The 57,671-nt window shown below is 68.3% G+C and carries 50 protein-coding genes (2 of these 50 running past the window's edge); 4 read left to right on the top strand and 46 right to left on the bottom strand.

Annotation, left to right across the window (positions count from 1 at the left end; genetic code table 11):
• The 27 genes from rplF to R4I43_RS15030 all read right to left on the bottom strand — a co-directional run.
• Positions 1–355, bottom strand: partial view of a 50S ribosomal protein L6 gene (gene rplF / locus R4I43_RS15160; protein ID WP_324266255.1) — the 5' portion only. The gene continues 185 nt to the left of window position 1, outside the view; only the first 355 of its 540 coding nucleotides appear in the window; its start codon is at positions 353–355; its stop codon lies off the left edge, out of view.
• Positions 356–371: 16 nt separating this feature from the next.
• A complete protein-coding gene (gene rpsH / locus R4I43_RS15155) occupies positions 372–770 on the bottom strand; it encodes a 30S ribosomal protein S8 (RefSeq protein ID WP_132624380.1) in 399 nt (132 codons plus the stop codon).
• Between the two features lie 242 nt (positions 771–1,012).
• Entirely contained in the window at positions 1,013–1,198 is a 186-nt protein-coding gene (locus tag R4I43_RS15150) for a type Z 30S ribosomal protein S14 (protein WP_132624378.1), read from the bottom strand.
• 3 nt (positions 1,199–1,201) lie between these two features.
• Entirely contained in the window at positions 1,202–1,765 is a 564-nt protein-coding gene (gene rplE, locus R4I43_RS15145; protein ID WP_324266254.1) for a 50S ribosomal protein L5, read from the bottom strand.
• 2 nt (positions 1,766–1,767) lie between these two features.
• The gene (rplX, locus tag R4I43_RS15140) at positions 1,768–2,082 is read right to left on the bottom strand and encodes a 50S ribosomal protein L24 (protein WP_132673941.1); all 315 of its coding nucleotides are present in this window, start codon (positions 2,080–2,082) and stop codon (positions 1,768–1,770) included.
• Positions 2,083–2,084: 2 nt separating this feature from the next.
• Positions 2,085–2,453, bottom strand: a complete 369-nt coding sequence (gene rplN, locus R4I43_RS15135; RefSeq protein WP_010315405.1) for a 50S ribosomal protein L14 — start codon at positions 2,451–2,453, stop codon at positions 2,085–2,087.
• A 210-nt stretch (positions 2,454–2,663) separates the two neighbouring features.
• Positions 2,664–2,939: a 30S ribosomal protein S17 gene (gene rpsQ, locus R4I43_RS15130; protein WP_324266253.1), complete on the bottom strand. Its 276-nt coding sequence runs from the start codon at positions 2,937–2,939 to the stop codon at positions 2,664–2,666.
• Positions 2,936–3,178 carry a 50S ribosomal protein L29 gene (gene rpmC, locus R4I43_RS15125; protein WP_093414185.1) on the bottom strand — a complete coding sequence of 81 codons (243 nt, stop codon included), beginning with the start codon at positions 3,176–3,178 and terminating at the stop codon, positions 2,936–2,938. The genes rpsQ and rpmC overlap by 4 nt, the downstream gene beginning before the upstream one ends.
• On the bottom strand, positions 3,178–3,597 hold the full coding sequence (gene rplP, locus R4I43_RS15120; RefSeq protein ID WP_132624366.1) for a 50S ribosomal protein L16: 420 nt from the start codon (positions 3,595–3,597) through the stop codon (positions 3,178–3,180). The genes rpmC and rplP overlap by 1 nt, the downstream gene beginning before the upstream one ends.
• Positions 3,598–3,600: 3 nt before the next feature.
• Positions 3,601–4,452 (bottom strand): 30S ribosomal protein S3, encoded by an 852-nt coding sequence (gene rpsC / locus R4I43_RS15115; protein WP_324266252.1) that lies wholly within the window; start codon positions 4,450–4,452, stop codon positions 3,601–3,603.
• Complete coding sequence (gene rplV, locus R4I43_RS15110) at positions 4,452–4,865, bottom strand: 50S ribosomal protein L22 (protein WP_281455384.1); 414 nt, start codon at positions 4,863–4,865, stop codon at positions 4,452–4,454. Before rplV ends, rpsC begins: the two co-directional genes overlap by 1 nt.
• A 42-nt stretch (positions 4,866–4,907) precedes the next feature.
• A complete protein-coding gene (rpsS, locus tag R4I43_RS15105) occupies positions 4,908–5,189 on the bottom strand; it encodes a 30S ribosomal protein S19 (RefSeq protein ID WP_093414191.1) in 282 nt (93 codons plus the stop codon).
• An 18-nt stretch (positions 5,190–5,207) separates the two neighbouring features.
• Positions 5,208–6,041 (bottom strand): 50S ribosomal protein L2, encoded by an 834-nt coding sequence (gene rplB, locus R4I43_RS15100; protein ID WP_093414192.1) that lies wholly within the window; start codon positions 6,039–6,041, stop codon positions 5,208–5,210.
• Positions 6,042–6,072: 31 nt separating this feature from the next.
• Positions 6,073–6,372: a 50S ribosomal protein L23 gene (gene rplW / locus R4I43_RS15095; protein ID WP_093414194.1), complete on the bottom strand. Its 300-nt coding sequence runs from the start codon at positions 6,370–6,372 to the stop codon at positions 6,073–6,075.
• Positions 6,369–7,052: a 50S ribosomal protein L4 gene (gene rplD, locus R4I43_RS15090; protein ID WP_324266251.1), complete on the bottom strand. Its 684-nt coding sequence runs from the start codon at positions 7,050–7,052 to the stop codon at positions 6,369–6,371. The genes rplW and rplD overlap by 4 nt, the downstream gene beginning before the upstream one ends.
• Positions 7,052–7,702, bottom strand: coding sequence for a 50S ribosomal protein L3 (gene rplC, locus R4I43_RS15085; RefSeq protein WP_324266250.1), 651 nt, complete (start codon positions 7,700–7,702; stop codon positions 7,052–7,054). Before rplC ends, rplD begins: the two co-directional genes overlap by 1 nt.
• Positions 7,703–7,737: 35 nt before the next feature.
• Positions 7,738–8,043, bottom strand: coding sequence for a 30S ribosomal protein S10 (gene rpsJ / locus R4I43_RS15080; protein WP_009948626.1), 306 nt, complete (start codon positions 8,041–8,043; stop codon positions 7,738–7,740).
• Positions 8,044–8,586: 543 nt separating this feature from the next.
• Positions 8,587–9,780 (bottom strand): elongation factor Tu, encoded by a 1,194-nt coding sequence (gene tuf, locus R4I43_RS15075; protein WP_324266249.1) that lies wholly within the window; start codon positions 9,778–9,780, stop codon positions 8,587–8,589.
• Between the two features lie 200 nt (positions 9,781–9,980).
• Entirely contained in the window at positions 9,981–12,083 is a 2,103-nt protein-coding gene (fusA, locus tag R4I43_RS15070) for an elongation factor G (protein ID WP_324266248.1), read from the bottom strand.
• A gap of 96 nt (positions 12,084–12,179) precedes the next feature.
• The gene (gene rpsG / locus R4I43_RS15065) at positions 12,180–12,650 is read right to left on the bottom strand and encodes a 30S ribosomal protein S7 (RefSeq protein ID WP_324266247.1); all 471 of its coding nucleotides are present in this window, start codon (positions 12,648–12,650) and stop codon (positions 12,180–12,182) included.
• The gene (gene rpsL / locus R4I43_RS15060) at positions 12,650–13,024 is read right to left on the bottom strand and encodes a 30S ribosomal protein S12 (RefSeq protein WP_009948619.1); all 375 of its coding nucleotides are present in this window, start codon (positions 13,022–13,024) and stop codon (positions 12,650–12,652) included. Before rpsL ends, rpsG begins: the two co-directional genes overlap by 1 nt.
• A gap of 509 nt (positions 13,025–13,533) precedes the next feature.
• Entirely contained in the window at positions 13,534–14,970 is a 1,437-nt protein-coding gene (locus tag R4I43_RS15055; RefSeq protein ID WP_324266246.1) for a TNT domain-containing protein, read from the bottom strand.
• Positions 14,967–18,479, bottom strand: coding sequence for an ADP-ribosylglycohydrolase family protein (locus R4I43_RS15050; RefSeq protein WP_324266245.1), 3,513 nt, complete (start codon positions 18,477–18,479; stop codon positions 14,967–14,969). Before R4I43_RS15050 ends, R4I43_RS15055 begins: the two co-directional genes overlap by 4 nt.
• A 17-nt stretch (positions 18,480–18,496) precedes the next feature.
• Positions 18,497–20,680 carry an ADP-ribosylglycohydrolase family protein gene (locus tag R4I43_RS15045; protein ID WP_324266244.1) on the bottom strand — a complete coding sequence of 728 codons (2,184 nt, stop codon included), beginning with the start codon at positions 20,678–20,680 and terminating at the stop codon, positions 18,497–18,499.
• 64 nt (positions 20,681–20,744) lie between these two features.
• Positions 20,745–25,868 carry a WXG100-like domain-containing protein gene (locus tag R4I43_RS15040; RefSeq protein ID WP_324266243.1) on the bottom strand — a complete coding sequence of 1,708 codons (5,124 nt, stop codon included), beginning with the start codon at positions 25,866–25,868 and terminating at the stop codon, positions 20,745–20,747.
• Positions 25,865–26,173 carry an ESX-1 secretion-associated protein gene (locus R4I43_RS15035; RefSeq protein ID WP_324266242.1) on the bottom strand — a complete coding sequence of 103 codons (309 nt, stop codon included), beginning with the start codon at positions 26,171–26,173 and terminating at the stop codon, positions 25,865–25,867. The genes R4I43_RS15040 and R4I43_RS15035 overlap by 4 nt, the downstream gene beginning before the upstream one ends.
• Before the next feature lie 15 nt (positions 26,174–26,188).
• Complete coding sequence (locus R4I43_RS15030) at positions 26,189–26,722, bottom strand: YbaB/EbfC family nucleoid-associated protein (protein ID WP_324266241.1); 534 nt, start codon at positions 26,720–26,722, stop codon at positions 26,189–26,191.
• 134 nt (positions 26,723–26,856) lie between these two features.
• On the opposite strand from R4I43_RS15030, the gene pdxR reads away from it, so the two are divergent.
• Both pdxR and R4I43_RS15020 read left to right on the top strand, forming a co-directional pair.
• Positions 26,857–28,227 (top strand): MocR-like pyridoxine biosynthesis transcription factor PdxR, encoded by a 1,371-nt coding sequence (gene pdxR, locus R4I43_RS15025; protein ID WP_324266240.1) that lies wholly within the window; start codon positions 26,857–26,859, stop codon positions 28,225–28,227.
• Positions 28,228–28,328: 101 nt separating this feature from the next.
• Positions 28,329–28,775 carry a DUF6319 family protein gene (locus R4I43_RS15020; RefSeq protein WP_324266239.1) on the top strand — a complete coding sequence of 149 codons (447 nt, stop codon included), beginning with the start codon at positions 28,329–28,331 and terminating at the stop codon, positions 28,773–28,775.
• A gap of 637 nt (positions 28,776–29,412) precedes the next feature.
• Here R4I43_RS15020 and R4I43_RS15015 read toward each other — a convergent pair.
• Entirely contained in the window at positions 29,413–33,324 is a 3,912-nt protein-coding gene (locus tag R4I43_RS15015; protein ID WP_324266238.1) for a DNA-directed RNA polymerase subunit beta', read from the bottom strand.
• Positions 33,325–33,440: 116 nt separating this feature from the next.
• On the bottom strand, positions 33,441–36,935 hold the full coding sequence (gene rpoB / locus R4I43_RS15010) for a DNA-directed RNA polymerase subunit beta (RefSeq protein ID WP_324266237.1): 3,495 nt from the start codon (positions 36,933–36,935) through the stop codon (positions 33,441–33,443).
• Between the two features lie 1,105 nt (positions 36,936–38,040).
• Between rpoB and R4I43_RS15005 the strand changes: the two genes are divergently transcribed.
• Positions 38,041–41,265, top strand: a complete 3,225-nt coding sequence (locus R4I43_RS15005) for a CHAT domain-containing protein (RefSeq protein WP_324266236.1) — start codon at positions 38,041–38,043, stop codon at positions 41,263–41,265.
• Positions 41,266–41,329: 64 nt separating this feature from the next.
• Here R4I43_RS15005 and R4I43_RS15000 read toward each other — a convergent pair whose 3' ends face one another.
• From R4I43_RS15000 to rplJ, 13 genes are all read right to left on the bottom strand, one after another.
• The gene (locus tag R4I43_RS15000) at positions 41,330–42,226 is read right to left on the bottom strand and encodes a prolipoprotein diacylglyceryl transferase (RefSeq protein WP_324266235.1); all 897 of its coding nucleotides are present in this window, start codon (positions 42,224–42,226) and stop codon (positions 41,330–41,332) included.
• Positions 42,227–42,263: 37 nt separating this feature from the next.
• Entirely contained in the window at positions 42,264–42,782 is a 519-nt protein-coding gene (locus tag R4I43_RS14995) for a nuclear transport factor 2 family protein (RefSeq protein WP_324266234.1), read from the bottom strand.
• Between the two features lie 12 nt (positions 42,783–42,794).
• Positions 42,795–43,898, bottom strand: coding sequence for an MlaD family protein (locus R4I43_RS14990; RefSeq protein WP_324266233.1), 1,104 nt, complete (start codon positions 43,896–43,898; stop codon positions 42,795–42,797).
• Positions 43,898–45,100, bottom strand: a complete 1,203-nt coding sequence (locus R4I43_RS14985) for an MCE family protein (RefSeq protein WP_324266232.1) — start codon at positions 45,098–45,100, stop codon at positions 43,898–43,900. The genes R4I43_RS14990 and R4I43_RS14985 overlap by 1 nt, the downstream gene beginning before the upstream one ends.
• On the bottom strand, positions 45,100–46,293 hold the full coding sequence (locus tag R4I43_RS14980) for an MCE family protein (protein ID WP_324266231.1): 1,194 nt from the start codon (positions 46,291–46,293) through the stop codon (positions 45,100–45,102). The genes R4I43_RS14985 and R4I43_RS14980 overlap by 1 nt, the downstream gene beginning before the upstream one ends.
• The gene (locus R4I43_RS14975; protein WP_324266230.1) at positions 46,290–47,270 is read right to left on the bottom strand and encodes an MCE family protein; all 981 of its coding nucleotides are present in this window, start codon (positions 47,268–47,270) and stop codon (positions 46,290–46,292) included. Before R4I43_RS14975 ends, R4I43_RS14980 begins: the two co-directional genes overlap by 4 nt.
• Positions 47,267–48,325 carry an MlaD family protein gene (locus R4I43_RS14970; protein WP_324266229.1) on the bottom strand — a complete coding sequence of 353 codons (1,059 nt, stop codon included), beginning with the start codon at positions 48,323–48,325 and terminating at the stop codon, positions 47,267–47,269. Before R4I43_RS14970 ends, R4I43_RS14975 begins: the two co-directional genes overlap by 4 nt.
• Positions 48,322–49,665 (bottom strand): MCE family protein, encoded by a 1,344-nt coding sequence (locus R4I43_RS14965; RefSeq protein ID WP_324266228.1) that lies wholly within the window; start codon positions 49,663–49,665, stop codon positions 48,322–48,324. Before R4I43_RS14965 ends, R4I43_RS14970 begins: the two co-directional genes overlap by 4 nt.
• Positions 49,662–50,501, bottom strand: coding sequence for an MlaE family ABC transporter permease (locus tag R4I43_RS14960; RefSeq protein ID WP_324266227.1), 840 nt, complete (start codon positions 50,499–50,501; stop codon positions 49,662–49,664). Before R4I43_RS14960 ends, R4I43_RS14965 begins: the two co-directional genes overlap by 4 nt.
• Positions 50,502–50,523: 22 nt before the next feature.
• A complete protein-coding gene (locus R4I43_RS14955; RefSeq protein WP_324266226.1) occupies positions 50,524–51,312 on the bottom strand; it encodes an MlaE family ABC transporter permease in 789 nt (262 codons plus the stop codon).
• Positions 51,309–52,556 (bottom strand): ABC transporter ATP-binding protein, encoded by a 1,248-nt coding sequence (locus tag R4I43_RS14950; protein ID WP_324266225.1) that lies wholly within the window; start codon positions 52,554–52,556, stop codon positions 51,309–51,311. The genes R4I43_RS14955 and R4I43_RS14950 overlap by 4 nt, the downstream gene beginning before the upstream one ends.
• 304 nt (positions 52,557–52,860) lie before the next feature.
• Positions 52,861–53,247 carry a 50S ribosomal protein L7/L12 gene (gene rplL, locus R4I43_RS14945; protein ID WP_324266224.1) on the bottom strand — a complete coding sequence of 129 codons (387 nt, stop codon included), beginning with the start codon at positions 53,245–53,247 and terminating at the stop codon, positions 52,861–52,863.
• 135 nt (positions 53,248–53,382) lie between these two features.
• Positions 53,383–53,898: a 50S ribosomal protein L10 gene (gene rplJ, locus R4I43_RS14940; protein WP_324266223.1), complete on the bottom strand. Its 516-nt coding sequence runs from the start codon at positions 53,896–53,898 to the stop codon at positions 53,383–53,385.
• Positions 53,899–54,196: 298 nt separating this feature from the next.
• Between rplJ and R4I43_RS14935 the strand changes: the two genes are divergently transcribed.
• Positions 54,197–54,946 (top strand): hypothetical protein, encoded by a 750-nt coding sequence (locus R4I43_RS14935; protein ID WP_324266222.1) that lies wholly within the window; start codon positions 54,197–54,199, stop codon positions 54,944–54,946.
• 210 nt (positions 54,947–55,156) lie between these two features.
• Here R4I43_RS14935 and rplA read toward each other — a convergent pair whose 3' ends face one another.
• The 4 genes from rplA to secE form a co-directional block, all read right to left on the bottom strand.
• A complete protein-coding gene (gene rplA / locus R4I43_RS14930) occupies positions 55,157–55,864 on the bottom strand; it encodes a 50S ribosomal protein L1 (protein WP_324266221.1) in 708 nt (235 codons plus the stop codon).
• A 93-nt stretch (positions 55,865–55,957) separates the two neighbouring features.
• Entirely contained in the window at positions 55,958–56,392 is a 435-nt protein-coding gene (gene rplK, locus R4I43_RS14925; protein WP_324266220.1) for a 50S ribosomal protein L11, read from the bottom strand.
• Between the two features lie 154 nt (positions 56,393–56,546).
• Positions 56,547–57,422, bottom strand: a complete 876-nt coding sequence (gene nusG, locus R4I43_RS14920; RefSeq protein ID WP_324266219.1) for a transcription termination/antitermination protein NusG — start codon at positions 57,420–57,422, stop codon at positions 56,547–56,549.
• Between the two features lie 79 nt (positions 57,423–57,501).
• Positions 57,502–57,671 carry the final stretch of a preprotein translocase subunit SecE gene (secE, locus tag R4I43_RS14915; protein WP_324266218.1) on the bottom strand. 205 nt of this gene lie beyond the right edge of the window, so the window shows 170 of its 375 coding nt (coding positions 206–375); its start codon lies beyond the right edge, outside the window; the stop codon is at positions 57,502–57,504.

Below are 57,671 nucleotides of genomic sequence, written 5' to 3'. Positions count from 1 at the left end.
GCGGCTCGATCACGATGGGGTGGCTGTAGCCGAGGGAGAACTCGAGGTTCGATCCCTTCTGCAGCACTCGGTAACCGACGCCCTGGATCTCCAGGTCCTTCTGGAAGCCCTGGCTCACGCCGATCACCATGTTGTTCACGAGAGTCCGGGTCAGCCCGTGCAGCGACCGGCTCTCCCGCTCGTCGTCGGGGCGCTTGACCAGCACCGCGCCGTCCTCGTCCTTCTCGACGACGATCGGCTCGCGGACCTGGTGGGCAAGCTCGCCCTTGGGGCCCTTCACGGTCACCGCCTGGCCGTCGATGCTCACCTCGACGCCGGAGGGGACGGTGATCGGCAGCTTTCCGATGCGCGACATAGCCGCTCCTCCTCCCTTACCAGACGTAGGCGAGGACTTCCCCGCCCACGCCCTTCTTCATGGCCTGCCGGTCGGTCACCAGACCGCCGGAGGTCGAGATGATGGCGACGCCCAGACCACCGAGAACCTTGGGCAGGTTCGTGGACTTGGCGTAGACCCGCAGACCGGGCTTGGAGACCCGGCGCAGGCCCGCGATGCTCCGCTCGCGGTTCGGGCCGTACTTCAGCTCGACGACGAGGTTCTTGTGAGTCTCCCCGTCCTCGACGCGGGAGCCGGCGACGTAGCCCTCCCGCTTGAGGATCTCGGCGATGTTCGCCTTCAGCTTGGAGTGCGGCATCACGACCTCGTCGTGGTATGCCGAGTTTCCGTTGCGCAGACGCGTCAGCATGTCTGCGATCGGATCGGTCATCGTCATGACCTGCTCAACCTTTCTCGTCTGGTTCCGATGACCCCGGACCGGTCACGCCCTTCGGGCGGACGTCTGGGCTCTGGCCTGGACGAAGTTCGGGGCCTCCCGCCACGGTGACGGGGCCCTGTTTAGTCGTGCACAAGCACGGCTCGCGTGCGGAGCGTGGGCATCAGCCCTGGTAGTGCCTGCTTCAGGGTAAGGGTCGCCGGTTCAGACCGGGCAACCGGGACCCTGAAGCAGGCGGATGCTCACCAGGAGGACTTGCTCACGCCGGGCAGCTCGCCCGCGTGCGCCATCTCGCGGAAGCAAACGCGGCACAGACCGAACTTGCGGAACACCGAACGCGGGCGACCGCACTTCTGGCAGCGCGTGTAGCCGCGAACCTTGAACTTCGGCTTCTGGGCCGCCTTGATAACCAGCGCCTTCTTCGCCATCGCTCAGTTCTCCTTGAACGGGAAGCCCAGGTGCTTCAGCAGCGCCCGGCCCTCGTCATCGTTGGTGGCAGTGGTAACGACGGTGATGTCCATACCCCGCGGGCGGTCGATGTTGTCCGGGTTGATCTCGTGGAACATCGACTGCTCGTTGAGGCCGAACGTGTAGTTGCCCCTGCCGTCGAACTGCTTCGGCGAGAGACCGCGGAAGTCACGGATGCGCGGCAGCGCGATGGTGACCAGGCGGTCCAGGAACTCCCACATGCGGTCGCCGCGCAGGGTCACCCGCGCGCCGATCGGCTGGCCCTCGCGCAGCTTGAACTGCGCGATGGACTTGCGGGCCCGACGGATCTCGGGCTTCTGGCCGGTGATCGCGGCGAGGTCGCGGACCGCGCCCTCGATCAGCTTGCTGTCCCGCGCGGCGTCGCCAACACCCATGTTGACCACGACCTTGACCGCGCCCGGCACCTGCATGACGTTGGAGTAGTTGAACTCCTCGTTCAGGGCCTGGCGGATCTCCTCGCGGTACCGGGTCTTGAGCCGGGGGACGATCTTCTCAGCAGTAGTCATGATCAGATGTCCTTACCGTTGCGGCGCGAGACGCGAACCTTCTTGCCGTCCTCGTCGATGCGGTGACCGACGCGGGTCGGCTTTCCGTCCGAGTCCACGACCATCACGTTGCTCACGTGGATCGGGGCTTCCTGGGTGACGATGCCGCCGGACTGCGCGCCACGCTCGGTCCGGGAGACCTTGGTGTGCTTCTTGATCCGGTTGACACCCTCGACCAGGACCCGCTGCTCCGCCGGCATGGCCTGGATGACCTTGCCCTTGGCGCCCTTGTCCTTACCGGAGATGACGACGACCGTGTCGCCCTTCTTGATCTTCATGATCACAGCACCTCCGGCGCGAGCGAGATGATCTTCATGAACTTCTTGTCGCGCAGCTCTCGGGCCACCGGCCCGAAGATGCGGGTACCCCGCGGCTCGCCACCCGGCTTGACCAGGACGGCGGCGTTCTCGTCGAACCGGATGTAGGAACCATCCGCGCGACGCTTTTCCTTCTTCTGCCGGACGATGACGGCCTTGACCACATCGCCCTTCTTGACTCCGGCACCGGGGATGGCTTCCTTGACGGTCGCCACGATGATGTCCCCGAGGCCCGCGTAGCGCCGGCCCGACCCACCGAGGACACGGATCGTGAGGATCTCCTTGGCCCCGGTGTTGTCGGCGACGCGAAGTCGCGACTCCTGCTGGATCACGTATGACTCCTGACCCTAAGTGCCCGAACCTTGTGCCCGGACACACTCTGGCGTGCCAAATTGCCGACCTGACACGCGCGGTCAACTACCACAAGCGAAACGGCCGGCCGCTGATCTTGCCGGCGACCGGCCGGTTCGCCGTGTCGTCTTGAGAACCCCTGCGCAGGGTGCACCTGACCCACTACGCAGGACTACCCAAAACTTTGTTGATTACTTGGCCTTCTCGACGACCTCGACCAGTCGCCAGCGCTTGCTGGCCGACAGCGGCCGGGTCTCCATCAGCAGCACCCGGTCGCCGATACCGGCGGTGTTGGCCTCGTCGTGCGCCTTGACCTTGGTGGTCTGACGCATGACCTTGCCGTAGAGGGCGTGCTTCTTGCGGTCTTCCAGGGAGACCACGATCGTCTTGTCCATCTTGTCCGAGACGACGTAGCCCTCGCGCACCTTCCGGCTGTTGCGCTCCACGCCCTGTCCTTTCTCACTCATGCCGCGCCCTCCTCAGCGCCTTCGGGGTTAACCGTCAGGCCCAGTTCGCGCTCGCGCATGATGGTGTAGATCCGGGCGATGTCCTGGCGGACGACGCGCAGCCGCCGGTTGTTCTGCAGCTGACCCGTGGCCATCTGGAACCGGAGGTTGAACAGCTCTTCCTTCGATTCCTTCAGCCGCTGCACGAGCTCCTCGTTGTTCAGCTCGCGGAGCTCGGATGCGGTGACACCCGCTGCCATCAGAAGTCACCACCCTCGCGGGACACGATCTTGCACTTCATCGGGAGCTTGTGCGCCGCACGAGTCAGCGCCTCGACCGCCGTCTTCTCGTTCGGGAAGGTCAGCTCGAACATGATGCGTCCGGGCTTGACGTTGGCGACCCAGGACTCCGGCGAACCCTTACCGGAACCCTGACGGGTTTCGGCCGGCTTCTTGGTCAGCGGGCGGTCCGGGAAGATGTTGATCCACACCTTGCCGCCACGCTTGACGTGCCGGGTGATGGCGATACGGGCCGACTCGATCTGACGGTTGGTCACGTAGCCGTGCTCGATCGCCTGAATGCCGTACTCGCCGAAACTGATCCGGGTGCCACCCTTGGCGAAGCCCTTACGCTTCGGCGCGTGGCTCTTGCGCCACTTCACCCTGCGTGGGACGAGCACGTCTCAGCCCTCCGTCTTCTCTTCAGCCGCAGCAGCCTGCGGCTGCTCGCCCGACTCGGCCGGCTTGTCGGCCTTGGCGGACTTGTCAGCTGCACCGCGCTCGCCGCCACGGTCCGCACCGCCCCGGCGACGGCCACCGCGGTCACCGCGGCCACCACGCTCGTTGCGGTCGTTGCCGCCGCCGCGCGGCGGACGAACCTCGGACTCCTGCTGCTTCTGCTTCAGGCCACCGACCAGCTCGCCCTTGTAGATCCACACCTTGACGCCGATGCGCCCGAAGGTGGTGCGGGCCTCGAAGAAGCCGTAGTCGATGTCCGCGCGCAGCGTGTGCAGCGGAACGCGACCCTCGCGGTAGAACTCCGAGCGCGACATCTCCGCGCCACCCAGACGACCGCCGCACTGCACCCGGATGCCCTTGACCTGCGGCGAGCGCATGGCCGACTGAATGGCCTTGCGCATCGCGCGCCGGAAGGACACGCGGTTGGACAGCTGCTCGGCCACACCCTGTGCGACCAGCTGGGCGTCCGCCTCGGGGTTCTTGACCTCGAGGATGTTGAGCTGAACCTGCTTACCGGTCAGCTTCTCCAGCGAACCGCGGATGCGGTCCGCCTCGGCACCGCGACGGCCGATGACGATGCCCGGCCGGGCGGTGTGGATGTCCACGCGGACGCGCTCACGGGTGCGCTCGATCTCCACCTTCGAGATCCCAGCGCGCTCCATCCCGCGAGACAGCTGCCGGCGGATCTTGACGTCTTCCGCGACGTACTCCGAGTACTGCTTGTCGGCGTACCAGCGAGACTTCCAGTCCGTGGTGATGCCGAGTCGGAAGCCGTGCGGGTTGATCTTCTGACCCACTACCGGGCACTCCCCTTCTGGCTCTTTCGGGACTTGGTCGCCGCAGGCCGAGATTCAACCTCGACCGTGATGTGGCTGGTCCGCTTCCGGATCCGGTACGCACGACCCTGCGCGCGCGGCCGGAACCGCTTCAACGTCGGACCCTCGTCCACGTACGCGTGGCGCACGACCAGCGTGTCGGGGTCGAGGGAAAGGTTGTTCTCCGCGTTGGCGATCGCACTGGCGAGCACCTTCGACACCGGACCGCTGGCGGTCTGCGGCGCGAACTGAAGCACGGCCAGGGCATCGCTGGCGCTCCGGCCCTTGATGAGCTCGACCACGCGTCGCGCCTTCATCGGCGACACGCGGACGAACCGGGCCCGCGCCACTGCGTGCGGGGCTTCCGCCGCAGTGGAGTCGGAACGGGCTGTCATCCTGCTACCCCTTGCTCTTACTCGTTCGTGTCACAGACCCGCTCAGCGGCGGCGCGACTTCCGGTCATCCTTGACGTGGCCCTTGAAAGTGCGGGTCGGGGCGAACTCGCCCAGCTTGTGACCCACCATCGCCTCGGTGACGAACACCGGGACGTGCTTGCGACCGTCGTGCACCGCGAAGGTGTGGCCCAGCATGTCCGGGATGATCGTGGACCGACGGGACCAGGTCTTGATCACGGTCTTCTTGCCCGACTCGTTAAGCGCGTCCACCTTCTTGAGCAGGTGGTCGTCCACGAACGGGCCCTTCTTCAGGCTGCGTGGCATGTTTGCTTACCTCCCTGCTCAGCGCTTCTTGCCGGTACGGCGGCGGCGGACGATGAGCTTGTCACTCGGCTTGCGGAGACGGGTACGACCCTCCGGCTTGCCGTTCGGGTTGACCGGGTGGCGACCACCGGAGGTCTTGCCCTCACCACCACCGTGCGGGTGGTCCACCGGGTTCATGACGACACCGCGGACGGTCGGGCGCTTGCCCTTCCACCGCATGCGGCCGGCCTTGCCCCAGTTGATGTTGGCGTGCTCCGAGTTGCCGACCTCGCCGACGGTGGCACGGCAGCGCGCGTCCACGTTGCGGATCTCGCCCGAGGGCATCCGCAGCTGGGCGTACGGCCCGTCCTTGGCCACCAGCTGCACCCGGGCACCGGCCGAGCGAGCGATCTTCGCGCCCTGACCGGGGCGGAGCTCGATCGCGTGGATCACGGTACCGGTGGGGATGTTGCGCAGCGGCAGGTTGTTACCCGGCTTGATGTCGGCCCGAGCGCCGCTCTCGATCGCGTCGCCCTGCTTCACACCGTTCGGCGCGATGATGTAGCGCTTCTCGCCGTCGGCGTAGTGCAGGAGAGCAATCCGAGCACTGCGGTTCGGGTCGTACTCGATGTGCGCGACCTTGGCCGGCACACCGTCCTTGTCGTTGCGGCGGAAGTCGATCAGGCGGTAGGCCCGCTTGTGACCGCCACCCTTGTGCCGCGTGGTGATCTTGCCCTGAGCGTTGCGGCCCGCCTTGCGGTTCAGCGGGACGATCAACGACTTCTCCGGCTCCGTCCGGGTGATCTCGGCGAAGTCGGACACGCTCGAGCCACGACGGCCAGGCGTCGTCGGCTTGTACTTGCGAATGCCCATTTCTAAAGCAACCTCGTCCTAATCAGCACCGTCAGGCGGCCGGACCGCCGAAGATCTCGATCGCCTTGCTCTCCGGCGTCAGGGTGACGATCGCCCGCTTGGTGTCCTTGCGCTTGCCGAACCCGGTGCGGGTGCGCTTGCGCTTGCCGTTGCGGTTGATCGTGTTGACGCTGGCGACCTTGACGTCGAAGATCTGCTCAATGGCGATCTTGATTTCGGTCTTGTTCGAGCGCGGGTCCACCAAGAAGGTGTACTGCGACTGCTCCAGCAGCCCGTAGCTCTTCTCGGAGATCACCGGCTTGAGGATGATGTCCCGGGGGTCGGCGCTCACTGCTCTGCCTCCTCAGCGGAAGAAGCGGCGGCCTTGACCGACCGGCCCTTGGCCGGGCCTGCGACGAAGCGGTCGTAGGCGGCCTTGGTGAACACCACGTCGTCGCTGTTGAGCACGTCGTAGGTGTTCAGCTGACCCGGGTCGATCAGGTGCACGTTCTCAAGGTTCCGCAGGCTCAGCCACGAGTTCTGCTCCTCGTGGCGGTCGAGCACGACCAGAACCTTCTTGGCCTCGGTCCAGTTCCGCAGCGCGGTCTTGGCCGACTTGGTGGACGGCTGCTCGCCGCCGACAACGCCGGTGACCACGTGCAGCTGGCCGGCGCGGACCCGGTCGGAGAGGGCACCGCGCAGGGCGGCGACCTTCATCTTCTTCGGGGTCCGCTGGGTGTAGTCCCGCGGCTGCGGGCCGTGGACGGTCCCACCACCGGTGAACTGGGGCGCGCGGATGGAGCCCTGACGGGCGTTACCGGTGCCCTTCTGCCGGTACGGCTTCTTGCCGCCGCCGGAGACCTGGCCGCGGGTCTTCGTGGCGTGCGTGCCCTGGCGAGCCGCGGCCAGCTGGGCCACGACGACCTGGTGCATCAGCGCCACGTTGGCCTGCGCGTCGAAAATCTCGGCCGGCAGCTCGACGGTGCCGTCGGTCTTGCCGTCCGGGGTACGGACGTCGAGCGTCAAGCTCATCACGCACCACCCTTCGCGGGGCTCTTAACCAGCACCAGGCCGCCCTTGGGGCCGGGCACGGCGCCCTTGATCAGCAGCAGGCCGTTGTCGCCCTCGACCTTGTGCACCTTCAGGTTCTGCGTGGTGACGCGGTTGGAACCCATCCGCCCCGCCATGCGCATGCCCTTGAAGACGCGACCGGGGGTCGCGCAACCGCCGATGGAACCCGGCTTGCGGTGCACGGCCTGAGCACCGTGGCTCATCGGCTGGCGGTGGAAGCCGTGCCGCTTGATCGTGCCCGCGAAGCCCTTGCCCTTGCTGGTGCCGACCACGTCGACCACTGCGCCGGCCTCGAAGAGGTCCGCGCCGATCTCCTGGCCGAGCTCGTACTCGCCGGCGTCGGCGGTGCGCAGCTCCACGACGTGGCGGCGCGGGGTGACACCGGCCTTGGTGAAGTGGCCGCTGCGCGGCTTGTTCACCCGGCGGGGGTCGATGGCGCCGAACGCCAGCTGCACGGCCGAGTAGCCGTCCTTCTCGGGGGTCCGGATCTGGGTGATCACGTTCGGCCCGGCCTGCACGACGGTCACCGGGATGACCCGGTTCTTCTCGTCGAAGACCTGGGTCATGCCGAGCTTCGTGCCCAGAATCCCCTTGATCTGCCTGTCAGACATTGGTCTCGTTCTCTCCGCTACCTCGTCGCCGTGCCTTACTGGATGTTCACGTCGACGCTGGCCGGCAGGTCGATGCGCATCAACGCGTCGACCGTCTTCGGCGTCGGTTCGAGGATGTCGATGAGCCGCTTGTGCGTCCGCATCTCGAAGTGCTCCCGCGAGTCCTTGTACTTGTGCGGGGAGCGGATGACGCAGTAGACGTTCTTCTCAGTGGGCAGCGGCACCGGCCCGACGACCCGAGCGCCGGTGCGCGTCACGGTCTCGACGATCTTGCGTGCGGACGCGTCGATCGCCTCGTGGTCGTAGGCCTTGAGCCGGATGCGGATCTTCTGTCCCGCCATGGTGGCTTGCCGTTCCTCTAGTCTCGTGCCGCGGTTAGGTACATGGGTGCAGGGCGCACCCATCGGTGCCCCTCACGGCCCTCAGCTTGGTGTCGTCCCCGATTACCGGGAGCCGTCACAGCTCTCAGTCCGCCCCTGTTCAGGTGTGTAGGTGCCCGGTACACGCGGTCGGGCGTGTCGCCCGGCTGTCGCAGACCGGTCCCCTCGAACGTCGCCGATGGGGTGGGCCCGGAGGCCCGTACACCTTTCTTGTGCCCTGCTCGGCCGACCGAGCGGCCGGGGGATCGGATTCCGAGGAGAACGGAGCCGAACACCGAACAAGGGCGTGAGGCCCTCGCACCAAGGCGGCCGGAGCTTCATCGCGGCTACCAGCACCGGAAGAACCGAGCGGAGGCCTGAAATTCCGGCCGCCCTGAACGAGCAACCCATATAGGATGGCACATCCTCTGCACCACCCCAAATCGGGGGTAGCTTTACGGGACCGAAGTCACCGCAAAACAAGAGAGGACCCGCTTCCCGAGCGGAAAGCGGGTCCTCGTCACATCACTTGGTGATCTTGGTGACGCGGCCGGCACCGACGGTGCGGCCACCCTCGCGGATCGCGAAGCGCAGACCCTCGTCCATCGCGATGGGCTGGATCAGCTGGACCGACATCTCGGTGTTGTCGCCCGGCATGACCATCTCGGTGCCCTCGGGCAGGGTCACAACGCCGGTGACGTCCGTGGTCCGGAAGTAGAACTGCGGACGGTAGTTGTTGAAGAACGGCGTGTGACGGCCACCCTCGTCCTTGGACAGGATGTAGACCTGAGCCTCGAACTCGGTGTGCGGGGTGGTGGTGCCCGGCTTCACGACGACCATGCCGCGCTCGACCTCTTCGCGCTTGATACCGCGAATCAGCAGACCGACGTTGTCGCCCGCCTGGCCCTCGTCGAGGAGCTTGCGGAACATCTCGACACCGGTGACGGTGGTCTTGAGCGGCTTCTCCTTGATGCCGACGAGCTCCACCTCCTCGTTCACCTTGATGACACCGCGCTCGATGCGGCCGGTGATCACGGTGCCGCGGCCGGTGATCGAGAAGACGTCCTCGACCGGCATCAGGAACGCCTTGTCGGTGTCACGCACCGGGTCCGGAACGTTCTCGTCGACGGCGGCCATCAGCTCGACGATCTTGTTGGCCCACTCCTCGTCGCCCTCCAGCGCCTTCAGCGCGGAAACGCGAACGACCGGCACGTCGTCGCCCGGGAACTCCTGGGACGACAGCAGCTCGCGGACCTCCATCTCGACGAGCTCGAGGATCTCCTCGTCGTCGACCATGTCGGACTTGTTCAGCGCGACCAGGATGTAGGGGACGCCGACCTGGCGAGCCAGCAGCACGTGCTCGCGGGTCTGCGGCATCGGGCCGTCGGTCGCGGCGACCACCAGGATCGCACCGTCCATCTGGGCGGCACCGGTGATCATGTTCTTCACGTAGTCAGCGTGACCCGGAGCGTCGACGTGAGCGTAGTGACGCTTCTCCGTCTGGTACTCCACGTGCGCGATCTGAATCGTGATGCCGCGCTCTTTTTCCTCCGGCGCCTTGTCGATCTCGTCGAACGGCGTGAAGGGGTTCAGCTCCGGGTACTTGTCGTGCAGAACCTTGGTGATGGCTGCGGTGAGCGTGGTCTTGCCGTGGTCAACGTGACCGATGGTCCCGATGTTGACGTGCGGCTTGTCCCTCTCGAACTTCGCCTTCGCCACTGGATTGTCCTCCTGGACTTGTTAACTTTCCGCCGTACGACTTGTTGTGCCAGGCGGAGTCCTGTCGGGTAGGTGACGAGCGGAGCGCTTCCGAATTGGTCGCGGCCCGCTCGCCGCCGTCTGGAGGGGATTGCTCCCCGGTCGCCTTCGCGAGGCGTCGCCTCTTGGCCGACCCCGGTCACCCGAGGCCGGCCAGCGGGTCACTCGCCCGTTGCCTTGGCGATGATCTCCTTAGCCACACCGGCCGGAACCTCGGCGTAGGAGTCGAACACCATCGAGTAGTTGGCACGACCCTGGGTCTTGGACCGCAGGTCGCCGACGTACCCGAACATCTCGGACAGCGGCACGAGAGCCTTGACGACGCGGGTACCGCTGCGCTCCTCCATGGCCTGGATGTGACCACGGCGGGAGTTCAGGTCGCCGATGACCTCGCCCATGTAGTCCTCGGGCGTGGTCACCTCGACCGCCATCATCGGTTCGAGCAGCGCCGGAGACGCCTTGGCGGCGGATTCCTTGAGCGCCATCGAACCGGCGACCTTGAAGGCCATTTCCGACGAGTCGACCTCGTGGTACTGGCCGTCGAGCAAGGTCACCTTCACGCCGACCAGCGGGTAGCCGGCCAGCACGCCGTACTGCATGGCGTCCTGCGCACCCTGGTCGACCGACGGGATGTACTCCCGCGGGATCCGACCGCCGGTGACCTTGTTGTCGAACTCGTAGGTCGCGCTGTCGGACGTCTGCTCGATCGGGTCGAGCCTGATGATCACACGCGCGAACTGACCGGAACCACCGGTCTGCTTCTTGTGCGTGTACTCGTACTTCTCGATCGTCTTGCGAATCGTCTCGCGGTAGGCCACCTGCGGCTTACCGATGTTCGCCTCGACCTTGAAGTCGGTCTTCATGCGGTTGACCAGCACCTCGAGGTGCAGCTCACCCATGCCCTTGATGATGGTCTGACCGGTCTCGTCGTCCAGCTTGACCTGGAACGTCGGGTCTTCCTCGGCGAGCTTCTGGATCGCCGTGGACAGCTTCTCCTGGTCGGCCTTCGTCTTGGGCTCGATGGCCACCTCGATGACCGGCGCCGGGAACGTCATCGACTCGAGGACGATCGGGTTCGCCGAGTCGCACAGCGTGTCACCGGTGGTGGTCTCCTTGAGGCCGATCACCGCGTAGATGTGACCCGCCTGGATCTCCTCGACCGGGTTCTCCTTGTTGGAGTGCATCTGGAACATCTTCCCGATGCGCTCCTTGCGGCCCTTGGTCGAGTTGATGACCTGGGCACCGGAAGCGGCCTTGCCGGAGTAGACCCGGACGTAGGTCAGCTTGCCGAAGAACGGGTGCACCGCGACCTTGGAGACCAGGGCGGCGAAGGGCTCTTCGGTGCTGGCCTTGCGCTCGGCCGGGGTCTCGCCGTCCTGCAGGGTTCCCTGCACCGGCGGGACGTCCAGCGGCGAGGGCAGGTAGTCGACGACCGCGTCGAGCATGGGCTGAACGCCCTTGTTCTTGAACGCGGTACCGCACAGCACCGGGAACGCCTCGCGCTCCAGGGTCAGCTTGCGGATGCCCTCCTTGATCTGCTGCTCGGTCAGCTCCTCGCCACCGAAGTAGGCCTCCATGAGGGCCTCATCGGTCTCGGCAACGGCCTCGACCAGCTTCTCCCGGTACTCGGCGGCCTTGTCGGCCAGCTCCGCCGGGATCTCCTCGACCGCGTAGTCGGTGCCCTTCTGGACCTCGCCGCGCCAGGTCAGAGCCTTCATCTGGACCAGGTCGATGACGCCCTGGAAGTCGGACTCGGCACCGATGGGCAGCTGCAGGACCAGCGGACGGGCGTTGAGCCGGTCCTCGATGGTGCCGACGGTGTAGTAGAAGTCCGCACCCAGCTTGTCCATCTTGTTGACGAAGCAGATGCGCGGAACCTCGTACTTGTCCGCCTGGCGCCAGACCTGCTCGGACTGGGGCTCGACACCTTCCTTGCCGTCGAACACCGCGACCGCGCCGTCGAGGACGCGCAACGAGCGCTCCACCTCGACGGTGAAGTCGACGTGGCCGGGGGTGTCGATGATGTTGATCTGGGTGTCGCCCCAGAAGGTGGTGGTAGCAGCCGAGGTGATCGTGATACCCCGCTTCTGCTCCTCCTCCATCCAGTCCATCGTCGCGGCGCCGTCGTGCACCTCGCCGATCTTGTACGTGATCCCGGTGTAGTACAGGATCCGCTCGGTCGTGGTGGTCTTGCCCGCATCGATGTGGGCCATGATGCCGATGTTGCGGACCTTGGTCAGGTCAGTCAGCACGTCGCGTGCCACGAGATTCTTCCCCGTTCCCTAACAGCAGGTGCAAGTCGCGGTGACAGGTGCAAAGCTGTCGAATCGGTTCGGCTGGCGGGCAAGACCCACCAGATTTCACCAGCGGTAGTGCGCGAAGGCCTTGTTGGACTCCGCCATCTTGTGCGTGTCTTCACGCTTCTTGACGCTCGCGCCGAGGCCGTTGCTCGCGTCCAGCAGCTCGTTCATCAGGCGCTCGACCATGGTCTTCTCGCGGCGCTGCCGGGAGTAGCTGACCAGCCAGCGCAGCGCGAGGGTGGTGGACCGGCCGGCCCGCACCTCGATCGGCACCTGGTAGGTCGCGCCACCCACGCGGCGGCTGCGGACCTCCAGGGTCGGCTTGACGTTGTCCAGGGCACGCTTGAGCGTGACGACCGGGTCGGTGCCGGTCTTCTCCCGGCAGCCTTCCAAGGCCGCGTACACGATCTTCTCGGCCAGCGAACGCTTGCCGTCCACGAGGACCTTGTTCACCAGCTGCGTGACCAGCGGCGAGCCGTACACGGGATCAGCGTGCAGCGGCCGCTTCGGGGCCGGACCCTTGCGGGGCATCAGCTCTTCTCCTTCTTCGCGCCGTAGCGGCTGCGAGCCTGCTTGCGGTTCTTCACACCCTGGGTGTCAGCGGAACCGCGGATGATCTTGTAGCGCACGCCGGGAAGGTCCTTCACACGGCCGCCACGAACGAGCACGATCGAGTGCTCCTGCAGGTTGTGGCCCTCACCCGGGATGTAGGCCGTGACCTCGATGCCGCTGGTCAGCTTGACACGAGCGACCTTGCGCAGGGCCGAGTTGGGCTTCTTCGGGGTGGTCGTGTACACGCGGGTGCACACGCCACGCCGCTGCGGGCTCCCCTTGAGCGCCGCGGTCTTGGTCTTGGCGACCTTGTCCTGGCGGCCCTTACGGACCAGCTGCTGGATGGTGGGCATGGACCGGCTTTCTGTCAGCGTTCGCGTCTTTTAGGTACTCGACCAAGCAGCCGCTCGTTCGAGCTTCGGCGTGCCCTGGGCGTCGAGCACCTGTCAGGCACTGTGTTTCGGGACTCCCCCGCACACGAGGTCGGGCGTGTCGCCCGCTCCTCGGCCCCCCGCAGCGCCTGTTTCGGCCGGAACCGAGAACGACCCCAGAGGGTTTTCGGAGGAGTTCCACACATCCTCGGCGCTGCCGCGGCCCTCCTCTCGAGGCGGCCACGTCATGCACGGGCATGCGGATCGACCCGATTGGCGTCGGGTCCGATAAACAAAGATACCCGCCCCGTTCTCAGAGGGTCAAAACGGGGGTCCCCTTGACCTGCTCGATCACCCGGCGCGGCCAGTGCGCCACAAATGAGGTGCGAGCTCGCGTCAACTTCTGCACGCCACTCTACCCCGCGTGACAAGACCCTCCCGCCAAGCGGGAACGGGGTGTCCACGCGGGACACCCCGTTCCAGGCGGTGGATCAGACCTCGGACAGCCAGCCCTCTTCGGCGAGGACCTTGACCGAGTTGGGCAGCACGTAGGCGGTGCCGCCGCCGACCTGACCGTGGTCGGGCCGGGCGATGCCGGTGATCGCCTCGAACGCCCGCACCACCCGGTAGCGGCGGTACGGACCCGGCTCGCGGCCCGGGGGCAGGCTCCGCTGCGGGATCGTGGTGCCCGCGACGAACGCCGTGTTGCCGGTCGGTTCGCCGAAGCGGTCGAGCTCGTCGCCCGGTTGCAGCACGACCACGAACTTCTGGTCGTAGGACGACAGCGGCGGCTCGTCGGCCATCTCCGGCCACGGGCACTCGAAGTCCTGCAGCGGCTCGTCCGGCTCGCGCAGGTAGCGCTCGCGCTCCACGGTCATCGCACCGATCAGGAAGAAACCCGCCGTCCACGGGTCCGGGAACCGGTGCTTGGGGTTCGGCCGGTCGTCGTGGGCCTCCACCGCCCACCAGCCGTCCGGCTCGGGGCGCATGCTCCAGCCACCGCCGACCGGCTCTTCGAAGCTGTAGAAGCGGCTGCTCACGCCCTGCGCTGCCAGGTGCGCGCCGACCGCGTTGAACGCCTCCGCCGGCTGCCGCGCCAGCAGCGAGGCCGGGTCGGCCGCCAGGATCAGCGCCTTGGCCTCCGCCGAGCGCACGTCGGCGACCGTGGTCGGCGCCTGGTAGCGGGCGCGGCGGATGTGGTCGAGGAACTCCGGCGGCGGAGCGATGTCGTGCTCTTCGAGGTAGTAGGCCATCGCCTGCGGCCACACCCACACGCCGTCGGTGTGGAACTGCTTGGGCACCTCGGGGCGGCGGTGCGGGTCGAGCTCGTCGGCGTCGGTGGACATCGCCGACAGCACGATCTCGCCCCCGTTGAGGTAGCTGAAGACCTCGCGCTTCTCGATCCACGGCACCGACGGGCGGAACACCTGCGGCCTGCCCTGCGCGTCGCGGCCGTCGAACAGCGGCAGCATCCGCAGCGGTCCGGTCGCGCCGTCCGGGTAGGTGACGGCGTCGACGAAGTAGTCCCAGGCCGGGGCTAGCAGCCACTGCTCGGGGCTGCGGCGCGGGTAGAAGCGCAGCTCGTCGAGGTGCGCGCGGCCGTCCTCCGGCGGGGTCCGCCACTGCGGTTCGCCGTAGGAGGTGCGCAGCTCGCCTCCGGAGAGCACCGCGGAGGTCCAGGCCCCGGTGTCCGGGGTGTAGCCGACGTCGCGGAGCCTGCGCAGCAGCTCGAAGACCTCGTCACCGGCGTCGGTCTCGTAGCGGGTCCCGAGGGCGGTGCAGCGGACCTCGGTGGACCCCGCCACCGCCCGCAGCTCCTGCAGCAGCCCCTCCAGCTGCGCGGAGCGGTCCGGGAAGGCGCCGAAAGCGGCCGGCGCCGGGAACGGCGGGTGAACCGGGAACGGGTCACCCTGCCTGACGTTGATCAACTGTCCCCCTCAGCGGTGTCGGTGTGCGCCACCCCGTCGAGGCGGCGGCGCGGCGCCGGCTTCGGCGACGGGAACCCGCCCGCCTCCGCGCCGACGGTGGCGGGTTCGGCCGACCACGGCGGTCGGACCGGGTAGCGCTCGTTCCAGTCATGATCGGACGGCGGGTCGATGGCGGCGCGACCTGGCTGGAACCCGCCGCGGCCGAACTCGGCGACGCAGTCCAGCGCCATCTGCTCGATGACGTCGCGCAGCTCCAGCTCGGCCAGCCAGTCCAGCGGCAGCGCGCCGACGCCCCGCAGCGCGCCGACGATGTTGCCGCAGATCGCGCCGGTGGAGTCGCTGTCGCCGTCGTGGTGCACGGCGATCTTGAGCGCCAGCTCCACGTCCTCACCGGCGACCAGCGCCGCGCACACCGCGATGGCCACGGCCTGCTCGCCGACCCAACCGCCGCCGAGGACCTCGGCGAGGCGCTCCGGCGTCGGCACGCCCTCGGCGGCCAGGTCCACGGCGGCCTTGATCGCGGCGGTGGTCTCGTCGTGGTCGTCCCAGGTCTCCAGCACCTGCAGCGCCAGCCACACGCCGTCGTCGAGGCTGCGGCCGAGCAGCGCCTGCTGCACGATCACCGCCAGCGCGCCCGCTGAGTGGTAGCCGGCCGGGTGGCTGTGGGTCAGCGCGGCGGTGCGCGCCGCGAGTTCGAACACCTCCGCGGGATCGGTGGAGGTCAGGGCGACCGGAGCGGCGCGCATCGCACCACCGCAGCCCTTGGAGTCGTTGACCTTCTCGGTCAGCGAACCGGCCGGGCGACCCTCGCCGAAGGCGGTCAGCGCCCGGAAGATCGTCTTGCCCGGCGCGCGGGTGCTGAACAGCCCCGGGACCTCGATGAGCCAGCCGTCGGGAACCGGGTTGTCGGCGAGGAACGCGCCCGCGGCCGCGTCCCACTCGACGCCCTGGGTGTGCAGCCAGCGCTGGTAGGCCAGCTGCACCTCGGGCAGCGGGTCCTCGGAGCCGAGGGTGCGCGCGGCGACGCTGCCCCGGACCAGGCCCTCGGCGGTGAACAGCGTCATCTGGGTGTCGTCGGTGATCGCCCCGTGCACGCCGTAGGCCTCGCGCAGGCCGCTGGGTCCGGTCTCGCCGAAGCGCTCGGTGATCTGCGCGGCGGTGCTGAACTCCAGATCCGCGCCGAGCGCGTCACCGAGGGCACCGCCGAGGAAGCAGCCCAGCACCCGCTCGGTCAGCGACGGCGCCGCGTCCCCTGGGCCTTCGCTCTTGGCGTGCACGCGTCGGCGACCGGGAGCCGGAAGGGCCTCGGTGACCTGCGGTTCTTCCGGTTCGGCCGGCTCGGCGACGGTCTCCTCCGCCTCGGTGGCGGTGTCGTCTTCGGGAGCAACGTCCTCGTCGGGAGCAACGTCCTCGTCGGGAGCAACGGCCTCGTCGGACGCGACCTCTTCCGGCTCTTCCTCGACGATGTCCTCGGGTTCTGCCTCGACGTCGTCCTCGGGTTCGTCGGCTTCGCCCGCCGGGTCCGCAGTGGACTCGTCCAGGTCCTCGTCCGGCTCCGGGGTGAGGGACGGCAGGGCCGCGACCGCGGGCATCACGTCGGGTTCCGGGGTCAGGTCGATCGGCGCCGGTTCGGGTTCGGCGTCGGCGAAGCGGAGTTCCGGGTCGGAGTCGCGGGTGAAGCGCGCGTCCGGCTCCGGCTCGTTGTCGTCGCGCTCCCTGACCGCGATCAGGTCGAAGGGCGAGCCGATGCCGCTCACGTCGACCACGGTCACGTCGTCGGGTTCGGGTTCGCCGGAGTCCTGAACGGCCTCGACGACCTGCGTCGTTTCGGCCTCCGACTCCGGTTCGGGCTCGAGGTCGGACTCGGGTTCGGACGCAGACCCGAGGTCGGACTCAGGCCCGAAGTAGGGCTCGGGTTCGGGTTCGAGGTCGACCCGGGGCGTTTCCGGCACCGGTGCGGGTTCTTCGACCTCGGGCTCGGGTTCTTCCACCTCGCCCGGGTCGAGGTCGATCGGCGTGCGGGGACGCGGCTCGAGGTCGACGGGGGCCCGCTCGGGTTCCGGGTCGGATCCGATCGCGGCGAACACGGCGGTGGTCTCGGTCTCGGCCTCCGGCTCGGGTTCGGACTGCTTCACCGGCGCCGGGAAGGTCGGGGCGCCGATCTGCGTCTCGAAGCGCGGAACCTCCTGCGGTGCAGGCGGTTCCGGCGCGGCCGGCGGCTCGGGGACGGGCGGCTGCGCGGCAGCCTGTTCCGGGGCGGGGGCCTGTTCCGGGGTGGGGACCTGCGGCGGGGGCGAGTCGGCCTTGATCGCCGGCATCACCATCGTCTGCTCCGCCGATCCCTCAACGGTTTTCGCGGGTCCGGAGGAGATCTGCCGCGGGCCGGTCTGGGGCGCCCGGGTGTAGCGCTGCGCCCACTGCGGCGGTGGCGGCGGGGCGAAGGCCTCGGTCGCGTCACCGCACAGGGTCTCGATGACCTGCCGGAGCTCGAGCTCGTCCAGCCACTGAGCAGGAATCCCGGCGGGCCCGTGGATGGCGCCCGCGAGCTGCCCGGCGAGCGCACCGGTGACGGCGCTGTCCGCGGAGTTGTTGACCGCGACGTGGACCGCGTCGGCGAAGGTGCGGGTGCTGCCGACGGCGGCGAGCGCGATCCCGAGCTCACCGGGCTTGTCGGTCACGTCGAACTCGATGTCGATGTCCAGCGGACCGGGGGTTCCGCCGCGCTGGCCGACGAACATGGCCGCGTGCACGGTCCGCCGCACGTCGGCGGGCACGCCGGGAACGCGGTAGGCGGCGTTGAGCCTGCGCTGGTCGGAGTGGGTGACGGCGTCCCACAGCGGCAGGCCGCGGATGAGCTGCGCGAGCACGTCGGCGTGCAGTCCGGCGGCGGCGATGGAGTTGGCGCCGGAGGTGTACAGGTTCGCGATGCTGGCGCCCGCCGAGTACACGCCTTCGGGCACGTTGGACCACACCATCGCGGGCGCGGCCAGCACCGGGTGGTCGGCGGAACCGTCGGCTTCCACCGGCGGGTGCAGCCGGCCGTCGGGACCGAGCGGGGATCGCGCGGCCATGCGGCCGAGCAGTCCGAGGGCGTTGCCGGCCGGGTTGCGGGTGGAGTACAGCTCGCGGCGTTCCAGCAGCCAGCTCGTGGGCGCGGGTTCGGTCGCCACGAACGCCGACATCGCGTACTCCCACGGCACGCCTTGGGTGTGCAGCCAGCGCAGGTGGTTGGCGAAGACGAACTCGGTGGGTAACCCGGTGCAGCCCTCGGCCTTGGCGCGCAGCAGGCCTTCGAGGGTGAACACGGTCAGCTGCGTCAGGTCGGTGACGGCTCCGCGCCGCCCGTAGACGGGGAGGTAGTCGACGACGCCGCGCGGCCCGAACCACTGCTGTATCTCGGCGGTCGTGGTGTGCCGCACCCCGGCACCGAGGGCATCGCCCACGGCGCCGCCGAGCAGCGCACCACGGAAACGATCGGCCCAGCTCAACTGTCCTTGCGGGTCGGTCATCGCCTTCTCCTCAATGCTCACCAGGCGGGGTAGCGCTGCGCCCAGCCCGGATCGGTCGGCGGCCCGGGGCTGAACTCCGCCAGCGCGTCCTTGGCCGCGGTTTCGACCAGTCCGCGCAGTTCGAGGGTCTCCAGCCAGTCCGCGGGGATGGCCCGAGTCCCGTAGACCGCCCCGCCAATGTTGCCGCACACCATCCCGGTGGAGTCCGAGTCCCCCGAGTGGTTCACCGAAAGAAGCAGTGCATCACGCAGGTCGTCGGTGGCCAGCACCGCGTACAGCCCGATCGCGAGGGCCTCTTCGCCGACCCAGCCACCACCCAGCTCCTGCGCGATCTCCTCAGGTGGCACGGGCCCGCGCTCGGCCAGCGCGACGGCCTTGTCGAGAACCCGCAACTGCTCCTCGTGCTCCCGCCAGCGAGTCAGCAGCTCCCGCGCCAACCGAACCGAATCGCGCAGCGGCACCTCGCGGATCAACTGGTGCACGATCACCGCCAGCACACCCGCGGACAGGAACCCGCTGGGGTGGCTGTGGGTCAACGCCGCGGTCCCCGCGGCCGCGTAGAACACCTCCGCGGGATCGTTCGACCACACCGCCACCGGCGCAGCCCGCATGACACCGCCGCACCCCTTGGAGTCGTTGATCCGGTGCTGCGGAGTAGCCGAAACCCCGGTCTGCGCGAAGTTCGACAAGGCCGACATGCAGGTGCTGCCCGGCGCCCGCGAGGCGAACAGCTCCCAGTTGGTGATCAACCACCCGTCCGGCCGCTGCAGGTGCTGCGCGTAAGGCCCGCCGGCAGTGCGCCACTCCGGCCCCTGCGTGTGGAACCAGCGCTGATACGCGTGCTGCACCTCGGGAACGGGATCGTTGTCGGTCGGCTTCATCCGCCGCGCCACGTGCGCCCGGATCAACCCCTCCAACGTGAACAGCATCATCTGCGTGTCATCGGAGATCTGAGCGACCCCATCGCGAAGCACCGGTTCGGTGAGCCCGTTTCCGCCGTGACGGTGACGAATCATCCCGATGTCGTCGAACTCGATCGCATATCCCAGCGCATCCCCCATCGCCCCACCGAGCATCGACCCCAGGAACCGCTCGTGGGCATCGATCGGCGAGGCTGGGAACGGGGGCGCTGCGCTCGATGAGCTGTCAAGGATGAGCGGGTACCGCTGATTCCACTCGTCGTCGTCCCGGGGGAAGTCCTCGAGCTGCTCAGGAACGTCCTGGGCGAGCCGGAAGACCAACTTCGCCGACGTCGACAGTCCCTCGGCCCAATGCGGCGGAATCACGTCGAGACCTTCGAAGCTCGCGCCCATGATCGCTCCGGCCAGTGCTCCGGTCACCACGCTGTTGCCGGAGTGGTTGACCGCGATCCGCATCACTTCGTCGAAACCTGTCCCCGCAGATTGCACCGCACACGCGGCGATCGCCAGCGCCGAAGCCGGTGTGGACCCGTCGCCGAGAGTCTCGATCTGCTCGGGCGTGATGCCAGGTCGCGCCAAGGATTCCGCGGTCCGCATGAGGTGCAGCACCTCCTCGCGGCCGGGGCCGAACTCGTCGGCGTCGACCTCGACGACCTGACCGAAACCGCGGACGAAATTCTTGGTCATCACGGTTTGCTGCAGGATCACCGCGAGAGCCTGCGCTGCGGCAACCGACTCAGCCGGCATCCCGAGCACAGCGCACAACCGCTCGGCGTGCGCGATGACCTCTCGACTGCGCAACGACCACACACCTGCGGGAATGGCGGCGTAGAGAAACTCGAGCATGCTCACAGGCCGCCCGGAAAGGCCTGCCGCGACTGCGTCAACTGCTCGGGAACCGGACAACCGCTGCGGAAGGTGCTTGCCCAACCAGCCGGACCTCTGTGGCACCGCACCGGAACCCGACGTCCACAGCGCATAGGTACCGCGCAGCTCGGCAACGGGATCCAGACCACGAACCAGCGCGCGGTCGAACCTGATCCGAGCGTCCAGCGACAGCGCCAGCACCACCAGGCCGTCCGACAACTCGTCACTCTCGGCGTCCGGCTCCAACGAGGTCACACCCGCCTCGCCGAACCGCTCCCGGATCTCCGGCCAACGCGAGGAAGCCACCCGGTGCCCCAGCGCGTCACCGATCATCGCCCCGACCACCGAACCGAGGAACCGCTGCGCGCGCTCAGAAGCGAGACCTTCGCCCAGCACGGTCCGCCTGACCGGCATGTTCGCGGTCCTGTCCCCAGTACTGTCCATCACAACCGTCCGCAGTCATTCGGACCAACGCTCATCAACCGAAGTCCCCCTCGAGCATCTTCCCGATATCCAATCCCGAGCTGCCGGTCGGTTGGCGCTTCGGTGGCGTGTAGTCCAACGACGGTGGTGGGGGAAGTTCTCCACTCGGCAGGTCGTCGGGGTGCACCTGTTCGAGCTTGATGTGCCAGGTCTTGCCATCGTGCCACTTGTCGACGACCTTGAACGCAGAACCTGCCGGAACGAGGATCTCGGCCTCGCCGCCGTTCGGGTTGAACAGACGGATGTCCTTGCCTGTCTTGAGATCCATGTGGAACTCGACCAGGCCCCGGAACTTGCTCTTCGGCTCCCCGGGGTTGTTCGGGTCCTCGGCGACACTCGTGCTCGTGTACGCCGGTTCGGTGATGACCGAACCCGGCTCATAGCCATCCGCCAGGGCCTGCGCAAAGTCCGGGTTGTCAGTCGTGACGACACGATGCGCCTTGCAGCTCACATCCGGAAGCTGGTTCAGCGCTCCCGAGAGCACCTCGATCCGTTCTCGTTGCTGTCCGAGCGCTTCGGGATCTCCGCTCCGGAGGGCGCGGTTCAGCTCCTCGAAGAAGTTCCGCGTGTACGCGTGAACCTGCAACCGCTCCTCGTGACTCAGCTGGTCAATCCGTGCCGCGAGCTCCGGGTCACGACTGCGCAGCTCATCGAAGTACCTCTTGAACTGGAGCTCCAGCCCGTGCTCCAGATCGGCACCTTGCGGGTGGCGCTCGTAAAAGGACTTGACCGATGTCAAAGCCTCGCGATCAGCGCGGAAGTTCGGATCCGCGACCTGCTGGAGCAGCTCACCGCGATCAACGGGTGCCCGCGAATCGGCACCGAACGTCGTCTCCTCGTCGAGCGTCTCCACCCCTTTGGGACCGTGATCCTCTTGTTCGGCTCCCGCGTGGTCGTCGCCGTGCGGCTTGTCAGGGCTCGGATCGAAGTCATCCAACTTCGGAGTCCCGTGCTCGGGAGCAGCGGAAGAGGGTGTCGCAGCGTCGGCAGGCTTCGACGGCTCGAAGTCGTCGAAAACCTTGTCCCCCTTCGCCGTCGCCTGTGGGGCTTCCGGCGCGGGATTGAACTGGTCCTTCGGCGCGAAGTCGTCTTCGACCTTGTTCGGGGTGCGCGGTGCCTCGTGGTGGACGGGGCCCGGGTCGAAATCGTCCAGGACGGGCTTCGACGTCGCGGGGGTCGCGTGCGAGCTGGGCGCGACGGGCGCGGGTTTCGAATCGTTCGCGGGTTCGAAGTCGGATTTCCAGGAGGAACCCGCCGGAGCATCCGCTGCGGAGGGCGTGCCGGACTGCGCCGGGGTGAAGTCGTCGAGCACGGGCTTCGACGGTGTCGCCGCAGGCGAAACCGGCCCGTTCTGGGGCGCAGCAGTTGGGTGGGCTGTCGAGGGCCCGGGGTTTTGCGGCCTCGGGTTCGGTGCGGTCGGTTGTTGCGGTGCCGACGGGCGCTGTGGAGTCGCGTTGTTCCACGACGTCTGCGGTTGACCGGACGTGCCCGGTGCGGCCGGGTGCGAAGTCGGCGCAGCGGCGTTCGACGCATGCCCGTACGGCTGCGGTTGTGCCCCCGGCCCGTGCCCGCCCTGAGCAGGGGCGGGGGTGTTCTGCGCCCCGTGCCACGGCTGTGCAGGACTGCTGGGCGGGAAAGCGTTCGGTCGCGCGCCTTGCGGCGGGAAGCCCTGCTGCTGCGGTGGGCTCTGCCGAGGCTGCGCGTGCGTCGGCTGCTGCGGAGGCGCGTACCCGCCCTGAGGCTGGTGCGGGGGCTGGTAGCCGCCTTGTTGCGGGTTCGCGGCCTGGTGCTGCGGCTGGGGTGAGTACCCGCCCTGATGCGGGTAGGCCTGCGGCGGCTGCTGCGGGTAGCCACCGGTCGGCTGCTGCGGGTGATTCTGCGGAGCGCTGTGCTGCGGGTACCCCTGCGGCGGCTGCTGCGGGTAGCCCTGATGCGGCTGGTTCGAGTAGTGCGGGGGCGCGCTCGGTTGCGGGTGCGGCTGTGCCGGTCCGGACTGCGGATGGCCCTGATGCGGGTGTGCCTGCGGCTGGTAGCCCTGCTGCGGGTAGGCCTGCGGCTGCTGCTGGTAGCCCTGCTGCTGCGGGTGGCCACCGCTCGGCTGCTGCGGGTAGGCCTGCTGGTGTGGTTGCTGCGGGAAGCCCTGGTGGGGGGCTTGCTGGAAGCCCTGCTGCGGGTGGTAGCCGTGGTTCTGCGGCGGCGGGGCGTACTGCGCCTGTGGGGGTGCGTTGCTGTAGTTGTGGCCCGTGACCGGGTCCGCGGAGAAGTCTTCGTCCTTGCCGCGGCCGAAGATGCCGCGCTTGTGGGCGTCGTCTGCTTGAACGCCGTGGCGGACCCATTCCGGTTGGTGGCCTGGCGGGTAGGGGCTGCTGTGGACCGCCTTGGTGCCGTCGGGGCGGAAGGCCGTCCACTCGCCCGGGGAGTCGAGGCGGGGGTGCGGGGTGCCGGTGTCATCCCTGTCGAACTTGGCCTTGGTTTCGCTGGCGTAGATGTTGCCGTGGTTGTCGACCCACGCGTTGGTGTTCGGGGCCAGGACCTCGACTCCCAGCTCTTCGGAGAGCTGCTGGGCGAAGTTCTTGGAGCCGTCGGGCGCGTCGGCGCCGGTCTCGCAGGAGACCAGGCGGATCGGCGTGCCCTCCTTGTAGCCCGGCGTGCCCTTGATGATCTCGGCGAGTTCCTTGGCATCGAGGTCGTGGCCCTTGAACTTCACGCCGTTGGGGCCACCGTGCATCTCGACGGTGTAGCGGTCCGGGTCGACCGAGCACTGCGGCCGGTGACGAGCCCATTCGGCCCGACCGAAGTAGTTCTCCTTCGGGGGTCTGGTGAACGACAGCCCTGCCCTGTTGGCCTCGATCTCGCGGAGGTCCCGGCCCAGCTTCTCGCGCAGCTCGGGCGAGATGTCGAAGCGAGGCGTGTGGCTCGCCTTGTGGTGGCCGGCCTGCCACTGGTCCTTCGGAGGGGTTTCGGCCGCCATCGACTCCGCCGTCGACACCGTCGGCTGGTCGGGTTTGGGCTGGTCAGGAAGGCTGTTCGGGGCTTCCGGGGCGCGCTGCGCCGGGATCGGCGTGCGAGGCGCGTCCGCCGTGCGCAGGTGGTCGGGGCGTGGCGGAGCAGCGGGTTGCCGCTGCACCGGCGAGCCGGATCGGGCCGCGGCGTGGGACGCGCCGGCGCGGGCGGGCTGCACCGGGGTCGGGCTCTGGCGCGGCGGTGCGTGCCCGCCGCGCGGCGAGTGCGCCGGAGCCGGGCCGTTCGGGCGCGGTCCTGCGGAGTGCCCGGGGGTGCGCGGCGCGTGGGTGGGGGCGTTGCGGGCGGCTCCCGGATGCCCGGAGGTGCCGGTCCACCCTCCCGAGCCCTGCCGTCCACCGCGCGGCGACGGCGCCCCGTTCCCGGGGGACGACGGGCCAGCGGGTGCGTTCGCACCGCCGGTGGGCGCGGCGCCCGACGGCTGATCCGGACGCGGAGCAGCGGGAGCCGCCTGCGGAGACGCGGTTTCCGGGGGCCTGGCGGGGGCGTCAACAGCGGCGGCGGAGGTCTGCGCGGGGGCGCGCGGGACGTCGGAGGTGTGCGTGCCCGCACCACCGGACGCGGAACCGCTCTGCCCACCAGAACCGGCATCCGCGTGGCTCGGGCCGGAAGTCGAACCCGAGTCAGCACGAGGCGACCCGCTGGAGTCCGGGGTCGAACCCGAGTCAGCACGCGCCGAACCACTGGAATCCGACGACGAACCCGAGTCAGCACGCGCCGAACCACCGGAATCCGACGACGAACCGGCGGAGTTCGAGCTGGAACCGGTGTGCGACGACGAACCCGCGTCCGAATCGGCACGCCCGGGCGAACCCGATCCGGCGTCCGCACTCGAACCCGAACCGGAGGATGACCGCGCCTCGGAACCGGAATCGGCGTGCGACTGCCCGCTGGTGCTCGGGAAGTCCGCGCGAGCCGCGCCCGACCCCGCATCACCGTCGCCGCGCACAGCACCGCTCGGGGAATCCCCGCCCTCAGAAGGCGAATCTCCCGAAGACGCCGCTCGCGAGCCGCCCGAGTCCGCGGTCGAACCCGAGCGGGCGGAAGAAGCCGAACCGTCCTCCGAGGAGGTGGAACGCCCCTCCGCCGACGAAGACCCTTGCGCCGAGCGGGAATCGGAGGACGAATCGCCGTCGCCGGAGTCCGATCCTCCTGGGGCGTCCGGGCCGCCGAACTTGGCGTTGTGCTTGCCGACGACGTCGGTGCCGAAGGTCTCGTCGACCTTCTTCCACGTCTTCTCCGCCAGCTTGTCGCCCATCCGCCCGGCGACGTCGAGCTTGTTGGCGACCTTGGAGATCGCCCCAGCACCGGCCTTGCCCTTGTCCCCGAGGGTTTTCATGATGTCGCCGAAGACCTCGGCGAGCTTGGCGAGCTTCGGGGAGACGTTGCTGATCGTCCTGGTCAGCTTGGTGACGATGTCGACGATCTTGGTGACGGTTTTGGAGATGAACGCAATCGCCTGCGGGACGACCCACGCCAGCGACGCGATCGGCGGCAGCAGGGCTTCCAGCGCGTAGGTGATCAGCCGCGAGATGCAGTCGGCGACGAGGTCGCGGACGAACTCGCGGACGAACGAGACCACCTCGCCCATGATCGTCACGACCGAGCTGATGGTCCCTGCCAGCTTCGCCGCTCCCGCGAGCGCTTCGCCCTTCTCGGCAGCCGTCTTGCGGTAGGCGTCGCCCGCGGCGCCCTCCCAGTCCGCGGTGTCGGCCTTGACGGCGGTCTTGTACTGCTGGGCGGCTTCCTCGACCGCCTTGGAGACGTTCTCCCAGGTCTTGCCGTAGGCGGCGACACCGTCGGGATCGCCGGCGAACCAGTCGAGGGCCTCCTTGAGCGGCTGGACGTGCTCGATCAGCCAGGACAGCCCGTAGGAGAGCAGGGTGCCGATCGGGTCGACAGCCATGCTGACGCCCTCCATCGCGAGCCCGCCGTAGGCGAGCCCGGATTCGACCCAGCTGGAGCCCTCGTTGAGGCTGGAGACGTCGTTGACGGATTCGGCGATGCCGATGCCGGACGCCCAGCCCTGGTCACCGGTGCCCTTGGTGATGAATCCGTCGTTGCTCTCCGGCTGCTGCTCGACGAGCGGGTTCGTCACGGCTTCACCCCGCGGATGAGTTCGCTGTTGCGGTCGTCGACCTGCTGGTAGTCCTCGGCGGTGGCGCGCACGTCATCGGCGATCTGCTGCATCGACGTGACGGCCTCGCGCAGCGCCTCCACGCCGTTCTGCTCGACCGGGTCGATCATCCACGCGAACGGTCGGCACAGGATGCCGTAGGCGTCGTTGTCCAGCGAAACCTGCTGCGAGGCATCGACGGCCGTGTTCAGCTGGTCCACCACACCATCCACTTTGGACGCGTGGGTGCGGAGGCTCTCGATGACGACGTTCATCTCATCAGGCATGTGTTGTTCCCCGGGTCAGCGCAGGAAGGAGCCGTTGCCGAAGTCGTCGTCGAAGTCGTCCGGCCGCCTGCGGCCGGGGGACTGCAGGCGGCGCGGCGGCTGGTGGTCGTCCGCCGCGGCGGGCCGGATCTCGTTCGGCTTGGCCCCGCGCGGCGGCTCCTCCTCGGGCGGCGGCTCCGGGAAGTGCCTGCGCGCCTGGTCGAGGACGTGCTGGGCGGCGGAATCGGCCAGCCCGACGGTGTCCTCGACGGCCTGCTGCATCTGACCGGGGATCTTGGCCTGCGCCTGCTGCACGAGCCGCATGATCTCGGCCCCGAGCCTGGGCATCGGGCGGTTGTTCGCGTTGTCGGCGAGCTGCAGGCCCTGCAGCATGCCGGAGGAGGAGATGGTCACCTGGATCGCGCCGTCGCGAGACGTCTCGGTCACCGAGATCTGCTCGACCTGCTGTTGCAGCCGGTTGAACTTCTCGGCCTTCTCCGCGGCGCGGTCCTGCCACTCGCGAACCATGCGCTCGGCGGCACCGATGTCCCTGCCGAAGTCCTCCGCCACAGCACTCCCGTCGATCAACTGTCCAGCGGCTGAGCAGGTTATCAACCGATCGTGTGCCGACAGGTCCGATCGGCGTTTTCGCCACCGAGGCGAGCATCACGGTGACCCGGAAACCGGGAGGTAAGGTCGGGATCGTGGCGGTTGGATGGTTTGCTGAGCTGGCTCAGCCAGATAGCAGGCAGCTGACCGAGGCCCTCCGGGCGGCCGTCCGGGACGGCTCCCTGGCTGCCGGGAGCAGGGTCCCGTCGACCCGGGCGCTCGCCCAGGAGCTCGGCATCGCGCGCGGCACCGTCACGCGCGCCTACAACCAGCTCGTCGCCGAGGGCTTCCTGGTGGCCCGGCAGGGTGCCCCGACCGTCGTCGCCGAGCTCCTCGCGACCCCCGCACCGCCCGACACGCCCGAGCCCGCGCAGCCCGACGTGGCGCGTTGGGACTTCCGGCCGGGGCGCCCGAACCTCAGCTCCTTCCCGCGCCGGGACTGGCTGGCCGCGAGCCGCCGGGCGCTGCGCGACGCGCCCACCGACGACCTCGACTACGGAGACCCGCAGGGGCACCCGAGGCTGCGCGACGCGCTCGCGGGGTACCTCGCGCGCGAGCGGGCGGTGGTGGCGGCACCGGGCAACATCATCGTCTGCAACGGCTACACGCAGGCGTTGTCGCTGCTCAGCAACGCCCTTGCCGACCAGGGAGTGACGTCGATCGACTTCGAGGACCCGTCGGCACCGCACCTGTGGGACATCCCGGCCGGGTTCGGGATGTCGGTCCACGGCGTCCCGGTCGACGACGAGGGCATCGACGTGTCGTCGCTGCGGAGCCGGGCCGTGGTGGTCACGCCGGCGCATCAGTTCCCGCTCGGCGTGAGCATGAGCTCCGCGCGGCGGGCGGAGCTGGCGCGCCGGGCCAAGGACGAGGACCTGCTGGTCATCGACGACGACTACGACGGCGAGTTCCGCTTCGACCGGCAGCCGATGGGCTCGCTGCAGGGCATGGCGCCGGACAACGTCGTCTACGCCGGGACCGCGAGCAAGACCCTTGCGCCCGCACTGCGCCTGGCCTGGCTGGTGCTGCCGTCGCGACTGGTGGAGCCGGTGCGGGAGCTCAAGCGGCACAGCGGGTTGCACGCACCGCTGTTCGAACAGCTGGCCATGACAGAGTTGATCTTGTCGGGGGCCTACGATCAGCACGTCCGCCGATCGCGCGCGACCTACCGGCAGCGCCGCGAGCAGCTCGGTGAAGCGCTGCGCGGGATGCGTGCGAACCACCGGCCCCACCCGGCCGGGATCTCGGCGGGACTGCACGTGACCTTGCAGCTGGATCCGGAGGGACCCACGGAACGCGAGGTTCTCGACAGGGCGCGGCGGCACTCGGTGGAACTCCAGGTGCTGGGGCCGCACTGGGTCAACCCCGGTGCACACCCGCCCGGCGTGATCGTCGGGTACGCGGCACCCTCCGACCAAGCGTTCCGCCCCGCGCTGCAAGCGCTGGTCACCGTCTTGGAGCGGTGACTCGATCGGGCGACACTACGCGTCGCCGACGTGTCCGCAGCACGAATGGGGAACACTTGTTCTATCCTGGTGTTCCCTCCCGCGATAAACAGGAGATTCAGTTGACCGAAGAGCAGACCACCCCGGCCGAGGCCACCGGCGCGGACAGCACGACGCCCACCGCCGTCGCGACCGCGCCCGCCTCGTCCGAGACCCCGGCTCCGGCGACCACCGAGACCTCCGAGGCTCCCGCCGAGGCCCCGAAGAAGCGGCAGACCCGCAAGAGCACCGCGAAGAAGACCCGCACGGTCGAGCTCACCCTCACGGTGACCGGAACCGCGGACGGCGAGTGGCAGGCCGACCTGATGCACCAGGGCAAGCGCGTCGTCCAGGCCCTCCCGGTCGCCGCCGCCGCGGTGTCCAAGGCCGCCGCCGAGCTGAACACGGAGATCTCAGAGACCATCGAGAGCGTCATCAACGAAGCCCGCCAGCAGCACGAGGCCAAGCTCGCCGAGCTGGAGGCCGAGGTCGAGCGGGTCCGCAAGGCGCTCGCCGAGCTCGAGGCCTGACCCGAAGAACCCCCGGGGCGCCGTGGTCCCCTCCCAGGCACGGTCCCCTGGACATGAAGAAGCCCCTGCCCAGCAGGGGCTTCTTCATGCCTTCAGGACGTGCTCGCAGGAGCCGACCGTTCCGGGGACGACCATCGCTGCGAGGGCGAACGACGCCCGAGGCCGGGCTCGGGAGGCACCACGGCACGCGCTCAGAGACCGACGGAGCCGGCGCAGCAGGGCAGACCTGGTCGCTCCGCCGAACCCAACGAAATGATCAAGGGCGGTTCCGGTTGGATCGGACCTCGGCTAGCTTCCAGAACCATGACCCAAGTCCCCGTTGAGCAGACCCTGCCCATGCCCAAGATCGAGGCCGAGGCCCTCGCCGACCAGTACGACGCCCAGCCCTCCCCGGCCGACGACCCCGCCGACGAGGCCTGACCCGAGTCCCTGACCTGCGGCTGCGCGGCCACAGCTCGAATTTCGCGCGAAGTTCGACATCCGTTTTTCGCACTCCAACTTCGCGCGAAATTCGAATCCACCCCGCGCAACCCCGCGCCTGGGGCACCGCGATGTGCCGGTGGGCCTCACGGCGGAAAGGCAGAGCCCCTGCCCGGAGGAGTCGGGCAGGGGCTCTTGGCTACTTCGGAGCAGGACTTCAGCGGTAGTCGCGGCCGAAGTCGTAGTCGTCCAGCGGGACGGCCGCACCGGTGCCGGCGCCGAACACATCCGGGGTGTAGTAGCTGTCGTCGTAGGACGGGATCGCGTAGGCCGCGGCCCGTGCCTCCTCGGTCGGCTGCACCTGGATGTTGCGGTACCGGTTGATGCCCGTACCAGCCGGGATCAACTTACCGATGATCACGTTCTCCTTCAGGCCGACCAGCTTGTCACTCGCGCCCTCGATCGCGGCGTTGGTGAGGATGCGGGTCGTCTCCTGGAAGGAGGCCGCCGACAGCCACGACTCGGTGGCCAGCGACGCCTTGGTGATGCCCATCAGCACCGGACGGCCGGAAGCCGGGTCCCCGCCCTCGGCGACGACGCGGCGGTTCTCCGCCTCGAACTGCGAGCGCTCCACCGGCGAACCGGGCAGGAACTCGGTCGCACCCGAGTCGATGATGATGACCCGGCGCAGCATCTGGCGGACGATGACCTCGACGTGCTTGTCGTGGATGCCCACACCCTGCGACCGGTACACCTCCTGCACCTCGTTCACCAGGTGCAGCTGGGCCTCGCGCGGGCCCATCACGCGCAGCACCTCGTGCGGGTCGACCGCACCTTCCAGCAGCTGCTGACCGACCTCGACGTGGTCGCCGTCGGAGATCTGCCGCTCGGTGCCGTCCACCGAGATCGCCGCGAGCCGCTGACGCTTGGACAGCTTGTCGTAGACGATCTCCTCGCCGCCGTCGTCCGGAATGATCGTGATCTTCCAGTAGCGGTCGTTGTCCTCCAGCCGGATGCGGCCGGAGGTGTCGGCGATCGGGGCCTTGCCCTTCGGGACGCGGGCCTCGAACAGCTCCTGCACACGCGGCAGACCGGTGGTGATGTCGTCACCGGCGACACCGCCCTGGTGGAAGGTGCGCATCGTCAGCTGCGTACCGGGCTCACCGATGGACTGGGCGGCGACGATGCCGACGGCCTCGCCGACGTCGACCAGCTTGCCGGTGGCCATCGAGCGGCCGTAGCAGACCGAGCAGACACCAACGCCGGACTCGCAGGTCAGGACGCTGCGGACCTTGACCTTCGTGACCTTGGCGGCGAGCAGCTTCTCGATCGCCGGGTCACCCAGGTCCGAACCGCGGGCCAGCACGATGTTGCCGTCGGCGTCGGTGACGTCCTCGGCGGTCGTGCGGGCGTAGACGCTGGTCTCGACGTGCTGGTGACGCATGATCCGGCCGTCGTGCAGCACCTCGGCGATCGGCATCTTGACGCCGCGCTCGGTGCCGCAGTCGGTCTCGCGGACGATGACGTCCTGCGAGACGTCCACCAGACGACGGGTCAGGTAACCCGAGTCGGCGGTGCGCAGCGCCGTGTCGGCCAGACCCTTTCGAGCACCGTGGTTGGAGATGAAGTACTCCAGCACGGACAGGCCCTCGCGGAAGTTGGCCTTGATGGGGCGCGGGATGTACTCACCCTTCGGGTTCGACACCAGACCACGCATACCGGCCAGCTGAACGACCTGCGTCATGTTACCGGCCGCCCCGGACTTCACGATCGTGCTGATCGAGTTGTCCTCGGGGAAGTTGGTCTCCATCGCCTCGGCGACCTCGTCCTTGGCCGCCGTCCAGACCTTGACCAGCTCGGCGTTGCGCTCCTGGTAGGACAGCGCACCGCGGCGGTACCGCTTCTCGACCTGGTCGGCCTTGGCCTCGTAGTTGTCGAGGATCTCGGTCTTGTTCGGCGGCACGACCACGTCGGAGATCGACACGGTCACACCGGAACGGGTGGCCCAGTGGAAACCGGCGTCCTTCAGCTTGTCCAGCGTCTGGGCGACGGTGACCATCGGGTACCGCTCGGCGAGGTCGTTGACGATCGCGGCCTGCTTCTTCTTCGGCAGCAGGTCGTCGACGAACGGGTAGTCGTCCGGCAGCAGCTCGTTGAACCAGACGCGGCCCAGCGTGGTCTCAGCGATCCACGGCTGACCCGGCTCCCAGCCCTCCGGCATCTGCTCGGCGTTGGGCACCAGGTCCCGCAGCCGGATCTTGACCTTGGCCTGCAGGTCCAGCACGCCGCGGTCGAAGGACATGATCGCCTCGCCGACCGACGAGAACGCCAGGTCTTCGCCCTTGGCGCCCTCGACCAGGCGGGTCAGGTGGTACAGGCCCGTGACCATGTCCAGACGCGGCATCGCCAGCGGCCGGCCGGAAGCCGGCGACAGGATGTTGTTGCTGGACAGCATCAGGACCCGGGCCTCGGCCTGGGCCTCGGCCGACAGCGGCAGGTGGACCGCCATCTGGTCACCGTCGAAGTCGGCGTTGAACGCCTCGCAGACCAGCGGGTGCAGCTGGATGGCCTTGCCCTCCACCAGCTGCGGCTCGAAGGCCTGGATGCCCAGGCGGTGCAGCGTGGGAGCACGGTTGAGCAGCACCGGGTGCTCGGCGATGACCTCTTCCAGCACGTCCCACACCTGCGGGCGCTGGCGCTCCACCATCCGCTTGGCGGACTTGATGTTCTGCGCGTGGTTGAGGTCGACCAGCCGCTTCATGACGAAGGGCTTGAACAGCTCGACGGCCATTTCCTTCGGCAGACCGCACTGGTGCAGCTTCAGCTGCGGGCCGACGACGATGACCGAACGGCCCGAGTAGTCGACTCGCTTGCCCAGCAGGTTCTGGCGGAAACGACCCTGCTTGCCCTTGAGCAGGTCGGACAGCGACTTCAGCGGCCGGTTACCCGGGCCGGTGACCGGACGCCCGCGACGGCCGTTGTCGAACAGCGCGTCCACGGACTCCTGCAGCATCCGCTTCTCGTTGTTGACGATGATCTCGGGCGCACCGAGGTCGATCAGTCGCTTGAGGCGGTTGTTGCGGTTGATCACGCGGCGGTACAGGTCGTTGAGGTCGGAGGTCGCGAAGCGACCACCGTCGAGCTGCACCATCGGACGCAGGTCCGGCGGGATGACCGGCACGCAGTTGAGCACCATGCCGCTCGGGTCGTTGCCGGTGGCCTGGAAGGCCGCCACGACCTTGAGCCGCTTGAGGGCGCGCAGCTTCTTCTGGCCCTTGCCGCTGCGGATGGTCTCGCGCAGCGACTCGGCCTCGGCGCCGATGTCGAAGTTCGCCAGCAGCGTTTGGATCGCCTCCGCGCCCATGCCACCGGTGAAGTACTCGCCGTACCGGTCGTAGAGTTCGCGGTAGAGGACCTCGTCGGCGATGAGCTGACGCGGCTCCAGCTTGGTGAAGGTGTCCCAGATCTCGTCGAGCTTGTCGAGCTCGCGCTGCGCGCGGTCGCGCAGCTGCTTCATCTCGCGCTCGGCGCCTTCCTTGACCTTGCGGCGCTGGTCGCTCTTGGCGCCTTCGGCCTCGAGCGCGGCCAGGTCGGTCTCGAGCTTCTGGGCCCGGGCCTCCAGGTCGGCGTCGCGCTGGTCGGCGACGCGCTTGCGCTCGACGCTGATCTCGCTCTCCAGCGTCGACAGGTCGTTGTGCCGCAGCTCGGTGTTCACACCGGTGATCACGTAAGCCGCGAAGTAGATGATCTTCTCGAGGTCCTTCGGGGCCAGGTCCAGCAGGTAGCCCAGCCGCGAGGGAACGCCCTTGAAGTACCAGATGTGGGTGACCGCGGCGGCCAGCTCGATGTGACCCATCCGCTCGCGGCGCACCTTGGCGCGGGTGACCTCGACACCGCAGCGCTCGCAGATGATGCCCTTGAAGCGGACCCGCTTGTACTTACCGCAGTAGCACTCCCAGTCCCGGGTCGGACCGAAGATCTTCTCGCAGAAGAGCCCGTCCTTCTCCGGCTTCAGGGTTCGGTAGTTGATGGTCTCGGGCTTCTTGACCTCGCCGTACGACCACTGGCGGATGTCGTCGGCCGTGGCGAGGCCGATGCGGAGTTCATCGAAGAAGTTGACGTCAAGCACGTCGGGTCTTCTCCCTTGGTCGAATGGTGCCTCTCCCGGTGCCACCGGTTGAAGCAAGTGCCAGGTTGGGTCGGTCGCCGGCCCGCGAGATCAGTCCCGCGGGCCGGCGGCGAGGGTCAGTGCGCGATGTCGTCCACCGACGGGTTCTCGTTGCGCGACAGGTTGATGCCGAGGTTGGCAGCGGCTCGCTCCAGGTCCTCGTCCTCGGTGTCGCGCATCTCGATCGCGGCGCCATCGCTGGAGAGCACCTCGACGTTCAGGCACAGCGACTGAAGCTCCTTCAGCAGCACCTTGAACGACTCCGGGATACCCGGCTCGGGGATGTTCTCGCCCTTGACGATCGCTTCGTAGACCTTGACGCGGCCCACCACGTCGTCGGACTTGATCGTCAACAGTTCCTGCAGCGTGTACGCCGCACCGTAGGCCTGCATGGCCCAGCACTCCATCTCACCGAAGCGCTGACCACCGAACTGCGCCTTACCGCCCAGCGGCTGCTGGGTGATCATCGAGTACGGGCCGGTGGAACGGGCGTGGATCTTGTCGTCCACCAGGTGCGACAGCTTGAGGATGTACATGTAGCCGACCGCGGTCGGGTACGGGTACGGCTCACCGCTGCGGCCGTCGAACAGCTGCGCCTTGCCGTCCCCGCCGACCATCCGGTCGCCGTCGCGGTTCGGCTTGGTCGAGCTGAGCAGACCGGTGATCTCCTCCTCCCGCACACCGTCGAAGACGGGGCTGGCGGTGTTGGTCCCGGGCTCGACGTCGAGCAGCTCCTCCGGCAGGCGCTTGGCCCACTCGGCATCGGGGTCGATCGTCCAACCGCGCGAGGCGATCCAGCCGAGGTGCGTCTCCAGCACCTGGCCGATGTTCATCCGTCGCGGAACACCGTGGGTGTTCAGGATGATGTCGACCGGGGTGCCGTCGGACAGGAACGGCATGTCCTCGGCGGGCAGGATCTTGCCGATGACGCCCTTGTTGCCGTGGCGGCCGGCGAGCTTGTCGCCGTCCTGGATCTTGCGCTTCTGCGCGACGTAGACCCGCACCAGCTGGTTGACGCCCGGGGGCAGCTCGTCGTCGTCCTCGCGGTTGAACACGCGGACGCCGATGACCTTGCCGGTCTCGCCGTGCGGCACCTTCAGCGAGGTGTCGCGGACCTCGCGGGCCTTCTCGCCGAAGATGGCGCGCAGCAGCCGCTCCTCCGGGGTCAGCTCGGTCTCGCCCTTCGGGGTGACCTTGCCGACCAGGATGTCGCCGCCCTGCACCTCGGCACCGATGCGGATGATGCCGCGCTCGTCGAGGTCGGCCAGCACGTCGTCGGAGACGTTCGGGATGTCCCGGGTGATCTCCTCGGCACCGAGCTTGGTGTCGCGGGCGTCGACCTCGTGCTCCTCGATGTGGATCGAGGTGAGCACGTCGTCCTGCACCAGGCGCTGGCTCAGGATGATCGCGTCCTCGTAGTTGTGCCCCTCCCACGGCATGATCGCCACGAGCAGGTTCTTGCCCAGGGCCATCTCGCCGTTCTCGGTGCACGGTCCGTCCGCGATGACCTGCCCGGCCTCGATCCGGTCGCCCTCGTTGACGATCGGCTTCTGGTTGATGCAGGTGCCGTGGTTGGACCGGGAGAACTTCTCCATCCGGTACGAGCGGCGGGTGCCGTCGTCGGCCATGATCGTGACGAAGTCGGCGGTCAGCTCCTCGACCACGCCCGCCTTCTCGGCGGTGATCACGTCACCGGCGTCGACCGCGGCGCGCAGCTCCATGCCGGTGCCGACCAGCGGGGACTCGCTGCGCAGCAGCGGCACCGCCTGACGCTGCATGTTCGCACCCATCAGGGCGCGGTTGGCGTCGTCGTGCTCCAGGAACGGGATCATCGCGGTCGCGGCGGAGACCATCTGCCGCGGCGAGACGTCCATGTAGTCGATCTCGGTGGGGGCGAGCAGCTCGACCTCGCCGCCCTTCCGCCGACCCAGCACGCGCTCGTCGACGAAGTTGCCCTCGTCGTCGATCACCGCGTTGGCCTGGGCCTTGACGTAGCGGTCCTCTTCATCGGCCGTCAGGTAGTCGATCTGGTCGGTGACCCGGCCGTCGACGACCTTGCGGTACGGCGTCTCGATGAAGCCGAACGGGTTGACCCGCGCGAAGGTGGCCAGCGAGCCGATCAGACCGATGTTCGGGCCTTCCGGCGTCTCGATCGGGCACATGCGGCCGTAGTGCGAGGGGTGCACGTCTCGGACTTCCATGCCGGCGCGCTCACGGGACAGACCGCCCGGGCCGAGCGCGGAGAGACGACGCTTGTGCGTCAGACCCGCGATCGGGTTGGTCTGGTCCATGAACTGCGACAGCTGCGAGGTGCCGAAGAACTCCCGGATCGCCGCCGTGATCGGGCGGATGTTGATCAGGGTCTGCGGCGTGATCGCCTCGACGTCCTGCGTGGTCATCCGCTCGCGGACGACGCGCTCCATGCGCGACAGGCCCACCCGGACCTGGTTCTGGATCAGTTCGCCGACGGTGCGCAGGCGGCGGTTGCCGAAGTGGTCGATGTCGTCGACCTCGACCGGGATGTTGTCGCCGGCGTCCTCACCGCGAGCGGGCATCTCGGTCTCACCCGCGTGCAGGCGGACCAGGTACTCGATCGTGGTGACGATGTCCTCTTCGGTCAGCACCCCGGTCTCGTAGGACTGGGAGAGACCGATCTTCTTGTTGACCTTGTAGCGACCGACGCGAGCCAGGTCGTAGCGCTTCTCCTTGAAGAACAGGTTCTCCAGGAGGGTCTGCGCGCTCTCCTTCGTCGGCGGTTCGCCCGGGCGCAGCTTGCGGTAGATGTCCAGCAGCGCCTCGTCGGTGCCGCCGGTGTGGTCCTTCTCGAGGGTCGCCATCAGCGTTTCGGAGAAGCCGAAGCGCTCGCGGATGGCCTCGGTCGACCAGCCCAGCGCCTTGAGCAGCACGGTGACCGGCTGACGGCGCTTGCGGTCGATGCGGACACCGACGGTGTCGCGCTTGTCGACGTCGAACTCCAGCCACGCACCGCGGCTGGGGATGATCTTGACGCTGAAGACGTCCTTGTCGGTGGTCTTGTCGACCGACTGGTCGAAGTAGACACCGGGGGAACGCACGAGCTGGGAGACGACGACCCGCTCGGTTCCGTTGATGATGAAGGTGCCCTTGTCGGTCATCATCGGGAAGTCACCCATGAACACCGTCTGGCTCTTGATCTCGCCAGTCGAGTGGTTGGTGAATTCAGCGGTGACGAACAGCGGGGCCGCGTAGGTCATGTCCTTGTCCGTGCACTCCCCGACGGAGGCCTTGACCTCGTCGAAGCGCGGATCGGAGAAAGACAGCGACATCGATCCGGAGAAGTCCTCGATCGGGGAGATCTCGCTCAGGACCTCCTCAAGACCACCAACCGGATTGTCCTCGCCGGCGTCGACCCGGCGCTGGAACCAGGCCTCGTTACCGACAAGCCATTCGAAGGACTGGATCTGCAGGTCTAGCAGGTTCGGCACGTTCAGCGGCTCGCGAATGTTCGCGAACGAGACCCGCTTGGGTGCCCCAGGGATCCCCGACGTGTAGTTGGAAGCTGCAGAGACCTTGGTCGCGCGGGAGACTGCCAAGATGCGTCCTTCCGGGACTCTGAACTGGCTACAGCCATGCTCACCGCGAAAAGCGCGCGTCAGGCAAGCGCGCAGACCGCTAGCACAGCTGTCAAGGGTGCAATGGCGCCGACCATCCTACGGTCAAGTGCGGGACAGACCAATAAGAGGGCAGCGCAAAGTAGCAGTCTAGCCGGAAGGACGCCAGCTGTCGAGGGGGCCCACCGATGGCGACCCAGCCCCGCGTTGAGGACCAGAGTGAACCCGCGCGCGCTCTCAGTCAAGAGATCACCGATCGATCACCCTCGTGGCGGAAAACACGATCACCTCGAGTGACCGCGAGGAAGGCCTTTTAACCTGGTCAGGCGCTTTTGATCATCGCATGAGGGTGTTCTGTCACGCCGTTGGCGAACCCCCGCCGATCGGCTCTTGACAACTCTCTGAACACCGCGCCGAGTTCACGCGGAAGGGTCGTCCGGAGAGCCGCGCAGCCGCCGCCGAGCTCCGCGAGACCACCCGGGACCACTTCGCCGCGCGCGATCTCCACCCGAAAGAGGCCAATCGCGCCCGGCCCGTCCCTTCCGCGACGCAGGCCACACAATTCGCACGAACCCCATCTGCCCCAATTCGCGCACCCTCAGGATTGGGCTCGCCCCAGAACCCGTGAGCGAAATTCGGAAGTTCCGGTTTCACGATCTTGGAAACATTGGTTCAGGCCAATTCGCGGGACCACCCGAGACCACTCGGGTGCGGTGGAACATCTGGAAACGACCGTTCATGATCAACTACGGTGAGTGACGGCACGGTGCGTGACCTGGACGGCCGTCGCCCGAACGTCGTAACGCAACGGCCCCGACATCGACTCCGAGCGACCGTCGAAGCGGCTTGACCACATCGAGACCCCGGGATGCCGCAAACATTCCCCTACGGGGCTGAACCCGTCGCGCAGAGCTAGTAGTTTCTTCACTCGAAGCTCAGCAATTACATCCAACGGGGGGATGTGATGCCTCTGGGGGCGATCCCACCCAGTAACACATGGGCTACTCGACAATTACCTCCGCCGGTAACGTGAGACGACCACCGCTTCCCGACCGGTGCCCGGCAGGCCACAGGAGAGAAACGACCGATGACAGACGATGCAAGCCGCGCGAGCGAGCGGTTCCGCGGGCTGCAGCGTTGGACCGGAGGCAAGGACCAGAGCGGCCCTCAACCCCCACAATCCAGTTGGTTCGCCCCGGAGGACGACGGCGACGCCGCACCGGAGGCCCCCGACGCAAGACCGGGCGGACCGCACACCGGCACCAACCCGGGCCTCGGCGGACCTGGGCCGGGCGGACCCGGCGCCGGTGGCCAGCAAGCGGTCGGTCCCAACCCCGGCGGGACCGAACGGCGCAGCGCTGAGCAGCGCTACGGCGACGCCATCGCGGCGATGAACCAGATCGTCACCACGCTCGACTTCAGCAACCTGCCCTGGGTCACCGAGGTCTTCCGCAACACCGCGGGAGTGCTGCGCGAGGACGACCCGGCCCGGGCCGGGGTGCTCAACAACCTCGGCAGCGCGGCGCAGCTCCGGCACGTGCAGAGCCGCGACCTCGCCGACCTCGAAGACGCCATCGGCTACTACCGGTCGGCGACGAACTCCGCGCACTCCGGCGACCGCGACCGCATCCTCTACTTCTGCAACCTCGCGCTCGCCCTCACCGACCTCGCGGGCAAGACCGGCCAGGCGCAGATCGCGGCCGACAGCGCGCAGGTCGCCCGCGACGCCGTGGCGCAGACCCCCAAGCGCGACCAGCGCCGCCCGATGGTGCTGCTGCGACTGGCCAACGCGCTGAAGCTGCACGCGCAGCTCGCCGATTCGGCGGAATCCGACGAGGAGTCCATCGCGGTGTTCCGGGAGGCCGCGCGGATCTCCCCGGCCAGCGACGCCACCACTTCCGAGCTGCTGATCAACCTCGGCTCCGCGCTCATGCGGCGCTACCAGCGCACCGGCGACCAGGACGATCTCGACGAGTCCATCAAGCACCTCTACGCCGGATCCGGGGCGCTGCCCGACGGCGACGTCCGGCGCGGCGGGCTGTGCCGGTACTCCGAGGCGCTGCGGCTGCGCTTCCAGCGCAACGGCGACCTCACCGACCTCAACTCCGCGATCAACGAGCTGATCGGCGTCCTCGGGGTGCTCGAAGGCGGGAACCTGCAGCTGGGCCTGGCCGTTTGGCAGCTGGCCGCCGCGACCGTCGAGCACGTCGACGCCACCGGCGAGGCAGGGCAGCTGCGCCGGGTGCTGCGCCCGATCACCCCCGCGGTGCGGGCGATGGCCGCCGAGGACACCTACCGCTCGCTGGCGCTGGGCGGCTACGCGATCCTGCTGCGCAGGCACTTCCTGCACGGCGGCGAGGCCAAGGCGCTGGACACCGCGGTCACCGCCGGGGAAGCGGCGGTGGAGGCCGCCACGCCCTCCCGGCGCGCGCGGATGATCACCGCGCTCAACACCAGCCTGCTGGTCCGCTACGAGCACGGCGAGAACCGCGACGACCTGGACCGCGCCGCCGACCTGGCGCGCGAGGCGGCCAAGGACTCGGTGCCCCGGACCCAGCACATCGCGTGGGTGCAGCTGGGCGCGGTGCTGGCGCACCGGTTCCAGCGGGCCGGGCGCGCGCAGGACGTCGAGACCGCCATCGAGCTGTTCGACCAGGCGCTGATCGCGATGCCGGAGACCACGCCGGGACGGGCGGCGGTGTCCATCCAGCTCGGTCTCGCGCTGCAGGCGCTGCACCAGCGCACCGGCCGCAGGCGCTACTACCGGTGGGCGCGCAAGGTGCTCACCGAAGCCGCCACCCAGGTCAACGCGCCCGCCGAGCAGCGGCTGCGGGCCGCAGCCCTGGCCGGCCGGATCAGCGCGCAGGAGCAGCGCTGGTCGGAGGCGCTGGAGTCGTTCAGCGTCGCCGTCGAACTGCTGCCGCTGATGACGCGCGGCAAGCGGGTCGTGGCCTCGCCGAGCGCGCAGCAGCGGTGGGCCTCGATCGTGGCCGACGCGGCGGCCAGCGCCATCGAAGCCGGTGAGCCGGACAAGGCGGTGGAGCTCATCGAGCACGGCCGGTCGGCGATATTGGCCGACTTCCTGCCCAGCGGTGGCGAGCTCGGGGTCCTGCACCGCGACCACCCGGACCTGGCCGACGAGATCGTGCGGCTGCGGCGCTTGCTGGACCGCCCGGCCGAGGACCCCGACCTCGGCGACGCCGACGACCGGATGCGACTCGCCGACGCGTGGTCGGCGCTGATCGACGAGGTCCGCGAGGTGCAGCCGGGGCATCTGCGGATGCAGCCGTTCGTCGAGCTCAGCGGGGTCGGCGGCGACGGGTCGGTGGCGATCGTCAACCTCAGCCGGTACCGCTCGGACGTGCTGGTGATCTTCGGCGGGCGGGTGCTGACCGTGCCGATCCCGCACGCCACGCCGGACAAGGCGGGCGAGCAGGCGCTCGCGCTGCTGTCCGCCGCCCAGCAGGACGACCACGCGTCGATCGCCGAGGTGCTCGACTGGACGTGGGTGCGACTGGTGCGCCCGGTGCTGGACCGGATGGGGTACCTCAACACCCCGGCGGCGGGTTCGCGCTGGCCGCGGGTGTGGTGGAGCTGCTTCGGCGCGGCGGCCTACCTGCCGCTGCACGCCGCGACCGCGCACGCCGGGGCCTCCGCGCTGGACCGCGTCGTCTCGTCGTACACGCCGACGCTCGGTTGCCTGCTGCGCGCCCGGACCCGGCCGGTGCCGGAAGGCGAGGCGCTGGTGGCGGCCGGGTCGGCGGAGCAGGTCTCGCGCGAGTTGCCGCCGCAGAACCAGGTCCTCGCGCAGCACTGGCCGACGGCGGAGATCGTCTCGACGGAGAGCGCCAGCGCGACCGACGTGCTGCGGATGCTCCCGAACTACCCGTGGGTGCACATCTGCGAGCCGAGCTCGCAGTTCCCGGCCCAGCCCGCCGCGGGCATGCTGCTGGACCGGGACGGTCAGCGGCCGCTGGGACTGGTGGAGCTCGGGCAGGTGGCCCTGGACAAGGCCGAGTTCTGCTACCTCGGTCAAGTCGCCACGGCCGCCGACCTGCCGTGCGCCGCAGCGCTGTCGCTGACCTCGGCACTGGGCTTCGCCGGGTTCACGCACGTCATCGGCACCCTGTGGGAGGTCGACGCGGCGAGCGCGGTGGAGGTGCACGCGGACTTCTACTCGGAGGTCTTCGGGCAGAACGGCTACGGCACCGACGGCTCCGCCTACGCCCTGCACAACGCAGCGCGGGAGCTCCGCAACGCCCACCCCAGCGACCACGCCACCTGGAGCGCCCACGTCCACGTGGGCCCCTGACGCGACCACGTCCCGCACGACCGCCGGAGGTGGCAGTTCCAGGTGGAACCGCCACCTCCGGCGCTCAGCGCAGGGTGAGCTGGGTGATCTTCCAGCTGTCGCCTTGCTTCTCGGCGCTGACCGAGAGCTGGGCGGGGCCGATGTTGGACTCGCCGGTGTTGGCTCGCATGGCGTGCTGGTCGACGAAGACCAGGACCTCCGCCCGGTCGCCTTCCAACCGGGTCACCGCGCTGTTCTTCACCGTGGTGGTGACGATCAGCTGCTGCTGCGGGGCCTGCTGCTTGACCAGGGCGAACAGCTCGTTGTACTTCTGCACGGCCGAGCCGACCAGCAGGTCCTTGGCCGCGTTCTCGGTCTTGGCCGTGTCGTTGAAGTCGTAGGAGAAGAGCTTCTCGATGCCGTCGCTGACCTGGCCGTTGACCTCGCTGGTCGCACCGGCCGAGGTCAGCGCCTCGTTGGCGGCGGGCCCGGTGTTGTAGGTCGTGTAGGTCGCGACGCCGAAGAAGATCGCCAGCGCGAACAGCAGCGCCGTCGCGCCCCACAGCACCCACGGCTTCCCGGCTGCACCGGACGTCGAGTCGGACTCCGGCTCAGCCGACTCCTGCTCAGCGCTCTCAGGCTCAGCGCCCGCCGAGTCCACGCCCTCCGACTCGGGCGCGGCCTCGGCCGTCCCGGACTCGTCGGAGGCGGACGCGGAGTCCTGCTCCTCGTCCGAAACAGCCTCGCTGACCTGGGTTTCCGGCTCAGCGTCCGCGGTCTCGGTGGTCTCCGGCGCCTCGGCGGCGGCCGTCGGCTCCGGGGTCTCGGTCACCGCAGTGCCGTTGGCCTGGTCGTTGTCCTCCGACTTCGCGGCGGCCTCGGCCGAGGCGGGCGAAGTGGGGCGCTTGCGCAGCCCGGCCACCTTCGGCCGGCGGGCCGCTGGCTGCTGCCGGTTCGTGCCGGAACGGCGGTTGGTTGGCACTGGCTGTACTCCTCGAATCGCTTTCGGGTCTCGCCGTTCAGCCGACCGGGACGGTGCCCAGTCCGCTGATCTTCCAGACGTCGCCCTCACGCGTGAGTTCTGCCTGGTAGCGATCCTGCTTGTTGGCCGGGGGCTGGCCCTCGACGGTGACCGTGATCTGCATGACCGCGATCATCCGGGCCTTGCCCGCGTTCTCGTCGAGCTCGACGATGCCGGCGTCCAGCACGCGTGCGCTGGTGGTGCTCTTGGCCTGCTGGATGCGGGTCGCGTAGTCCTTGCGGCCCTGCTTGACCTCGTCCCGCAGCGCACCGGTGGAGTTGTCCTCCCACCGCTGCAGGCCGCGGTCGACGTCCTTGTAGTCCAGGGTGTTGAAGTTGATGATCGCTTCCTGACCCTGCTGCAGAGCCTCGTCGCGGGTCTCGGCGTAGGCCACCGACGAGTTGTTGATGGCCAGCACCCACAGCACCCCGAGCACCAGGGCGCACACCAGGCTCACCACGAACAGCACCAGCGACAGCTTGGGCCGCCGGCGAGCGGTGTCGGCTTGAACGGTCACGTGTTGCCTCTCTTACTGCCCGGGTGCGTTCTGCGCGCCGCGCACCGAGGTCGGACTGCCCGGAGGCTCCGCGCAGTGCGCGTTCTTGTTCAACGGCGCGGGCGACATGTCGTTGCCCGCCCGTTCCGGCGTTCCCTCATACCCCTTGGTACACGGCATCGGGTCGAACAGGTTGAGAACCAGTCCGAAGTGAGCGGTGCCATCCCCGGGGACGACCGTGTTGGACACCGCGACCTGCGCCGGGTAGCTGATGAACAGCTGCTCCATGCCGTCCACGTGGGACGACAGCAGTTGCGAGGTCGTGGTCAGGTTCGCCAGCAGCGGCCCGATCCGGGGATTGTCCTTGATCAGGCCGGACAGCTGCACGGCGGCGGGCGGGGCCTTCTGGATCACGCCGCGCAGGTCGCCGTCGGAGCGCTCCAGCGACTGCGACAGCAGGTTCAGGTCCTTGCTGAAGGACTTGATCGCCGAGCCCTGGTCGTTCTGGGTGGCCAGCACGGTCTTGCCGTCCTCCAGCAGCTGCACCGTCTGCGGCAGGTGGTTCTGCGCCTGCGTGGTGAACTCCCGCGAGGTGTCCAAGATGGTCTGCAGGTGACCGCCGTTGTCGCGGAACGCCGTTCCCAGCTCGCTGACAACAGTGCGCAACGAGTCCTGCGGCACCGACTTGGCGAACCCGTCCAGGTTCATCATCAGGTCCTGCACCGGCAGCGGTGTGGTGGCCTGGGATTCGGCGATGACCGAGCCCTCCGCGAGGTACGGGCCCTTGTCCTGCTTGGGACGCAGGTCGACGTACTGCTCACCGACCGCCGAGCGGTTGGTGACCACGGCCTCCACGTTGGACGGGATGGCGGGCGCGTCCTCCTCGATGTCCAGCGGGACCTGGACGCCGGCGTCGGTGAGCTTGAGCTCGCCGACGCGGCCGATCGGCACGCCCCGGTAGGTGACCTCGGCGTTCTCGAAGACACCACCGGTGCTGGCCAGCTGCAGCGACACCTCGTAGCCGCGGTTGCCGAAGAGGCGGTCCAGGCCCGCGTACTTGAAACCGGCGTAGCTGCAACCGATCAGCGCGATCAGCACGAAGCCGATGATCTGGAATCGGGCTCGACGGGTGAGCATCAGTTGCCACCTCCGAACAGCCAGCCCAGCACGCCGCCACCGGATTGCTCCTCCGGCTTCGGCTGGGGCGGTGCGGGTTGCTGGGGCTGCTGCGTCTGACCGGGCAGCGGCAGCGGGAGGCCACCGGGCGGCGGCACCAGCGGTTGGCGGGAGCGCCCGAGGTTGTCCACGATCGTGCTCAGGTTCAGGTCGACCGTGACGTACAGGTTGTTGTAGTCGCTGTTGCCGATGCCGTCCACGGCGTTGTCCGGGAACGGGAAGGTGACCAGGGTTTCCAGCGACTTCGGCAGCGTTTCACCGGCGGCGGCCAGCTGGTGCAGCGTCGGCGCCAGCTGGTTGAGGTCGTGCACCAGGTCCTCGTGGGACTTGTCCACGACGTTGGTGGCCACCCCGGAGAGCTTGTCCAGCGACTGCAACATGGTCACCAGCTGTCCGCGCTGCTCGTTGAGCACCTGCAGCCCGGGGCCGAGGTCGCGCAGCGCCGTGTCGATGCTGCCGCGCTGCTCGTTGAGCTTGGCCGACAGCCGGTTGATGCTGTCGAGCGCGCGCACGATGTCGTTGCGCTGCGCGTCGAGCCCGGAGACCAGTTCGTCGAGGTTGTTCAGCAGGCCGCGGATGTCGGACTCGCGGCCGTTCATGACCTTGTTGAGCTCCTGGGTGATGCTCTGCAGCTGCGCCACACCACCGCCGTTGAGCAGCAGCGACAGCGCGCCGAGGACCTCTTCCACCTCGGGGTTGCGGTTGGAGCGGTTCAGCGGGATCGTCGCGCCCTCGGTTAGCCGCCCGGAGGCCGGCAGCTGGGGCGGCGCGGCGAGCTCGACGTACTTCTCACCGAGCAGGCTGGACTGGCGCAGCCGCGCGATGGCGTTGGCGGGCAGCTTCACGTCGCCGTTGAGGGTGACCGTGACCTCGGCCTCCCACGTGCCCGGCGCCAGGTTGATGTTGGAGACCCGCCCGACCGCGACGTCGTTGACCCGCACGCCCGCGTTGGGCACCAGGTCGAGGACGTCGGAGAAGCGGACCTTGACGTCGTACGGGTCGTTGCCGACGTCGGCACCGCCGGGCAGCGGCATGTCGTAGACGCCGCGCGAGGAACATCCCGACAGCGCCAGCAGGCCGACCACCGCGAGCGCGCCGGCCTTGACGGCCGACTTGCGGTTGAAGACCGATCGCACGAGCCGGGTCATCGAACCGGGCAGCATCACCGGCCACCTCCAGCGGGCTGAAGTCCGTTGGTCAGCGGCAGCGGCAACGGCGGGAGCTTGCCGTTCTGCACCGCGTTGAGCGATTCGGCCAACGTCGGCAGCTGCTCGGAGCCCGCCACCACCGGGCGCAACGCGTCGCAGGCGTTGCTGACCTCGAGCGGAACCTGTTGCGGCGTGGACTGGTCCAGCAGCTTGCACACCGACACCAGCGGCGGCTGGTTGAGCTCGTTGAACATCGCCCGCTGGTCCAGCGTCCCGGAGGCGCCGTTGTAGGTGTTGTTCAGGTTGCTCATCGCCAGCGGCGCGGTGGTCAGCGACTCGTTGAGCGCTTCCTTCTGCTTGACCAGCACCGCGGCGACGTCGTGCAGCTGACTCACGTTGGACTGCAGCAGTCCCCGGTTGTCCCGGACGAACGACTCGACCTTGCCCAGCGCCACCGACAGCTCGGCCAGGGCCGCGCTCATGTCGTTGCGCTCGGCGGCGAGGTTGCCGCTGACCTCTTCCATCTGCGTGTTGAACCGGCGCATCTGGTCGTCGTTGGCGGCCAGCATGCCGGTGAAGCGCTGCAGGTTGTCGACGGTCTTGAACAGCTCGTCGCTGTTGCCCGACATCGTCGTGCCCGCCTCGCCGAGGTTGCGCAGCGTGTCCGACAGCGCCTTGCCGTTGCCCTCCAGGTTGGCAGCACCGGTGTTGAGCAGGTCGGTCAGCGCGCCGTTCTTGTTGGCCCCGTTGGGTCCCAGCGCCTGGGTGAGGTCGTTGAGGCTGCGGTAGATGTTGTCCAGCTCGACCGGCGTCGCGGTCCGGTCGGCCGGGATCACCGCGTTGTCGCCCAGCTTCGGGCCTCCCTTGTAGACCGGCGCGAACTGCACGTACCGGTCGGAGACGATGCTGGGCGAGACCGCCACCAGGCTCGCGTTGGCGGGGATCGCGGTGTCGCGCTCCACGCTCATGACGACCTTGACCTGCTTGCCCTGCGGCGTGACCTCGTCGATGGTGCCGACCGGGACGCCGAGGATCCGCACGTCACCGCCCGGGTAGAGGCCGACGGCCGCGTCGAAGTACGCGGTGACCTTGCGCTCGGCGGCTCCGTAGAACAGCCACCAGCCGCCGACCGCGCCGAGCAGCACGACCACGATCCCGATGGTGAGGACCTTGGCGAGGTTCGAGCTCTTCGAGGGTGCGTTCGTCATTGCTTGCAGCCCTCCTGGTTGATCGGCCCGACGGCGGGCGGCAGGAACCCGCAGATGTAGGTGTCGAACCACCTGCCGTTGCCGAGCACGTTGGAGAACAGCCTGGTGAACGGAGCGAAGGCGTTCAGGCTCCGGTCCAGGTTCTGCTGGTTGCGCTGCAGCATCTTGGTCACCTTGTCCAGCTGTTGCAGCGTCGGCCCGAGCTGCGCCTGGTTCTCGTTGACCAGTCCGGTGAGCTGCTGCGACAGCTCCTGCGTTCCGGTCAGCAGGGAGGAGATCGAGTCGCGGCGGGCCCGCAGCTCCTGCAGCAGCAGGTTGCCGTCGGAGAGCAGCTTCTCGAAGTCACCGTTGCGGTCGGCGAGCTGCTGCGAGACCTGCGTGGTGTTGTTCAGCAGGTGCTCGATCTGCTCGTCGCGGGACGAGATGGTCTGCGACAGCTGGGAGAGCCCGTTGAGGGCCCCGCTGACCTCGCCCGGGGTGTCCTTGAACGTGCTCGACAGCGTCTCGAAGCTCTTCGCCAGCTGTGCGGTGTCGATCTGGTCGACGTTCTTGGACAGGTCGCTGAACGCCTCGATGACGTCGTAGGGCGACATGGTCCGGTTCAGCGGGATCGGCTGGTCGCTGTCGAGCGGCTTGGAGCCCTGCGGGTCCAGCGCCAGGTACTTCTGGCCGAGCAGCGTCTTGACCTTGATCGCCGCCGTGGTGTGGTCGCCGAGCTCCGCGTCGGAGACCCGGAAGCTGACCAGCACCCGGTCGCCCTTGAGCTCGACGTCGGAGACCTGGCCGACCTTGACGCCCGCGACTCGGACCTCGTTGTCCGGCCGCAGCCCGGCCGCCTCGGAGAACTCCGCGGTGTAGGTGGTGCCGCTGATGAACGGCAGCCGTTCGAAGTTCGCCGCCAGCAGGAACAGCACCACCAGCACCAGGATGCCGGCGACGCCGATCTTGAGCGGATCGCGCTGGGAGAAGGAGCTCATCGCTGACACCTCGGCTGGGTCACGGGGGCCAGCGGCAGCGGCATGTTGACGTTGCCGACACCGACGTTGCCGGAGGCCTGGCACAGGAAGAAGTTGAACCACGACCCGTGCGAGGCGGAGCGGGTCAGGCTCTCGATCTTGTTGGGCATGTTGTGCAGCACCCGGTCCACCAGCTGCTCGTGGCCGTTGAGGTTCTGGGACACCTTTCCGAGGCCCGCGATGTCCTGCTGCAGACCCGGCCTGGCGTCCTGCAGGAGTCCCGCGGTGGTGTTGGTCAGCCCGTCCATCGCGGTGATCGCGCTGCCGATGGATTCGCGGTCCTCGGCCAACCCCGACACGACCTGCCGCAGCTGACCGACCAGTTCGGACAGCCGCTGGTCACGCGCGTTCACGGTGTCCAGCACGCCGTTGAGGTTGTTGATGACCTCGCCGATCACCTGGTCGCGGGAGGCGATGGTGGTCGTCAGCGACGCCGTGTGCGACAGCAGGCTCTCGACCGTGCCGCCCTCGCCCTGCAGGACCTGGATGATCTCGTAGGACAGCTTGTTGACGTCCTCCGGCGACAGCGCCTGGAACAGCGGCTTGAAACCGCCCAGCAGCACCGTCAGGTCCAGCGCCGGCTTGGTGCGCTCCAGCGGGATCACGCCGCCCTCGGGCAGGTATCCACCTTGGACGGTGCGCGCCGACGCCCCGCCCGAGGCGGTGGGCGTGGCGCCCTGCTCGAGCCCGATGTAGCGCTGCCCCACCAGGTTCCGGTACTTGATGGTCGCGGTCACCGAGGACGGCAGCCGCCGGTCGGCGACGTTGAACTTCACCTCGGCGATCTTGTTGTCGACGAGCTTGATGTCCTCGACCTCGCCGACCTTCACACCGGAGATGCGTACCTCGTCGCCCTCGTTGAGGGCGGTGACGTCGGTGAACCGCGCGGTGTAGGAGTTCGCCGAGCGCAGGTCCTGGTTGGCGATCGTCATGACCAGCAGGCCGGTGGCCAGCGCGGTGATCACCACGAAGATCAGGAACTTGACCAGCGGTCCGCGAATGCTGATCCCGTTCATCGGTAGCTCACCTCCGCACCTCGCAGCACCGGCCCGACCAGCAGGCCGCCCCAGTCGGGGACCTCCGAGGACGGCCGGCCCAGGGCCGGCGCCAGCACGGTGGCCACCATGTCGCGCTCAGCGGGCGAGTTCACCCACTGGGTCGCGGTGCCCGCCGGTGCCGACTGCGGGCTGGTGCTCGCCGCCGGGTTCATGCCACCGGTCGCCGGACGCGACGCGGGCGGCGGGACCGAACCGTCCTTGAACGGGCCGTCCGGCGGGTACTCCGGCATGGGGTCCAGGTGCTCCATGAAGTTGTAGCAACGCGGTCCGCGGGTGTCGGCGAACTCCGGCTCGTCCTGGTTCGGGACGTACTTGCCGCGGTGCGGGGCGACTTCCAGCGTCACGTGCAGGCCGGGCTCGTTGGTGCCCTCGCCGAACGCCTTGCGGATGCGCGGGACGTACTCGGCCATCTCGCCCAGGAAGCACGGGTAGGACGGCGAGTACTTGGACAGCACGTCCAGCGTCGGGCGCTGGGCGTCCGCGAGCTGGATGATGTTCTGCCCGTTGTCGTTCAGGAACGTCGTCAGGTCACCGGAGCTGGTGGTGAGCTGACCGGTCATCTTCTGCAGGTTCTGCTTCTGGTCCACCAGGGTCCGGGCCGTGGTGGAGAAGTTGTCCAGCGCGGAGATGATGTCCGGCGCGGCCTGCTCGTAGGTCTGGGCGACGCCGACCAGCTCGCGCAGGTTGTCCCGCAGGTCCGGGATGGCCGGGTTGAGGCCGTCCAGGTAGGTGTTGAGCTGCGTCAGGGTGTCGCCGACCTGGTCACCGCGGCCGGACAGCGCCTGGTCCAGCGCGTTGAGCGTGGCCGCCAGATCGTCCGGGTTCACCGCCTGCAGCACCGGCATCGTGTCGGCCAGCACCGTTTCCAGCTCCAGGCCGGCGCGGGTGCGGTCCTGCTCGATCACGCCGCCCGAGGCCAGCGTCTTGGCCGCGGGCTTGTCGGGCAGGTCCAGCGACACGTAGCGCTCGCCGAACAGGGTGCGCGGCAGCAGCTGCGCGGTGACGTTGGCCGGGATCTTCTCGGCCATCTCCGGCTGCAGCGCCAGGTGCAGCTCCGCGCCCTTGCCGTCGGACTTCACCTCGACGACGCGGCCGACGACCATGCCGCGGACCTTCACGTCGGAGTCCGGCAGCAGCTGGTTGCCGGTCGAGGCGGCCTTGAGGACCACGTCCGAGGAGGACGTGAAGGACTTGTTGTAGAACGCCAGGCACAGCACGACGAACATGACCATGCTCATCAGCAGCGCAAGGCCCAACAGCCTGCGCTTGACCGTGGTGACCGCTCCCCGCGCGCTCATCCGGTGATCCGAACGGTCGTCGTGGTGCCCCAGATGGCGAGGCTGAGGAAGAAGTCCAGCAGCGCGGTGGTCACGATCGCGGTCCGCACCGCGCGTCCCACCGCGACGCCGACCCCGGCGGGGCCGCCGCTCGCGCGGTATCCGTAGTAGCAGTGCGTCATGATCACCACCACGCTGAAGATCAGAACCTTCCCGAATGACCACAGCACGTCCTCGGGAGGCAGGAACAGGTTGAAGTAGTGGTCGTAGGTGCCCGCTGATTGGCCGTAGATGTAGATCGTGACGCCCCGGGCGGCGACGTATGACGTCAGCAGGCCCAGCACGTACAGCGGGATGACCGCGATGAAGCCGGCCATCACGCGGGTGGTCACCAGGTACGGCAGGCTCGGCACGCCCATGACCTCGAGGGCGTCGATCTCGTCGGAGATCCGCATCGCGCCGAGCTGGGCGGTGAAACCGGAGCCCACGGTGGCCGACAGGGCCAGACCGGCCACCAGCGGCGCGATCTCCCGGGTGTTGAAGTAGGCCGAGATGAAGCCGGCGAACGCCGAGGTGCCCAGCTGGTCGAGGGCCGCGAAGCCCTGCAGGCCGACGACGGTGCCGGTGAACAGCGTCAGGCCGATCATCACGCCGACCGTGCCGCCGATGACCGCCAGGGCGCCGCTGCCGAAGCTGACCTCGGCCAGCAGGCGCAGCGTCTCCTTGGCGTAGCGGGTGATGGCCCGCGGAATCCAGGCCAGCGAGCGGATGTAGAACGACATCTGGTCACCCAGGTCGTCCAGCACCTCCACCGGCCGTCGGGCCGCGCGCTTGGCGCGCTGCGAGATCGTCACCATGTTCCCATTCCCCTGGCGGCCGTCACATTCCCTTTGGCGGGACCAACTGCAGGTACAGCGTCGTGAGGATGAAGTTCACCGCGAACAGCAGCAGGAAGGTGATCACCACCGACTGGTTCACGGCATCCCCGACGCCCTTCGGACCCGGTGGCGGGTTCAGACCGCGGAAGGCCGCCACCACCCCCGCCAGGAAGCCGAAGATCAGGGCCTTGAGCTCGCTGATCCACAGGTCCGGCAGCTGGGCCAGCGCGTTGAAGCTGGCCATGTACGCACCGGGCGTACCGCCCTGCATGATCACGTTGAACGTGTAGCCGCCCATCACGCCGACGACGCTGACCATGCCGTTGAGCAGCACGGCGACCAGCATCGCGGCCAGCACCCGGGGCACCACGAGGCGCTGGATCGGCGAGACGCCCAGCACCTCCATCGCGTCGATCTCGTCGCGGATCTTGCGCGACCCCAGGTCGGCGCAGATCGCCGAGCCACCCGCACCGGCGATCAGCAGCGCCGTCACGATCGGACTGGCCTGCTGGATGATCGCCAGCACGCTGGCGGCACCGGTGAACGACTGCGCACCGATCTGCCTGGTCAGCGACCCCAGCTGGAGCGCGATGACCGCGCCGAAGGGAATCGAGACCAGCGCGGTCGGCAGGATCGTGACGCTGGCGATGAACCAGCACTGCTGGATGAACTCGCGGATCTGGAACGGTCGCGAGGGCATCGCCCGCACGATGTCCATCCCCAGAGCGAACAGGCGGCCGGTCTGGCGCAGCCCGCCGGCACCGGGGAACTGCACCCGGGACGCGCTCACTGCTCACCTCGCTTGCGGCCGAACCAGCGACGGCGGCCGCCCGCCGACTCCTCCTCCGCCTGCAGCCCACCGGGCCACGCCGGTTCCTCCTCCGGCTGGCGCGGGTGCGGCGAGGGCCGCACCTGCTGAGGAGGCTGCTGCGGGAACTGCTGGGGCGGCGGGCCCTGCGGCGCGACCGGCGCGGTCTGCTGCGGCTGGGCGGGCGCCTGCGGGGGCTGCTGCGGCTGGGGCTGCTGCTGGGGCCAGGAACCGGTGGCCGGGGACTTGAACCCGTACAGGGCCAGCTCCTCCGGCGTGAGGCTCTTGAGGATCTCCTCCTGCGCCGTGGGGTTCAGCGAGCGGAGCTGGCGCAGCACGCGGTCCTTGCGGCGGTGCACGGCGGAGCGGTCCGGCAGGCCGGGGCTGACCTCCAGCTGCGGCATCATCGCCGGGACCTTCGGTCGACCGTGCTTGGCGAGCTCGGCCTCGACCAGCGCGGTGTCCTTCTCCTCGCTCATGCCGATCGGCCCGTCGGGGCGGCCGTTGAGGAACTGCACCACCACGGGCTCGTCGGAGGTCAGCAGCACCTCGCGCGGACCGAACATCACCAGGTTGCGGCGGTAGAGCATGCCGATGTTGTCCGGCACGGTCCGCGCGGTGTTGATGTCGTGGGTGACGATCAGGAACGTGGCGTCGATCTGCGCGTTGAGGTCGACGATGAGCTGGTTCTGCACCGCGGTGCGGACCGGGTCCAGACCGGAGTCCGGCTCGTCGAACAGGAGGATCTCCGGGTCGAGCACGAGCGCGCGGGCCAGACCGGCGCGCTTCTTCATACCGCCCGAGATCTCACCGGGAAGCTTGTCCTCCGCGCCGATGAGACCGACCATCTCCATCTTCTCGAGCACCACGTTGCGGATCTCGGACTCGCTCTTGCGGGTGTGCTCGCGAAGCGGGAACGCGATGTTGTCGTAGAGGTTCATGGAACCGAACAGCGCGCCGTCCTGGAACAGCACGCCGAAGAGCTTCCGCACCTCGTAGAGATCACTTTCCGAGCAGGTGCAGATGTCAGTGCCGTTGATGACGACCTTGCCCTCATCCGGCTTGAGCAGACCCACCAGCGACTTCAGGAACACCGACTTACCGGTGCCGGAAGGCCCGAGCAGCACGCTGATCTCACCCGGGGGCAGATTCAGCGAGACGTCCCGCCAGATGGTCTGCGGGCCGAAGGACTTCGAGAGCCCGTCGACAACCACCTCGACGCCCATCCGAACCTCCGCGTCCTCGATTACACCGATTCCGGGGTCACATTCCCCGGAGAAGCACCCTTGCACATGTGACGCGCTTAACGAAGGTAGTTGGCGTCACACCTATGCAACGAGCACGACGCAGCAGGGTTACTCATGAGTTCACTACAAATCAAGACGCCTTCGGAGATGCGCCGGAAAAATGTTGCTCGTTTCCGCGCTAAGGAAAAGAGAACGGGCACCCGCAACAGCGAGTGCCCGTTCTCTTACTGTGAGTCAGAGGCTCAGAAGTGGGCCTTTGGCTCTAGAGCAGCGAGTCAGAAGCTCACTTGACGCTGACGGAGGCGCCGGCCTCTTCCAGCTTGCCCTTGGCCTCTTCGGCCTTCTCCTTGTCGACCTTCTCCAGGATCGGCTTCGGGGTGCCCTCGACGAGCTCCTTGGCCTCCTTCAGGCCCAGACCGGAGACGATCTCGCGGACGACCTTAATGACCTGGATCTTCTTGTCGCCGGCACCCTCGAGGATGACGTCGAACTCGTCCTGCTCCTCAGCGGCGGCGGCCTCGCCACCGGCGGCGGGGGCAACGGCGACCGCGGCCGGGGCGGCGGCGGTGACGTCGAAGGTCTCCTCGAACTGCTTCACGAACTCCGACAGCTCCAGGAGGGTCATCTCCTTGAAGACGTCCAGCAGCTCGTCGTTGCTCAGCTTCGCCATGTCGGCGTTCCTTTCTGCTCAAAGTCCGGGCACCGGTGGGGCGTCCGGGTGGGGGTTTTCGCGCGGAAGACGGTCCACGGGGCCCGCTTCGGCGGCGCGCTCTCACGCACCGTCCACTGCGGACTGCGGAGAGTCTTACTCGCCCTTCTTCTCCTGAAGGGCGGCGGCCATGCGAGCCACCTGCGACGCCGGCGCCTGGAACAGCGCGGCGGCCTGGTTCATCTTGGCCTTCATGGCACCGGCCAGCTTGCCCAGCGTGACTTCGCGCGAGTCGAGGTCGGCGATGCTGTCGACCTCGGACACGGACAGCGGGCGGCCGTCCATGTACCCGCCCTTGACCACCAGGTTCTGGTTGCCCTTGGCGAATTCCTTGATCGCCTTGGCTGCGTCGACCGGCTCGCCCTCGACGAAGGCGATCGCGGTCGGGCCGACGAACAGGTCGTCGAGGCCCTCGACGCCCGACTGCTCGGCGGCACGCTTGACCAGCGTGTTCTTCGCGACACGGTAGCTCACGTTCGAACCGAGCGCGCGGCGCAGCTCAGACAGCTGAGCCATCGAGAGCCCGCGATACTCGGTCACAACGGCAGCGGTGGAGTTGTTGAACTTCTCCGAGATCTCGCTGACCGCATCGACCTTGTCGGACTTCGCCATGTCGCCTCCTCTCTGTTTCCGACTGTGGCTGACCCATCCAGTCAGTCGGTCCTGAGACGACGAAACGCCCCGGCGCAGGGCAGCACGGGGCGTGAAAATCGGTGCACGCGCGCACAAGACGCGCTTCACCAGCCTCGTCCCTCCTGCGCGGGTCGCCCGTGCCTCACGGGACCTTCGTTCCTCACCGCTCGTTGCCGAGCTGGAGGAAGACCAGCGGTCTTGGGTGGAACCTCCTCAAGAGTACTGGACCCGGTGCGGGCGCTTCCACCGGCCCCCTCCCTTTCGGCATCATGTGTGCGTGGCTGATCAGCGGGAACCGCGCTCCGACAACATGCCCGAGATCGTCGACGCCGAGGTCGTCGAGGTCGCAGAGGGCGACCCGACACCTCGCGCCCAGGCCCCGAAGGCCGCTGATGACGCGGAGTACCAGGAATTCCTGGAGTTCAAGCGGTTCAAGGAGTGGCAGGCCTCGCAGGGCGGCGGCACCGCCACCCCGGCGCCCGAGAATCCCTGGTGGAAGAAGGCTCTCGGCGCGCTCCGGCACAAGTGGGTGCGGCGGATCCTGTACGCCCTGATCGCCCTGCTCCTGCTGAACCTGGCCTACGACCACTACTTCGGCGACAGCGGCGGCTCGTCCGGCGGCAGCGGGACCGGCGGCAGCGCCCCGATCGACGCGGTCCCGATGACCGCGCAGAACCCGCAGCAGGCCATCCGCAGCGTCTACAACTACCTCCGCGCGGATCCCCCGGAGCAGGCGTGCGCGCTCTTCGACGCCGAAGGCAAGCGCGGTTTCGCCAGCGCCCACGGCGCGCCGGACTGCGCCGCGGCCGCCCGCTCGGTGCACGACCAGATCACCGACCCCAACGCCTACGCCAACCCGAAGTTCGCCCACGACGCCATCGTCGAAGCGGGCCCGGAAGCGCAGGTCCAGGGTTGCCGGCTGCAAGTCGGCGGCGGTCCGCGGTTGGGCACATTCAAACTCACCAGAACGCCGCAGGGCGGCTGGACCATCTCCGCCTACGCCCTCACCAGTTCGACCTGCCCCTGACCACAATTCCCCGACCGCGAAATGGGATTAGCGGAGTGATGGCTTCCGCACTCGCCGTCACCAATTCTTCGCGGTCGGCGGCATTGGCCACAACCGTTCGGGCAAAAAGGATATCGATCTTGTTCTGGCTTTGACGCAACCGCTCTGAAAATGAGAAAGAGGGCGAGCGCTCCGGGGAGCGCTCGCCCTCTTTCCGAAAGGCTTATCGGGTCAGGCGGAAGCCGACACGCGCGTGGCGGTCGGGTCCACCGGGATGCCCGGGCCCATCGTGGTCGTGAAGGTGACCTTCTTCAGGTACCGGCCCTTCGACGCCGACGGCTTGGCGCGCAGGATCTCGTCCAGCGCGGCCGCGTAGTTCTCCACCAGCTTGGCGGTGTCGAACGACGCCTTGCCGATGATGAAGTGCAGGTTGGCCTGCTTGTCGACGCGGAAGTTGATCTTACCGCCCTTGATGTCCGCGACCGCCTTGGTGACGTTCGGGGTGACGGTGCCGGTCTTCGGGTTCGGCATCAGGCCGCGCGGGCCGAGCACCCGAGCGATCTTGCCGACCTTGGCCATCTGGTCCGGGGTGGCGATCGCCGCGTCGAAATCGAGCCAGCCGCCCTGAATGCGCTCGATCAGGTCCTCGGAACCAACCGCGTCCGCGCCGGCGGCCTCGGCCTCAGCGGCCTTGTCGCCGGTGGCGAACACGATGACGCGGGCAGTCTTACCAGTGCCGTGCGGCAGGTTCACGGTGCCGCGGACCATCTGGTCTGCCTTGCGGGGGTCGACGCCCAGTCGCAGAGCGACCTCAACGGTGGCGTCGTACTTGACCTTGGCGGTCTTCTTCGCCAGCTCGGCGGCTTCGGCCGGGGTGTAGAGGCGCTCCCGGTCGACGAGCTCGGCCGCCTGCTGGTATGCCTTGCTGCGCTGTGCCATGTCTGTCCTTGAAGTCAGGTTGGATCAGTTGTGGTTGGTCGGGCCGCGCGAGCCCTCCCACAGCCTTGTCGCGCCGGTGGGACCGGCAGCGCGTCAGGCTTCGACCGTCAGGCCCATCGAACGAGCAGTGCCGGCGATGATCTTCGCGGCCTGGTCGATGTCGTTGGCGTTGAGGTCTTCCATCTTGGTCTGGGCGATCTCCTTGACCTGCTCCATGGAGACCTTGCCGACCTTGTTCTTGTGCGGCTCGCCGGAGCCCTTCTGCACACCGGCGGCCTTGAGCAGCAGCTTCGCGGCCGGCGGGGTCTTCAGCTTGAAGTCGAAGGACCGGTCTTCGTACACGGAGATCTCGACCGGCACGACGTTGCCACGCTGCGCCTCGGTCGCGGCGTTGTACGCCTTGCAGAACTCCATGATGTTGACGCCGTGCTGACCCAGCGCCGGGCCGACCGGCGGGGCCGGGTTGGCTTGGCCGGCCTGGATCTGCAGCTTGATGATCCCTGCCAGCTTCTTCTTCTTGGGCGGCATGTTTGCTTCCTGTGTCTTCGCTATCCGGTTACTCGGCCCCGCCGGAAGGCGGCACCGAATCTGGCGAGACCACGAGACGGTGGAATCGCCCCTGCTGCGCGGGTCCTGCCAGAGCCACGCGCAGCCCGCCGCGCTCCCGCAACCGGGAGAGCGGTCAGAGCTTGGAGACCTGGTCGAACGAGAGCTCGACCGGGGTCTCGCGGCCGAAGATCGACACCAGCACCTTGAGCTTCTGGGCGTCGGCGTTGACCTCGTTGATGGTGGCCGGCAGCGTCGCGAACGGGCCGTCCATCACCGTGACGGACTCGCCGACCTCGAAGTCGACCTCGACCGCGGGCTTGGCGGCCGTGGCGGCCTGGCCCGCAGCGGCCTTCTTGCCCGCCTCCGGCTTCTTCTCCTCGACCTGCGGGGCGAGGAACTTCAGCACGTCGTCAATGGTCAACGGCGACGGCTTGGAGGTCGCACCGACGAATCCGGTCACACCCGGCGTGTTGCGCACGGCGCTCCACGACTGGTCGTTGAGATCCATCCGGACCAGGATGTAGCCGGGCAGCACCTTGCGCTGCACCATCTTACGCTGGCCGTTCTTGATCTCGGTGACCTCTTCGGTCGGCACCTCGACCTGGAAGATGTAGTCCTCGACGTCGAGCGTCTGAGCACGGGTCTCGAGGTTGGTCTTGACCTTGTTCTCGTAGCCCGCGTAGGAGTGGATCACGTACCAGTCGCCGGGCGCGCGGCGCAGAGCGGCGCGCAGCTCCTCCACCGGGTCGGCCTCCTCGGCCTCCTCGGCCTCCTCGGCCTCTTCGACCTCGGCTTCGTCCTCGGACGCGGCCTCGTCACCGGTCTCGGCGTCACCGGTCTCGTCAGCGGCGGTCTCTTCAGCCGCTTCGGCGGAGTCGGTCTCCGAGGAATCGACTGCGCCGGCCTCTTCAGCCTCGACGGACGCGGCCTCGGCTTCGGCAGCCTCGGGCTGCACCTGCTCGTCGGTGAGGCCGGTGGCTTCCTGGGAGGTCTCCTCGTGCGAGGTCACAGTCGGTCTCGCTTCCTCTCGTGCGTTGCGTGCCGGGTCGTTGTTTCGCCGCCGGCACCACTTAGGCGGGCCCGGAGGTTCAGCCAGTGCCGAACAGCCAGCCCACGCCCTTCGCGAAGAGCACGTCCACGCCGGCGACGAACGCCACCATGATGCTGACGAACACCAGCACCACGAGCGTGTAGGTCATCAGCAGCTTGCGCGTCGGCCAGATGACCTTACGCAGCTCGGCGACGACCTCGCGCAGGA

Origin of the sequence: Saccharopolyspora mangrovi, from assembly GCF_035320975.1 — a bacterium.
In the GTDB taxonomy this organism is placed as follows: Bacteria; Actinomycetota; Actinomycetes; order Mycobacteriales; family Pseudonocardiaceae; genus Saccharopolyspora; species Saccharopolyspora mangrovi.
This window is presented reverse-complemented; position numbering and strand designations above follow the sequence as displayed.

What these genes read in the sequence shown, in the direction of transcription:
- rpsH (WP_132624380.1), bottom strand. Translation starts at nt 770, where the DNA reads ATGACGATGACCGATCCGATCGCAGACATGCTGACGCGTCTGCGCAAC.
- R4I43_RS15150 (WP_132624378.1), bottom strand. Translation starts at nt 1,198, where the DNA reads ATGGCGAAGAAGGCGCTGGTTATCAAGGCGGCCCAGAAGCCGAAGTTC.
- rplE (WP_324266254.1), bottom strand. Translation starts at nt 1,765, where the DNA reads ATGACTACTGCTGAGAAGATCGTCCCCCGGCTCAAGACCCGGTACCGC.
- rplX (WP_132673941.1), bottom strand. Translation starts at nt 2,082, where the DNA reads ATGAAGATCAAGAAGGGCGACACGGTCGTCGTCATCTCCGGTAAGGAC.
- rpsQ (WP_324266253.1), bottom strand. Translation starts at nt 2,939, where the DNA reads ATGAGTGAGAAAGGACAGGGCGTGGAGCGCAACAGCCGGAAGGTGCGC.
- rpmC (WP_093414185.1), bottom strand. Translation starts at nt 3,178, where the DNA reads ATGGCAGCGGGTGTCACCGCATCCGAGCTCCGCGAGCTGAACAACGAG.
- rplV (WP_281455384.1), bottom strand. Translation starts at nt 4,865, where the DNA reads ATGACAGCCCGTTCCGACTCCACTGCGGCGGAAGCCCCGCACGCAGTG.
- rpsS (WP_093414191.1), bottom strand. Translation starts at nt 5,189, where the DNA reads ATGCCACGCAGCCTGAAGAAGGGCCCGTTCGTGGACGACCACCTGCTC.
- rplB (WP_093414192.1), bottom strand. Translation starts at nt 6,041, where the DNA reads ATGGGCATTCGCAAGTACAAGCCGACGACGCCTGGCCGTCGTGGCTCG.
- rplD (WP_324266251.1), bottom strand. Translation starts at nt 7,052, where the DNA reads ATGAGCTTGACGCTCGACGTCCGTACCCCGGACGGCAAGACCGACGGC.
- rplC (WP_324266250.1), bottom strand. Translation starts at nt 7,702, where the DNA reads ATGTCTGACAGGCAGATCAAGGGGATTCTGGGCACGAAGCTCGGCATG.
- rpsJ (WP_009948626.1), bottom strand. Translation starts at nt 8,043, where the DNA reads ATGGCGGGACAGAAGATCCGCATCCGGCTCAAGGCCTACGACCACGAG.
- rpsG (WP_324266247.1), bottom strand. Translation starts at nt 12,650, where the DNA reads ATGCCCCGCAAGGGTCCGGCCCCGAAGCGGCCGCTGCACGCTGATCCC.
- rpsL (WP_009948619.1), bottom strand. Translation starts at nt 13,024, where the DNA reads ATGCCCACCATCCAGCAGCTGGTCCGTAAGGGCCGCCAGGACAAGGTC.
- R4I43_RS15050 (WP_324266245.1), bottom strand. Translation starts at nt 18,479, where the DNA reads ATGACCGACCCGCAAGGACAGTTGAGCTGGGCCGATCGTTTCCGTGGT.
- R4I43_RS15045 (WP_324266244.1), bottom strand. Translation starts at nt 20,680, where the DNA reads ATGCCGGTCAGGCGGACCGTGCTGGGCGAAGGTCTCGCTTCTGAGCGC.
- R4I43_RS15035 (WP_324266242.1), bottom strand. Translation starts at nt 26,173, where the DNA reads ATGCCTGATGAGATGAACGTCGTCATCGAGAGCCTCCGCACCCACGCG.
- R4I43_RS15005 (WP_324266236.1), top strand. Translation starts at nt 38,041, where the DNA reads ATGACAGACGATGCAAGCCGCGCGAGCGAGCGGTTCCGCGGGCTGCAG.
- R4I43_RS14990 (WP_324266233.1), bottom strand. Translation starts at nt 43,898, where the DNA reads ATGCTCACCCGTCGAGCCCGATTCCAGATCATCGGCTTCGTGCTGATC.
- R4I43_RS14985 (WP_324266232.1), bottom strand. Translation starts at nt 45,100, where the DNA reads ATGCTGCCCGGTTCGATGACCCGGCTCGTGCGATCGGTCTTCAACCGC.
- R4I43_RS14980 (WP_324266231.1), bottom strand. Translation starts at nt 46,293, where the DNA reads ATGACGAACGCACCCTCGAAGAGCTCGAACCTCGCCAAGGTCCTCACC.
- R4I43_RS14975 (WP_324266230.1), bottom strand. Translation starts at nt 47,270, where the DNA reads ATGAGCTCCTTCTCCCAGCGCGATCCGCTCAAGATCGGCGTCGCCGGC.
- R4I43_RS14970 (WP_324266229.1), bottom strand. Translation starts at nt 48,325, where the DNA reads ATGAACGGGATCAGCATTCGCGGACCGCTGGTCAAGTTCCTGATCTTC.
- R4I43_RS14965 (WP_324266228.1), bottom strand. Translation starts at nt 49,665, where the DNA reads ATGAGCGCGCGGGGAGCGGTCACCACGGTCAAGCGCAGGCTGTTGGGC.
- R4I43_RS14960 (WP_324266227.1), bottom strand. Translation starts at nt 50,501, where the DNA reads ATGGTGACGATCTCGCAGCGCGCCAAGCGCGCGGCCCGACGGCCGGTG.
- R4I43_RS14950 (WP_324266225.1), bottom strand. Translation starts at nt 52,556, where the DNA reads ATGGGCGTCGAGGTGGTTGTCGACGGGCTCTCGAAGTCCTTCGGCCCG.
- rplL (WP_324266224.1), bottom strand. Translation starts at nt 53,247, where the DNA reads ATGGCGAAGCTGAGCAACGACGAGCTGCTGGACGTCTTCAAGGAGATG.
- rplJ (WP_324266223.1), bottom strand. Translation starts at nt 53,898, where the DNA reads ATGGCGAAGTCCGACAAGGTCGATGCGGTCAGCGAGATCTCGGAGAAG.
- rplA (WP_324266221.1), bottom strand. Translation starts at nt 55,864, where the DNA reads ATGGCACAGCGCAGCAAGGCATACCAGCAGGCGGCCGAGCTCGTCGAC.
- rplK (WP_324266220.1), bottom strand. Translation starts at nt 56,392, where the DNA reads ATGCCGCCCAAGAAGAAGAAGCTGGCAGGGATCATCAAGCTGCAGATC.